51 protein-coding genes are annotated in these 57671 nt (G+C 60.1%); 41 read left to right on the top strand and 10 right to left on the bottom strand.

Annotation, left to right across the window (positions count from 1 at the left end; genetic code table 11):
* Positions 1–284 precede the first annotated feature (284 nt).
* The 30 genes from arcA to AB5Z25_RS01675 all read left to right on the top strand — a co-directional run bounded on the left by arcA (position 285) and on the right by AB5Z25_RS01675 (position 33769).
* Positions 285–1526 (top strand): arginine deiminase, encoded by a 1242-nt coding sequence (arcA, locus tag AB5Z25_RS01820; protein ID WP_055309804.1) that lies wholly within the window; start codon positions 285–287, stop codon positions 1524–1526.
* A 105-nt stretch (positions 1527–1631) separates the two neighbouring features.
* Positions 1632–2627: an ornithine carbamoyltransferase gene (argF, locus tag AB5Z25_RS01815; protein WP_006234279.1), complete on the top strand. Its 996-nt coding sequence runs from the start codon at positions 1632–1634 to the stop codon at positions 2625–2627.
* A gap of 138 nt (positions 2628–2765) precedes the next feature.
* Positions 2766–4253 (top strand): YfcC family protein, encoded by a 1488-nt coding sequence (locus AB5Z25_RS01810; protein ID WP_423064376.1) that lies wholly within the window; start codon positions 2766–2768, stop codon positions 4251–4253.
* Between the two features lie 585 nt (positions 4254–4838).
* On the top strand, positions 4839–6320 hold the full coding sequence (locus tag AB5Z25_RS01805) for a DUF1846 domain-containing protein (protein WP_006234276.1): 1482 nt from the start codon (positions 4839–4841) through the stop codon (positions 6318–6320).
* 249 nt (positions 6321–6569) lie between these two features.
* Complete coding sequence (locus AB5Z25_RS01800; protein WP_368134644.1) at positions 6570–6908, top strand: hypothetical protein; 339 nt, start codon at positions 6570–6572, stop codon at positions 6906–6908.
* Positions 6909–7086: 178 nt separating this feature from the next.
* A complete protein-coding gene (gene pyrG, locus AB5Z25_RS01795) occupies positions 7087–8748 on the top strand; it encodes a CTP synthase (RefSeq protein ID WP_271748368.1) in 1662 nt (553 codons plus the stop codon).
* 2 nt (positions 8749–8750) lie between these two features.
* Positions 8751–9692 (top strand): site-specific tyrosine recombinase XerD, encoded by a 942-nt coding sequence (xerD, locus tag AB5Z25_RS01790; RefSeq protein ID WP_368134643.1) that lies wholly within the window; start codon positions 8751–8753, stop codon positions 9690–9692.
* A gap of 462 nt (positions 9693–10154) precedes the next feature.
* On the top strand, positions 10155–10589 hold the full coding sequence (locus tag AB5Z25_RS01785; protein ID WP_035137949.1) for a division/cell wall cluster transcriptional repressor MraZ: 435 nt from the start codon (positions 10155–10157) through the stop codon (positions 10587–10589).
* A gap of 20 nt (positions 10590–10609) precedes the next feature.
* Positions 10610–11575, top strand: coding sequence for a 16S rRNA (cytosine(1402)-N(4))-methyltransferase RsmH (rsmH, locus tag AB5Z25_RS01780; protein WP_117636014.1), 966 nt, complete (start codon positions 10610–10612; stop codon positions 11573–11575).
* 90 nt (positions 11576–11665) lie between these two features.
* Positions 11666–12136, top strand: a complete 471-nt coding sequence (locus AB5Z25_RS01775) for a hypothetical protein (protein ID WP_368134642.1) — start codon at positions 11666–11668, stop codon at positions 12134–12136.
* Positions 12137–12318: 182 nt separating this feature from the next.
* The gene (locus tag AB5Z25_RS01770; RefSeq protein WP_368134641.1) at positions 12319–14019 is read left to right on the top strand and encodes a peptidoglycan D,D-transpeptidase FtsI family protein; all 1701 of its coding nucleotides are present in this window, start codon (positions 12319–12321) and stop codon (positions 14017–14019) included.
* A gap of 125 nt (positions 14020–14144) precedes the next feature.
* The gene (locus AB5Z25_RS01765) at positions 14145–15569 is read left to right on the top strand and encodes a UDP-N-acetylmuramoyl-tripeptide--D-alanyl-D-alanine ligase (RefSeq protein WP_368134640.1); all 1425 of its coding nucleotides are present in this window, start codon (positions 14145–14147) and stop codon (positions 15567–15569) included.
* Positions 15570–15572: 3 nt separating this feature from the next.
* Entirely contained in the window at positions 15573–16592 is a 1020-nt protein-coding gene (mraY, locus tag AB5Z25_RS01760) for a phospho-N-acetylmuramoyl-pentapeptide-transferase (RefSeq protein ID WP_006234262.1), read from the top strand.
* Positions 16593–16601: 9 nt separating this feature from the next.
* Entirely contained in the window at positions 16602–18008 is a 1407-nt protein-coding gene (gene murD, locus AB5Z25_RS01755) for a UDP-N-acetylmuramoyl-L-alanine--D-glutamate ligase (RefSeq protein ID WP_368134639.1), read from the top strand.
* A gap of 36 nt (positions 18009–18044) precedes the next feature.
* Entirely contained in the window at positions 18045–19538 is a 1494-nt protein-coding gene (ftsW, locus tag AB5Z25_RS01750) for a putative lipid II flippase FtsW (RefSeq protein WP_368134638.1), read from the top strand.
* Positions 19528–20643 carry an undecaprenyldiphospho-muramoylpentapeptide beta-N-acetylglucosaminyltransferase gene (gene murG / locus AB5Z25_RS01745; protein ID WP_195520529.1) on the top strand — a complete coding sequence of 372 codons (1116 nt, stop codon included), beginning with the start codon at positions 19528–19530 and terminating at the stop codon, positions 20641–20643. Before ftsW ends, murG begins: the two co-directional genes overlap by 11 nt.
* A gap of 97 nt (positions 20644–20740) precedes the next feature.
* Positions 20741–22159 (top strand): UDP-N-acetylmuramate--L-alanine ligase, encoded by a 1419-nt coding sequence (murC, locus tag AB5Z25_RS01740; protein ID WP_368134637.1) that lies wholly within the window; start codon positions 20741–20743, stop codon positions 22157–22159.
* A gap of 5 nt (positions 22160–22164) precedes the next feature.
* Complete coding sequence (murB, locus tag AB5Z25_RS01735; RefSeq protein ID WP_006234257.1) at positions 22165–23076, top strand: UDP-N-acetylmuramate dehydrogenase; 912 nt, start codon at positions 22165–22167, stop codon at positions 23074–23076.
* A 193-nt stretch (positions 23077–23269) separates the two neighbouring features.
* On the top strand, positions 23270–24289 hold the full coding sequence (locus tag AB5Z25_RS01730; protein WP_368134636.1) for a cell division protein FtsQ/DivIB: 1020 nt from the start codon (positions 23270–23272) through the stop codon (positions 24287–24289).
* A 199-nt stretch (positions 24290–24488) separates the two neighbouring features.
* Positions 24489–25643 (top strand): cell division protein FtsZ, encoded by a 1155-nt coding sequence (gene ftsZ, locus AB5Z25_RS01725; protein WP_022094491.1) that lies wholly within the window; start codon positions 24489–24491, stop codon positions 25641–25643.
* A 210-nt stretch (positions 25644–25853) separates the two neighbouring features.
* Positions 25854–26654 carry a purine nucleoside phosphorylase YfiH/LACC1 family protein gene (locus AB5Z25_RS01720; RefSeq protein ID WP_152067754.1) on the top strand — a complete coding sequence of 267 codons (801 nt, stop codon included), beginning with the start codon at positions 25854–25856 and terminating at the stop codon, positions 26652–26654.
* Positions 26651–27487 carry a phosphate ABC transporter substrate-binding protein gene (locus tag AB5Z25_RS01715; protein WP_055251678.1) on the top strand — a complete coding sequence of 279 codons (837 nt, stop codon included), beginning with the start codon at positions 26651–26653 and terminating at the stop codon, positions 27485–27487. The genes AB5Z25_RS01720 and AB5Z25_RS01715 overlap by 4 nt, the downstream gene beginning before the upstream one ends.
* A gap of 1 nt (position 27488) precedes the next feature.
* Positions 27489–28415: a phosphate ABC transporter permease subunit PstC gene (gene pstC / locus AB5Z25_RS01710; protein WP_152067753.1), complete on the top strand. Its 927-nt coding sequence runs from the start codon at positions 27489–27491 to the stop codon at positions 28413–28415.
* 3 nt (positions 28416–28418) lie between these two features.
* On the top strand, positions 28419–29324 hold the full coding sequence (gene pstA / locus AB5Z25_RS01705; RefSeq protein WP_006234250.1) for a phosphate ABC transporter permease PstA: 906 nt from the start codon (positions 28419–28421) through the stop codon (positions 29322–29324).
* Positions 29325–29336: 12 nt separating this feature from the next.
* Complete coding sequence (pstB, locus tag AB5Z25_RS01700) at positions 29337–30140, top strand: phosphate ABC transporter ATP-binding protein PstB (protein ID WP_055309817.1); 804 nt, start codon at positions 29337–29339, stop codon at positions 30138–30140.
* A 92-nt stretch (positions 30141–30232) separates the two neighbouring features.
* A complete protein-coding gene (locus AB5Z25_RS01695; protein ID WP_148332195.1) occupies positions 30233–31090 on the top strand; it encodes a phosphate signaling complex PhoU family protein in 858 nt (285 codons plus the stop codon).
* Between the two features lie 119 nt (positions 31091–31209).
* Complete coding sequence (locus AB5Z25_RS01690; protein WP_368134635.1) at positions 31210–31947, top strand: YggS family pyridoxal phosphate-dependent enzyme; 738 nt, start codon at positions 31210–31212, stop codon at positions 31945–31947.
* Positions 31948–32007: 60 nt separating this feature from the next.
* Positions 32008–32730, top strand: a complete 723-nt coding sequence (locus AB5Z25_RS01685) for a cell division protein SepF (RefSeq protein WP_006234245.1) — start codon at positions 32008–32010, stop codon at positions 32728–32730.
* A 15-nt stretch (positions 32731–32745) separates the two neighbouring features.
* Positions 32746–33033 (top strand): YggT family protein, encoded by a 288-nt coding sequence (locus AB5Z25_RS01680; protein ID WP_040358293.1) that lies wholly within the window; start codon positions 32746–32748, stop codon positions 33031–33033.
* Positions 33034–33094: 61 nt separating this feature from the next.
* Positions 33095–33769, top strand: a complete 675-nt coding sequence (locus AB5Z25_RS01675) for a DivIVA domain-containing protein (protein ID WP_006234242.1) — start codon at positions 33095–33097, stop codon at positions 33767–33769.
* A 167-nt stretch (positions 33770–33936) separates the two neighbouring features.
* On the opposite strand, the gene AB5Z25_RS01670 is transcribed toward AB5Z25_RS01675, so the two are convergent.
* The 3 genes from AB5Z25_RS01670 to AB5Z25_RS01660 form a co-directional block, all read right to left on the bottom strand.
* The gene (locus AB5Z25_RS01670) at positions 33937–34467 is read right to left on the bottom strand and encodes a nitroreductase family protein (RefSeq protein WP_217107770.1); all 531 of its coding nucleotides are present in this window, start codon (positions 34465–34467) and stop codon (positions 33937–33939) included.
* A 280-nt stretch (positions 34468–34747) separates the two neighbouring features.
* Positions 34748–35371, bottom strand: a complete 624-nt coding sequence (locus AB5Z25_RS01665; RefSeq protein WP_368134634.1) for a DUF47 domain-containing protein — start codon at positions 35369–35371, stop codon at positions 34748–34750.
* Between the two features lie 67 nt (positions 35372–35438).
* Positions 35439–36488, bottom strand: a complete 1050-nt coding sequence (locus AB5Z25_RS01660; RefSeq protein WP_195239086.1) for an inorganic phosphate transporter — start codon at positions 36486–36488, stop codon at positions 35439–35441.
* A gap of 250 nt (positions 36489–36738) precedes the next feature.
* On the opposite strand from AB5Z25_RS01660, the gene AB5Z25_RS01655 reads away from it, so the two are divergent.
* The 4 genes from AB5Z25_RS01655 to AB5Z25_RS01640 all read left to right on the top strand — a co-directional run bounded on the left by AB5Z25_RS01655 (position 36739) and on the right by AB5Z25_RS01640 (position 39886).
* A complete protein-coding gene (locus AB5Z25_RS01655) occupies positions 36739–37077 on the top strand; it encodes a hypothetical protein (RefSeq protein WP_195232062.1) in 339 nt (112 codons plus the stop codon).
* 84 nt (positions 37078–37161) lie between these two features.
* Entirely contained in the window at positions 37162–37857 is a 696-nt protein-coding gene (locus tag AB5Z25_RS01650) for a Bax inhibitor-1 family protein (protein WP_368134633.1), read from the top strand.
* A 138-nt stretch (positions 37858–37995) separates the two neighbouring features.
* On the top strand, positions 37996–39147 hold the full coding sequence (locus AB5Z25_RS01645; protein WP_195363331.1) for a TIGR02452 family protein: 1152 nt from the start codon (positions 37996–37998) through the stop codon (positions 39145–39147).
* A gap of 79 nt (positions 39148–39226) precedes the next feature.
* A complete protein-coding gene (locus tag AB5Z25_RS01640; protein WP_195544807.1) occupies positions 39227–39886 on the top strand; it encodes an SGNH/GDSL hydrolase family protein in 660 nt (219 codons plus the stop codon).
* A gap of 60 nt (positions 39887–39946) precedes the next feature.
* On the opposite strand, the gene thiD is transcribed toward AB5Z25_RS01640, so the two are convergent.
* Positions 39947–40777, bottom strand: coding sequence for a bifunctional hydroxymethylpyrimidine kinase/phosphomethylpyrimidine kinase (gene thiD / locus AB5Z25_RS01635; protein WP_349114428.1), 831 nt, complete (start codon positions 40775–40777; stop codon positions 39947–39949).
* A gap of 182 nt (positions 40778–40959) precedes the next feature.
* The gene (gene thiC, locus AB5Z25_RS01630) at positions 40960–42294 is read right to left on the bottom strand and encodes a phosphomethylpyrimidine synthase ThiC (protein WP_368134632.1); all 1335 of its coding nucleotides are present in this window, start codon (positions 42292–42294) and stop codon (positions 40960–40962) included.
* 171 nt (positions 42295–42465) lie between these two features.
* Here thiC and AB5Z25_RS01625 point away from each other — a divergent pair, with 171 nt between their 5' ends.
* The gene (locus tag AB5Z25_RS01625; RefSeq protein ID WP_368134631.1) at positions 42466–42987 is read left to right on the top strand and encodes a hypothetical protein; all 522 of its coding nucleotides are present in this window, start codon (positions 42466–42468) and stop codon (positions 42985–42987) included.
* Between the two features lie 134 nt (positions 42988–43121).
* Here AB5Z25_RS01625 and AB5Z25_RS01620 read toward each other — a convergent pair whose 3' ends face one another.
* Together AB5Z25_RS01620 and AB5Z25_RS01615 are read right to left on the bottom strand one after the other, a co-directional pair.
* On the bottom strand, positions 43122–43931 hold the full coding sequence (locus tag AB5Z25_RS01620; RefSeq protein WP_368134630.1) for a YaaA family protein: 810 nt from the start codon (positions 43929–43931) through the stop codon (positions 43122–43124).
* Between the two features lie 100 nt (positions 43932–44031).
* Positions 44032–45429, bottom strand: coding sequence for an aminopeptidase (locus tag AB5Z25_RS01615; RefSeq protein ID WP_055286106.1), 1398 nt, complete (start codon positions 45427–45429; stop codon positions 44032–44034).
* Positions 45430–45595: 166 nt separating this feature from the next.
* Between AB5Z25_RS01615 and polA the strand changes: the two genes are divergently transcribed.
* On the top strand, positions 45596–48343 hold the full coding sequence (gene polA, locus AB5Z25_RS01610; RefSeq protein ID WP_368134629.1) for a DNA polymerase I: 2748 nt from the start codon (positions 45596–45598) through the stop codon (positions 48341–48343).
* A gap of 274 nt (positions 48344–48617) precedes the next feature.
* On the opposite strand, the gene AB5Z25_RS01605 is transcribed toward polA, so the two are convergent.
* Positions 48618–49445 carry a Cof-type HAD-IIB family hydrolase gene (locus AB5Z25_RS01605; RefSeq protein WP_368134628.1) on the bottom strand — a complete coding sequence of 276 codons (828 nt, stop codon included), beginning with the start codon at positions 49443–49445 and terminating at the stop codon, positions 48618–48620.
* A gap of 554 nt (positions 49446–49999) precedes the next feature.
* On the opposite strand from AB5Z25_RS01605, the gene AB5Z25_RS01600 reads away from it, so the two are divergent.
* The 4 genes from AB5Z25_RS01600 to ndk all read left to right on the top strand — a co-directional run bounded on the left by AB5Z25_RS01600 (position 50000) and on the right by ndk (position 53969).
* Positions 50000–51226, top strand: coding sequence for an argininosuccinate synthase (locus tag AB5Z25_RS01600; RefSeq protein ID WP_035138001.1), 1227 nt, complete (start codon positions 50000–50002; stop codon positions 51224–51226).
* A gap of 233 nt (positions 51227–51459) precedes the next feature.
* Entirely contained in the window at positions 51460–51630 is a 171-nt protein-coding gene (locus tag AB5Z25_RS01595) for a hypothetical protein (RefSeq protein ID WP_161144721.1), read from the top strand.
* Between the two features lie 118 nt (positions 51631–51748).
* On the top strand, positions 51749–53179 hold the full coding sequence (argH, locus tag AB5Z25_RS01590; RefSeq protein WP_368134627.1) for an argininosuccinate lyase: 1431 nt from the start codon (positions 51749–51751) through the stop codon (positions 53177–53179).
* A gap of 385 nt (positions 53180–53564) precedes the next feature.
* The gene (ndk, locus tag AB5Z25_RS01585; RefSeq protein ID WP_006234152.1) at positions 53565–53969 is read left to right on the top strand and encodes a nucleoside-diphosphate kinase; all 405 of its coding nucleotides are present in this window, start codon (positions 53565–53567) and stop codon (positions 53967–53969) included.
* A 151-nt stretch (positions 53970–54120) separates the two neighbouring features.
* Here the strand turns inward: ndk and rpiB are convergent, their stop codons facing one another.
* Positions 54121–54588 (bottom strand): ribose 5-phosphate isomerase B, encoded by a 468-nt coding sequence (rpiB, locus tag AB5Z25_RS01580; protein WP_035138007.1) that lies wholly within the window; start codon positions 54586–54588, stop codon positions 54121–54123.
* A gap of 271 nt (positions 54589–54859) precedes the next feature.
* Here rpiB and AB5Z25_RS01575 point away from each other — a divergent pair, with 271 nt between their 5' ends.
* The gene (locus tag AB5Z25_RS01575) at positions 54860–56179 is read left to right on the top strand and encodes an L-cysteine desulfidase family protein (RefSeq protein ID WP_368134626.1); all 1320 of its coding nucleotides are present in this window, start codon (positions 54860–54862) and stop codon (positions 56177–56179) included.
* A gap of 480 nt (positions 56180–56659) precedes the next feature.
* Here the strand turns inward: AB5Z25_RS01575 and AB5Z25_RS01570 are convergent.
* Positions 56660–57671 (bottom strand): IS256 family transposase (locus tag AB5Z25_RS01570; RefSeq protein WP_368134625.1); only part of this gene is annotated, 1012 nt, incomplete at its 5' end.

Genomic DNA, 57671 nt, shown 5'->3' with positions numbered 1-57671 from the left:
GTTTTATTGGAAATATGCAATTTGAGGATGGTTTAACAAAGTTAAGTTCCATTTGATTTTAGGATTAAAACGCGTTTAAGCACGTAAATACGCTTTATTAAGATGAAGTGTGCCATGCGTGAAGTATATGTGTATGCCGTTCACCCCCTATAAAAAACCGTTCGGGGGCAAGGTGGAAGTATGAGCTGATTTTGGATATAAATATGTCGTCAGCAATAACGCCTCACACGGAGGGGCGCTAACGAATCGGCCCTGACAAGGGCCCGAAAGAAAGGTAGGAGGCCATGACGAAAGGTCTGCACGTGCCTTCCGAGATCGGCAAGCTCAGGAAGGTCTGCCTGCACCGTCCCGGCGACGAGCTCCTCAACCTGCCGCCCGACGAGCTCGAGCGACTCCTGTTCGACGACGTCCCGTTCCTGGAGGTCGCGCAGCAGGAGCACGACACCTTCGCCCAGATCCTGAGGGACCAGGGCGTGGAGGTCCTCTATCTCGAGAACCTCGTCGCCGAGGTGTTCGACCAGGTCCCCGGCGCCCGCGCCGAGTTCACCGACCAGTACATCGCCGAGGCCGGCATCCGCGGCCAGCACATGCCGCAGATCGTCCGCGAGAAGCTGGACTCCATCGAGGACAACCTCGAGTTCGTCAAGAAGACCATGGCCGGCATGACCAAGTCCGAGATCGACATGCCCCTCACGGCGTCCACGACCCTCGACTCCCTGGTCAACTCCGAGTCCGAGTCCGACCTGATCATCGACCCGATGCCCAACCTCTACTTCACCCGCGACCCGTTCGCGGTCATCGGCGAGGGCGTCAACCTCAACCGCATGTACTCGGTCACCCGCAACCGCGAGACCCTGTACGGCAAGTACATCTTCAAGTACCACCCCGACTACAAGGACGTCTCGCTGTACTTCCGCCGCGACTGCCAGTTCCACACCGAGGGCGGCGACGTGCTGAACATCAACGAGAAGACCCTCGCCGTCGGCATCTCCCAGCGCACCCAGGCCGCCGCGATCGACGTCATGGCCCAGAACATCTTCTGGAACTCCGACTCCAAGGTCGAGCGCATCCTGGCCTTCGATATCCCGGTCTCGCGCGCCTTCATGCACCTCGACACGGTCTTCACCCAGATCGACGTCGATAAGTTCACGATCCACCCCGCCATCATGGGCACCCTGCGCGTCTACGAGCTGACCGCCGGCAAGAACCCGGGCGACGTGAACATCCGCCTGATCGAGGACACCCTCGAGCACGTCCTGGAGGACGCCACCGGCGTCGACCAGGTCAAGCTGATCCCCTGCGGCGGCGGCGACCCGATCGCGGCCTCCCGCGAGCAGTGGAACGACGGCTCCAACACCCTGTGCGTCGAGCCCGGCAAGATCTGCGTCTACGCCCGCAACACCGTCACCAACGACGTGCTGTACAAGGAGGGCCTGGACCTTCTCGTCGTGCCCTCCGCCGAGCTCTCCCGCGGCCGCGGCGGCCCGCGCTGCATGAGCATGCCCTTCTGGCGCGAGGACCTCTAAGTCTTTCCGTTTCCGGTGCGGTCCCCCTACAACCGCACCGGCTTCGCCCGTTAAACGGGCACCACTAATACTTACGTAATTCATTTCTTCGAAAGGAATCAAACCATGGGTGTTAACCTTTCCGGCCGTAGCTTCCTCAAGCTTCTCGACCTCACCACCGAGGAGATCGAGTACCTGCTCAAGCTCTCCAAGAACTTCAAGGATATGAAGCGCGCTGGCGTTCCGCACCGCTATCTCGAGGGCAAGAACATCGTTCTGCTCTTCCAGAAGACCTCTACTCGTACCCGCTGCGCCTTCGAGGTCGGCGGCATGGATCTGGGCATGGGCGTCACCTACCTCGATCCGGGTTCGTCGCAGATGGGCAAGAAGGAGTCCATCGAGGACACTGCCCGCGTTCTCGGCCGCATGTATGACGGCATCGAGTTCCGTGGCTTTGCCCAGGACGACGTCGAGGAGCTCGCTGCTAAGTCCGGCGTGCCCGTGTGGAACGGCCTGACCACCGAGTGGCACCCCACCCAGATGCTCGCCGACATCCTGACCGTCCAGGAGAACTTCAACTACGACATCAAGGGCAAGACCCTCGTCTTCATGGGCGACTGCAAGAACAATGTCGCTCGCTCCCTCATGGTCGTCTGCTCCAAGCTCGGCATGAACTTCGTGGCCTGCGGCCCCGAGGAGTGCATGCCCGCTGACGACGTCATCGAGGCCTGCAAGCCCATCGCCGAGGCTAACGGCTGCACCATCAAGCTGACCACCGACGTCAAGGACGGCGTCACCGGTGCCGACGTTATCTACACCGACGTGTGGGTCTCCATGGGCGAGCCCGACGAGGTCTGGGCCGAGCGCATCGCTCAGCTCACCCCGTATCGTGTCACCTCCGAGGTCATGGCTATGGCCAACCCGGGTGCCATCTTCCTGCACTGCCTGCCCAGCTTCCACGACACCAACACCACCATTGGCGCCGAGAAGTGCGAGCAGTTCGGCATCACCGAGCAGGAGGTCACCGACGAGGTCTTCGAGAGCCCCGCTTCCAAGGTCTTCGACGAGGCCGAGAACCGCATGCACACCATCAAGGCTGTCATGTACGCCACGCTCAAGTAAGAGCATCTAGCATCTCGCTCGGGGTGTATTGCTGCACACCCCGAGCGGTTTTATCTGGTAATAATCTCGCATCAAGCGGCAGGCACGGCACGGAAGAGCCGCTTCTGGCGAGATCAGTAAATGATTTATGAAGGGGGGATGAGAACTATGACTGAGACCGCTAAGAAAAAGCGCGGTATGCCTTCATCGTTCACCATTCTTCTTGCTCTGCTGGCAATTGTCGCAGTGATTACCGTTATCGTCTCCGGCACGTCCGGCGGCGCGGTTACTGCCGCCCGTCTGAGCGATTTCTGCACCGCCCCGATTAAGGGCTTCGCTGACGCTCTGCCCGTCTGCCTCTTCGTTATGATCCTGGGCGGCTTCCTCGGTATGATGACCGAGACCGGCGCCCTGGACAACGGCATCGCCGTTCTGGTGCAGAAGCTTAAGGGCAACGAGATTATGCTCATTCCCGTGCTGATGCTCATCTTCTCCCTCGGTGGTACCACCTATGGTATGTGCGAGGAGACCGTTCCCTTCTACGCACTGCTCGCCGCTACCATGATGGCCGCTGGCTTCGACCCCATGGTCGGTGCCGCTACCGTCCTGCTCGGCGCTGGCTGCGGCTGCCTGGGCTCCACGGTTAACCCGTTCGCCGTCGGCGCTGCCGTCGACGCTCTGACCGGCGTTGGCATTGAGGTCAACCAGTCCATCATCATCGGCCTCGGTGCCGTCCTGTGGATTGTCACTACCGCTATGTCCATCTTCTTCGTGATGAGCTACGCCAAGAAGGTCAAGGCTGACAAGGGTTCCACCATCCTGTCGATGCAGGAGCTCAAGGACGCCGAAGAGGCTCACGGCAAGGCTGCTTCCGAGGTCCACAAGGAGGTCAAGCTCACCGGTCGTCAGAAGGGTGTTCTGATTGCCTTCGCTTTCACCTTCGTTGTCATGATCGTCGGCTTCATTCCGCTGGCCGACCTCAACGAGGGCGTCGCTAACTTCTTCGACGCTGGCGCTGTCTACGACGCCGACGGTAACGCCGTCGTCCAGGGCTGGTCTGCCCTGATCACCGGCCTGCCCATTGGCCAGTGGTACTTCGACGAGGCTTCCACCTGGTTCTTCCTCATGGCCGTCCTTATCGGTATCATCGGTGGCCTGTCCGAGAAGCAGATCGTTAACACCTTTATCACCGGCGCTGCCGACATGATGTCCGTTGTTCTCGTCATCGCCCTCGCCCGTGGTATCTCCGTCCTCATGGCTAACACCGGCCTCGACGTCTTCGTCCTCGACGCTGCCGCCAATGCTCTGGCTGGCCTGTCCGGCGTGATCTTCGCTCCCATGAGCTTCCTGGTCTACTTCGGCCTGTCCTTCCTGATCCCCTCGACCTCTGGTATGGCTACCGTCTCCATGCCCATCATGGGACCGCTGGCTGTTAAGCTCGGCTTCTCGCCCGAGGTCATGGTCATGATCTTCTCCGCCGCCATCGGTGTCGTGAACCTGTTCACCCCGACCTCCGGCGCCATCATGGGCGGCCTCGCCCTGGCCAAGATCGAGTGGACGACCTGGCTCAAGTTTGCCCTTAAGCTCATCGTCGCTCTCTCCGTCGTCTGCGCCGTCATCCTGACCGTCGCCTGCGTGCTGCTCTAAGTACCCAACGGGTACCCCACGGAAACCTTGACGATCCTGTAGAGGATCACCTGGTCATCGTCTGTCCGGTGGGGTAAACCCACCGGTAGACTCCTACCTTTAGCCCCCTTCCGTTCCGTGCGCGGGAGGGGGCGCTTTTTGTTCCGCGGTTTTACCAAACCGCGGAACCGGTCGACGCTGCACGGGCACCAGAGCGACAACTTGTCATTCAAAGAGGCCGGCATGACCAAAAGGTCTATGCCGGCCTCTTTTCATGACAATTTGTTCGCTCTGGAGCCCGTTCGCTGACTTATGCTCAACCTGCGACGTTTCCCTTGTTGGTGCAAAGGTGTCAGGTTACTTTGCACCATGCCCTCCTCTTTCACGTCACCTTGCTCGCTCTGGCGGGCTTTCGCTGACTTTTGCTCCACCTGCTGCGCTGTTATTGTTGGTGCAGGGGGACAGCTTGCCCGCACTGGTTCCCATTCGCTGACTTATGCTCAACCTGCGACATTCCCTTTGTTGGTGCAGGGGAAGTGCGTGGGGGAGGGTCTGCTCCGCTATAATCGCCTAGGACATTAAATGGAAACGGGACGGGAGCCATATATGCGCCAGGGTTTCGACAACGCGAAGTATATCGAGCTGCAGGCTGCTCACATTAAGGAGCGCATCTCGCAGTTTGGCGGCAAGCTCTATTTGGAGTTTGGCGGTAAGCTGTTCGATGACTATCATGCGAGCCGCGTGCTGCCGGGTTTTGAACCGGACAGCAAGTTCCGCATGCTCAAGAGCATCGCCGACGATGTCGAGGTTATCATCGCGATCAACGCGAACCACATCGAGAAAAACAAGGCTCGTGGTGACCTTGGCATTACCTATGATGAGGATGTGCTGCGCCTGGTTGACCTGTTCCGCGGCAACGGTTTTGCTGTTGCGGCCGTGGTTATCACCCAGTACGCCGGCCAGCCCGCCGCCGATGTGTTCCGCAATCGCCTGAACGCGCTCGGCATTCCCGCCAAGTTGCACTATCCCATCGAGGGCTATCCGCACGACGTCGACCTGATCGTGTCCGACGACGGCTATGGCAAGAACGAGTTTGTCGAGACCACTCGTCCGCTCGTCGTGGTCACCGCCCCCGGCCCCGGCTCGGGCAAGCTCGCCACCTGCCTGTCTCAGCTCTATCACGAGCACAAGCACGGCACCGCTGCCGGCTACGCCAAGTTCGAGACCTTCCCGGTCTGGAACCTTCCCCTCACGCATCCGGTCAACATCGCCTATGAGGCCGCCACGGCCGACCTTGACGATGCCAATATCATCGACTCCTTCCACTTGGAGGCCTATAACAAGACTACGGTCAACTACAACCGCGACGTCGAGGCCTTCCCGGTGGTCCGTGCCCTGATGGAAAAGATCCTGGGCAAGAGTCCCTACCAGAGCCCCACGGACATGGGCGTTAATATGGTCGGCTTTGCCATCACCGATGACGATGCCTGCCGCGACGCTTCCAAGATGGAGATTGTCCGCCGCTACTTTACCGCGGTCGAAAATGTGCGCCGTACCGGCGTGGGCGATGAGCAAGTCGACCGTCTCAAGATTATTATGAAGAAGGCCGGTATCGACAAGAACTACTCGCCGGCGCGCTCGGCCGCCCTTACCAGGGAGCAGCTGACGGGTGGCCCCGTAGGCGCCATGGTCATGCCCGACGGCTCCGTGGTGACCGGCAAGACTTCCACGCGCCTGGGAGCGGCGAGCTCGCTCATCATGAATGCACTTAAGCATGTCTCGGGCGTTGACCTCGAGCTTGAGGTCATTAGCGATGAGGCGATCGAGCCTATCAGCAAGCTCAAGACGCATTTCCTGGGTAGCAAGAACCCGCGCCTGCACACCGACGAGACGCTTATGGCGCTCTCGATTACCTCGGCAACGAGCGAGACTGCGGCCCGCGTCCTTTCGGGCCTGGAGCAGCTGCGCGGCTGCGATGCCTTCTTTAGCGTGATCATCTCGCCGACGGACGAAACGGTGTTGCGCAAGCTGGGCATCAACGTGTGCTGCGAGCCCAAGTTCGAGCGCCGTGGTTTCTTCCACCGCTAAGCCTAGATAAATTGGTCTGAAAGGGGCGCATCGGATATACGTTCGGTGTGCCCCTTTTATCAACAAAGCTACCGTTTAACCTAAAAATAGCCCGTTTACCTGCCTATAAGCGATTTGGGCGGTATACAATAACCCTAACTGTTTCATCCTTTTGCGGGGATGCCGCATGATGGATGTTGCCGGCCATCATGGGGTGTGCCGGTCGCGCACGGTGCAGGTGATGCCCGTGCTCGGTTTGAGGAGGCTGCCATGGCTGGCAAGGGTCGTGCGAGTGTCAACGATATGAAGCGTGTCGAGGTGCAGGTGCTGATGGAGATCGCACGGCAGTCCGAAGACAACGGCGGATTTTATGGCTTTTCGCGCAAGACGCTTGCCGAGCGCGTGGGGGTGTCTCCGTATCGCGCCCGCGCGGCAATTGAGCGCTTGGAATCCGAAGACATCATCGAGGTCGTCTCGCGCTACAGCGACGACGGCGGCCAGCTCGCAAATGGTATTTGTCTCACGGAGCGTGGCGAATGGTATCTAGAGGGCATCCGTGCCGGTATGCTCGTGCAGGACTTGATCAAGGACGAAATCGCCGATCGATAACAGCGCGCATTCATAGTGGAAACGACGCCGCCTGGGCAACCGGACGGCGTTTTGTTTCGAGATGGAGAAATGCGATTGCGCGTAAGAAAAATTGCGTGCGGCGCGCGTCGCGAGTATTACAATGAAGACCCGTAAGATGTGTATGGACAACTTCTACGGGAAGCGCAGGTAACTCAATATGACCAAGCATGTGTTCGTAACCGGTGGCGTGGTTTCGTCCCTAGGCAAGGGTATTACCGCGGCCTCATTGGGCCGTCTGCTCAAGTCACGCGGCTACAAGGTAACGATGCAGAAGGCCGACCCGTATCTGAACGTCGACCCCGGTACCATGAGCCCGTTCCAGCATGGCGAGGTCTTTGTGACCGAGGACGGCTACGAGTCCGATCTGGACCTGGGCCACTACGAGCGCTTTATTGACGAGAACCTGACCCGCGATTCTAACTTTACGACGGGTGCTATTTACAAGAGCCTGATCGCCCGTGAACGTCGCGGTGACTTTTTGGGCGGCACCGTGCAGGTGATTCCGCACGTCACGAACGCCATTAAGGATAAGTTCCGTCGTATTGAGGAGCAGACCGGCTCCGACGTGGTCATCACTGAGTTGGGCGGCACCATCGGCGACATCGAGTCGCAGCCGTTTGTCGAGGCCATTCGCCAGTATCGCAAGGAGGCCGGCCCCGAGAACGTCTGCTACATCCACGTTTCGCTCGTTCCCTATATCGCCGCCGCCCACGAGGTCAAGACCAAACCGACGCAGCACTCCGTCAAGGAGCTCCGCAGCTTTGGTATCCAGCCCGATATTATCGTCCTGCGCTCAGATCACCATATCGACGACGCCATCCGCGGCAAGATTGCAAGCTTCTGCGACGTCGACACCGACTGTGTCTTTACCAACGAGGACTGCGCGAGCATCTACGATGTTCCGCAGCTGCTCGCCGAGCAGGACTTTGACCTGCGCATTTGCGAGCGTCTGGGTCTTGACCCGCGTGAGCGCGACATGAGTCAGTGGAACGAGTTCCTGCGCAAGCAGAACCATGCCAACCAGCACGCCGACAAGGTGAAGATCGCCGTCGTGGGCAAGTATACGCAGCTGCCCGATGCCTACCTGTCGGTTATCGAGGCCCTGCACCACGCGGGTGTGTTCTACGATCGCCACGTTGACGTGCAGCTGGTCGATGGCGAGAGCCTCGATGAGCAGAACGTCTCCGAGGTCCTGGGTGACGCCTCGGGCATCTTGGTCCCTGGCGGCTTTGGCAAGCGCGCCCTGGAGGGCAAGATCCTCGCGGCCGAGTTCGCCCGCGAGCACAAGATTCCGTATCTGGGCATTTGCCTGGGTATGCAGGTGGCCGTGTGCGAATTTGCCCGCAACGTGGTCGGCCTTGCCGGCGCCAGCTCTTCCGAGTTCGATCCGGATGGCCCGTATAGTGTCATCGACTTGATGAGCTCGCAGGAGGACGTGACCGAGAAGGGCGGCACCATGCGTTTGGGCGCCTATCCGTGCAAGCTTGCCGCCGATACCCTCGCTCGCGAGGCCTATGGTGAGGAGCTCGTCTACGAGCGTCACCGTCACCGTTTTGAGTTCAACAACGCCTTCCGTGACCAGCTCGAGGACGCCGGTCTGGTAATCTCGGGTCTTTCACCCGACGAGCGTCTGGTCGAGATGGTCGAGCTGCCGCGCGACGTGCATCCGTGGTATGTGGCCACCCAGGCTCATCCCGAGTTCAAGAGCCGCCCGACCAACCCGCAGCCGCTGTTCCGCGAGTTCGTGCGCGCCTCGATCGGCCAGCATGAGGGCGTCGATCGCTTGCAGGTGACGCCCAAGAACCTCGCTACGGACTAAGGGTGCCGGCGAATAAGGAACATACCGAAGCTACTCCCTCGTCGCTCGCCGTGGCGGCGGGGGAGTATCTCGATTACCTTGCGGTCGAGCGGGGTTTGGCGCGCAATACGATTGCGGCCTACCGTCGTGACCTGACGACGTACTGCGCCTATCTGGAGCGAGCTGACATCGCGTCTTTTGAAGATGTGACCCGTCAGGTCGTGGAGGACTTTGTTGCCGATCGCCGCGACGGAGGCTATTCCGACGCCTCGGTGGAGCGCGCGCTTGCTGCCGTGAAGGGCCTGCATGCCTTTTTGGTGCGCGATGGGGCCGTGGCCCAAAACCCGACGGCGGCGTTGCGCCTGCCCAAAAAGGCAGATCGCCTGCCGGAATACCTTTCGGTGGAGGATGTCTCGGCACTGCTCGATCAAGACTTTCCCGAGGGTGAGATGGGGCTGCGCGATCATGCCATCTTGGAAGTGCTCTACGGATGCGGTTTGCGTGTGAGTGAGCTGGTTGGGCTCGATGTGGGCGATATCCATATCGATGACGGGTTTGTCCTGGTGCGCGGTAAGGGCTCCAAGGAGCGTCTGGCCCCGTTGGTGGGAAGCGCGGCTCGCGCCTTGACACACTATATAGGTGACGGGCGCACTCTCCTGGCCGCGCATGCTCACGGGACGGAGACCTCGGCGGTCTTTTTAAATAAGAACGGACGTCGCCTGTCGCGCCAGGCCGTGCATGCGATATGCGAGCGGTATGGGCGCCAGGTGGGGCTGGTTGGGCTCCACCCCCACACTCTGCGCCACTCCTTTGCCACCCACATGCTCGCGGGCGGTGCCGACCTGCGTGTGCTGCAGGAGATCTTGGGACATGCCGATATATCGACCACGCAGGTCTACACGCATGTCGACCGAACGCAACTGACCGAGGTCTATCTGGCGGCGCATCCGCTAGCACATCGCTAGCACCTCGCTGACCTGCATATTTATAAATATTAAATGGGACGGGCCCCAGATTGCCGAGACGCACTTTTGCGCGCATGGGCAATCTGGGGCCCGTCCCATTTTTCGCTAGACACCGACGCGGTGGTGGGCCGTGTGTACCGTGGGTGGGGGAGTCTGGGGGCGATGTGAACGGTGTGTAAAGGGACGTAAAAATCGCCTCAAGGTCAACTTGAAGGTTGAGGTTCGCGGGCGTGGTTCTACAGGTGGCATCCCGCCTTTGCTGTAAACACAACATATTGTGTTTTCGAACATATGCTCGGGGGTGTTTTACAACATATTGGGGGTGGAGTGGTGGGGTGGGGTGGGGGAAGGGGTGGGGAAAGGTGTTGAAAAATGGGGCGGTTCCCCATATTATTGATGACGTCGACAGGCGGGGTGGTTCCCCGCGTACGTGCCATCTGAGTAACCGAGGGGAGGGCGCACATGGGAATGACGGGTGCATACGAGCGCAATCTCGATGCAAAAGGTCGTCTGTCCCTGCCTGCACCCCTTCGCGAGGAGCTTGGAGAGCACGTTCGCGTGTTCAAAGCCCTGGATGTCGATGCTCTGTACGTGTTCTCTGCCGAGGCCTTCGATAAGTGGGTCGAAGGACTCTTCGCGGGTCGTGAGGGCCACGAGGGTTTTAACCCGCGTGACATCAACGACCAGAAGCTCATGAGGGCGATCAACAAGCGCACCACGTCGATGGATGTGGACAGCGCGGGTCGTATCGGTCTTTCTGAGTCTCTCCGCAAGCAGGCGAATCTCGACCGCGAGGTCACGGTTGTGGGCAACTACGACCACCTCGAGGTTTGGGACCGCGCTACGGCCGATGAGGACGATGACGACGAGGCCCTGCTGGACCTCTTCTTCTCGTAAGGGCAAGGCACGAGTAACGGATGGAGCGTGGGATCTTGACACAAGAATATCGGCATGAACCTGTCATGCTCGGCGAAGTGCTTGAGTCGCTGCAGCTAAAGAGCGGCTCCGTCGTCTGCGACTGCACCCTTGGCGGTGCCGGCCATTCGGTAAAGATGGCCGCGCAGGTGGGGGAGACCGGCCTTTTGCTCGGCGTCGATCAGGACGACATGGCCCTCGAGGCCGCTGGCGCCCGTCTGGACCGCGAGGTTCCCGGCGTACCGCACCAGCTGCTGAAGGGCAACTTCGGCGACTTGGACGAGCTGCTTTGCTCGGCCGAGGTGCCCGGGGTCGATGGCTTCCTGTTCGACTTGGGCGTTTCGTCGCCGCAACTCGATATCCCTGGCAGGGGCTTTTCGTACAACGAGGACGCCCCATTGGACATGCGGATGGATCCGGGTAACAACACCTTAAACGCAGCTGAGGTCATCAACACCTATAACGAACACGACCTCGCCCGGATTCTACGCGTCTATGGCGAAGAGAAGTTCGCCTCGCAGATCGCGCGTGAGATCGTGCGCCGCCGCGAGCATGAGCCGATCGAAACCACCGGTCAGTTTGTCGAGATCATCAAGGCTGGTATCCCCGCTGCCGCTCGTCGGCATGGCGGACACCCAGCCAAGAAAAGTTTCCAGGCCATTCGCATCGAGGTCAATCACGAACTCGATGTGCTCGAGCGAGGGCTTGACGCCGCCACAAGGTGGCTCAACCCGGGCGGACGCATCTGCGTCATCTCGTATCACTCGCTCGAGGACCGTATCGTAAAGAACCACTTTAAGGAGATGAGCCAGGGGTGCACGTGTCCGCCGGAGATTCCGGTGTGCGTGTGCGGCAACGTGCCGATACTCAAGGTCATCACCCGCAAACCCCTGGTTGCCCAACCCGATGAGGTTGCGCGCAACCCTCGGGCGAGATCAGCCAAAATCCGTGTGGCGCAGCGTCTGTAGGCGCGACCGCGCGATATTGGACCTCCCGCTCGCACCATAAACGAAGCTTAAACACACTACCAACGTACTCGGGATGGGAGGCGGCATATCATGGGCTACAACACTTCAAGCGCAGCACTCGCCTATGATATGAACGCCATGCCCGCCTATCGTGAGACGCCGCAGGCCCCCGTTGCTCCCCGTGAGCAGCGCGCGCCGCGCTTTGATGTCTACACGGGCGCGGGCCGTCAGGCAAACCAGGCGGTAAGCCCGGTTTTCATGAGCGTTCTTAAAACGTTTTGCATCATTGCGGCTATCTTCATGACGATCGGTGTCGCCCGTGTGGCGCTCGCCGGCGTTACGGCCCAGGTGCTCAACAGCAACGCCGCGCTTACCAACACGCTCGAGAAGGCGACCGACGAGAGCTCCGACCTGGAGGTCATGCATTCGGTCTATGGTGCCGACACGCGCATTCGCGACCTTGCGGGCGCTTATGGCATGGTGGAGCCCAGCGAGAGCGTTACACTTGATTTTTCGCAGGATGCAGCCGCGGGCGCTAGCTCGACCGCGACCGCTCAGTAACAAGACGGTAGCTGAGTATGACAAATGACTATCGCCGCGGCTCCGACGGGGGTCGCGGTTCTGGACGTCCCTCATCGCGGGGACGTTCTGGTTATCAAGGAACGGGTCGGCCATCTTACAACGCGAGGCCGTCCTATGGCAACGACCCTGCGTCGCGTCTCCGTGGCTCGAGTGGTCCTCAAATGCATAACACCAGACCGCGCAAGAGCTCGTCGATCGAATGGCTCACGGGCACGCCGCTGCCCCGTCGCAAAGCCGTCATGGGCTTCATCGGGTTTGGCTTGGGTTTGGGCGTCCTTCGCCTTGCCGACTATCAAATCGTGGAAGCCGATAAGTTACGCGACCGCGCCGATGCACGTCGCTTGCTTGCGCAGACGCTGTATGCCAAGCGCGGTACCATCTACGACCGCAACGGCAACGTGCTGACGTCGTCGGTCGAATGCCGCAACATCGCCGTGAATCCTCAGCTTATCGAGGACGTTGACAAGACGGTATCGGCACTGGTCAAAGCTACGGGCATCGATAAAAAGACCTGTCGCGAGCTCGTTGAGTCGGATGGCACCTGGGTGTATATCAAACGTCAGGTGGACGAGGATGATGTCGCGGCGCTGGAGAAGAAGAACCTGCCAGGCGTGCTCTTTGAGCAGGCCATGAAGCGTGTGTACCCCTACGGCAACCTGGCATCGCAGGTGCTTGGCGTGGTAAACGTGGACAACGACGGTCTGACGGGCCTCGAAAAACAGTACAACAAGCTTTTGACCGGAACCAACGGTTCGCTGGTGCGCGAGCGGGCGAGGGACGGTAGCTATATCGCGGGCGGCGCCTATAAGAAGGTTGCCGCGGTGGACGGCGTGGACATCGTGACGACGCTCGATGTCAATATCCAGCGTGCCGCCGAGGACGCCCTGGCCGAGGCGGTCGAAAAGACCAAGGCCAAGAATGGCTCGGCCCTGGTCACCGATCCCACGACGGGCGAGATTCTGGCGGCATGCTCGTATCCGACATATGACCAGACCGATCTGGAAAACGCCAAGACCGAGGACATGAACTTGCGCCTGGTTACCGATGCCTACGAGCCCGGCTCGGTCTTTAAGACGCTCGTGGCCGGTGCCGGCTTCGACTTGGGCGCCGTGCGTTCGAGCACGTCGTTTGAGGTGCCGGCGAGCATTAAGGTTGGCGACGACACCGTTACCGACGTCGATAAGCGCGACTACACCATGACCATGGACGTGCGCGAGATGATGCGCCGTTCGTCCAATGTGGGCTTTGTCCTGGTGGGACGCAAGATCGGTGCCGATGATTTTGCCACCTATGTGGACAAGTGGGGTATCGGTCATAGCTCCGGTGTCGATTTTCCGGGTGAGAGTCTGGGTATCGTCAAGGAGCGCGACCAGTACGACGGCGCCACGCTGGGCTCGATGAGCTTTGGCCAGGCGCTGTCCGTCTCGCCGATTGAGGTCGCACGTGCCGTGGGCGGCATCGCGAACGGCGGCGTGATGATGACTCCGCACTTCTATAAGTCCAGCAAGGGCGATGAGAAGGACTGGGGCGAAGGCGAGCGTGCGATTTCGGAGGACGCTGCCACCCAGGTGACATCGTGCATGCAGACGGTCGTGTCCGAAGGCACGGGTGTTGGCGGTGCGGTCGATGGCTATGACGTGGCGGGCAAGACCGGTACGGCCGAGCGTGCTGACGAGAACGGCGGTTACCTCAAGGAGAACTACATGTCGTCCTTTATGGGCTTTGCGCCGACACAATCGCCCAAGGTGCTGTGCTATATCACACTCGATGGAACGCCGAGCGGCTCGGATGCCGCCGCGGTGCCATTCCAGTCCATTATGGCCAACGCGCTCGACGTGCTGGGAATCCCGCGGACGAAGTAGGGGGTTACAATCTTGAGCGTGGTCTGCCGTTTGATCTGAAGGGTGTTCACATGCCCTGCACCACGCGCGCATGGCACTGGGATACAATACGCCGATAGCATTATTAGGTTTACAGGGGAGCTGCAATGATAGAGATCGCCGTCAACAACCTCGCGGCCTCAACGGGGGCCCGAACCGTGACGGAAGAAGTCGACCGGGTATGCCGCGGGTGCGTTATCGACTCGCGTCAGGTCGAGGAGGGGACGATCTTTGTCGCCTTCCCCGGCGAAAAGGTCGACGGCAATGATTTTGCCTCCCGTGCCATCGAGTCGGGTGCCGGTGCCGTCGTGATGACGCGCGAGCCCGATGCCGAGCTGGTTTCGTTGGCGCAGGACAAGGGGTGCGCCATCTTGCTGACCGACGACCCCGTGGAGTTCTTGCTGCGCCTGGCGCACGTATATCGCTTGGAGCTTGGCTGCCTGGTCGTTGGTATTACCGGTTCCATCGGCAAGACGACGACCAAGGACGTGCTCGCCGCCGTGCTCGCCAAGCGCTATCGTGTCTGGGCCACCAAGGGCAATTTCAATAACCTGATCGGCATGCCGCTCACGGTGCTTTCCGCTCCGGCCGATACCGAGGTCCTGGTGCTCGAGATGGGCATGAACCATTTCCACGAGATTGAGCGCCTGTCCCAGTCCGCCAATCCCAACCTTGCCATCGTGAGCAAGATTGGTACCTCTCACATCGGCATTTTGGGCAGCCGCGAGAACATCGCCCGCGCTAAGGCCGAGATTGTCCAGGGTATGTGCGCCGCCGGCGACTTCTTGCCGCTGCTGGTTTTGGGCGGTGAGGACGACTTTACGCCGTTCATTCGCGATACGTTCGCCCAGCCTGCTGGTATCGATGTGATGCTGGCCGGCGTCTCGGACGATGATGAGGTCCGTGCCCGCGACATTCGTGTTGATGACGAGGGCCGTCCGGTCTTTACGCTCGATTTTGGCCAGGGTGAGACGACCGATACCATGCTTGCCATCCCCGGCGTGCAGTCCGTCCCAAATGCCGTTAAGGCCGCCGCAGTTGCCTATCGCCTGGGCGTGACGCCCGAGCAGATCGATGCTGCCTTTAGGGGCCTCACGATCACCGGGCACCGCCAGGAGATCAAGCGCGCCAAGAGCGGTGCCCGCGTCATCGACGATTCCTATAACGCCAGCGCCGAATCCATGGCTGCTGGTCTCGATCTGCTGTGCTCGCTTTCGTGCACGGGGTCTCGCATGGCGATCCTGGGCGAGATGGGCGAGATGGGCGATGAGGCTCCTCGCATGCATGAGCTCGTGGGCGCCTATGCCGCCGCCAAGAAGCTCGACATGCTGGCGTGCGTGGGTGGTGAGCTGGCCCAGCTTATGGCCGATGCCGCGCGCATGATGGGCATGGACGAGGACCGCATCCAGGTGTTCTCCGATTATCAGCAGGTGCTCGACCGCATGGGCGGCGCGCTTGAAAAACATGATGTTGTACTGGTCAAGGGTTCCCGCTTTGTTGAGCTCGACCGCTTTGTGGAAGGTGTGTGCTAGCCCATGTTCGGCAATCCCTCGTATCCAACGTATCAGGCTTTTTTGGGGCTTGGCATCGCCGCTGCCATTGCGCTGCTGCTCATGCCGTGGTGGATCAAGCTACTTAAGGTCGAGGGTATCGGCCAGCAGGTTCGTGCCGACGGCCCCAAGCGTCATTTGGTTAAGCAGGGAACGCCCACCATGGGTGGCGTTGTCATTCTCGTCGCGATTTCGCTGACCTGCCTGCTGATGGGCAAGCTCACCACCGAGCTCGTGCTCGTGCTGCTCGCCACGCTGGCGACCGGCGTGCTGGGCCTGATCGACGACCTGACCTCCGTTACGCATGGGCGCTCGCTCGGTCTGACGCCTCATGCCAAGATGATCGGCCTAACCATTATCTGTGTCACCTTTACGGTACTTGCCGTTAACTGGTGCGGCGTCGCCCCCGAGATTCGTTTTCCCGGCGGCCTGACGATTGACCTTGGCGTGCTTTCGACCACCATCTGCGGCCTTTCGTTCCCGTGGCTCTACATTGTCTTTTGCTGGCTGATGATCGCCGGTCTTTCTAATGCCGTGAACCTGACCGATGGCCTTGACGGTCTTGCTGGCGGCACCTCCATGATTGCCATGCTCGCCATGGCTGCCATGGCGTTTTTGCACGGAGACGTGAACCTGTCCATCTTCTGCACCGCGTGTGCCGGTGCCTGCTTGGGCTTTCTGTGGTTCAACTGCTATCCGGCGAGCATCTTTATGGGCGATACCGGCTCGCTTGCCCTGGGCGCCGCGTTTGCCTGCACGTCCATCATGACCAACACCGAGGTCGTCTCCCTCATCATCGGCGGCCTGTTTATCGTTGAGACCCTGTCGGTCATGATTCAGGTTGTCTACTTCCACTTTACGCACAAGCGCGTCTTCCTTATGGCGCCCATCCATCATCATTTTGAAAAGAAGGGCTGGGCCGAGACCAAGGTCGTCATCCGTTTTTGGATTATCGCTGCGGCCTTTGGTGCCGTTGGCCTTGCTTTGTTCTTCCAGTTGGGATAGTGGTCTTTCATGCCTCTTGCTGATGTCTTTAGCCTGCTCGTTTTGGGTCAGGGCAAATCCGGTCTCGATGTCGCCCGCTGGGCGCTGGCACATCCCGAGCGCGTAAGCGCCGTTACCGTGTATGGCGGCGGCACCTCTGAGCCCAATGACGCCACGCGTGCGCTCGAGGCTGCTGGTGCGTCGTTTGTCTATGGGACCGAACAGGTCGAGGGTGCCTATGACGTATGCGTGACGTGCCCGGGCATCTCGGAGTTCTCGGGCTTCTTTAAGGCCGGGCGCGAGCATGCCGTCCAGATTATGGGTGAGCCCGAGTTTGCCTATCGCCTGTCGCCCGATAACTGGATTGCCATCACGGGTACCAACGGCAAGACGACCACCACGTCGTTGACTGATTATCTGCTCAAGGCTGCCGGCGAGGCCAGCGTAGCTGTCGGCAACATCGGCGAGCCGCCGGTCAACGAGATTGACGGCCGAGCCCACAACGAGTGGTTTGTGGCCGAGCTCTCGAGCTACCAGATTGCTACGACCGCCGAGCTTCATCCTCGCGTGGCGGTGCTGCTCAACATCACTCCCGACCACTTGGGCTGGCATAAGAGCCATAAGAACTATGCGCTTGCCAAGATCAAACTGTTTGACAATATGGTCGATGACGATCTGGCGGTTGTCGACGTCGAAGACGCCGGCATTCACGAGTTCGATGAGTACATCTACACGCCGGGTCGTCGCATCTGCAAGGTTGCCTTTGACGAGCCTGAGGGCGAGGATGCCGCCTTTGTGCGCGATGGCAAGATGATCGTGCGCCTGAAGGGCGTCGAGACCCCGCTCATCGCTACATCCGAGCTCAAGATTTCGGGCCATCACAATGTTATCAATGCCCTGTGCGCTGCCACGGCTGCCCTGGCAGTCGGTGCCGATGTCGACGGTGTCTGCCGCGGTCTGGCTTCGTTCCAGCCGCTCGAGCACCGCGTGGAGCCGTGTGGCGAGATTGACGGCGTGCGCTACGTCAACGATTCCAAGGCGACCAACACCGATGCGGTCGAGAAGGCGCTGACGGCATTTCCCGATGACGACGTGATCTTGCTGCTCGGCGGCCACGATAAGGGCACGCCGCTCATGGACTTCGCGCGCGTTGTTATGGATAACGTACGCTCGGTCGTCTGCTTTGGCGATGCGCGCGAGCGTTTCACCGCCGCTATGGACGAGGCCGATGTCGATGGCGATGTGGATATCGCCCAGGCGGATGACCTGCGCGATGCCGTGGACGTCGCCCGTTCGCTGTCGAGCCGTGGCGACGTGATCTTACTTTCTCCTGCCTGCTCTTCGTTCGATGAGTTCTCGGGCTATGAGGAGCGCGGCCGCGTGTTTAAGGACTATGTGGCCCAGCTTGCCGCTGCGGCGAAATCGCAAATGGAATAGGGGTTGCCGGTGAGAGAGGAGAGCCCCCGACAAGGTATGAGGAGGCCCGACTCGGACCGTGCTTCCTCGCGGCGCAGCACACCGCGTTCCGGTCGCGGCGGGCAGTCGTTTAGCGAACGCTATATTGCCGGCGTTCCCGCCCGTATCATGCGCCCCCGTTTGATATTCATGGCCTGCTTGTTTACCTTGGTATGCTTTGGCCTGCTGATGGTGTACTCGGCGTCTTCGGTCGAGGCGCTGCACGAGAATGGCTCGGCGACGTTTTTTCTGGGTCGACAGGCCGCGTTTGCCGTGGTCGGTGTTCTGGCGCTGATTGCCATCGTGCGCGTTTTGCCGGACAGCTGGTTTGGGGAGGATGTGCTCAGGATCTTCCTCATCGGCATGATAGGGCTACTGCTTCTGGTGTTCTTGGTGGGCAGCGGCAGCCGTGGCGCCACGCGCTGGCTCAACATCGCCGGTATTCAGTTCCAGCCTTCCGAGTTTTTAAAGCCATTTGCCATTGCGTATTCGGCCATCATGCTTGATCGCTTCTTTTCGCCCGGTGGCGACATCAACGAATTCCTTCGCAAGATGGGCATCTACTTGGGCATTTCGCTCTTTCTGATCTTTATCCAGCCCGATTTCGGTACTGTCCTGATCATCCTGTTGACCCTCATGTGCATGGCGTTGTTTGCGGGTCTCGACCCCAGATTTATCATCGGCGTGCTAATCTTCGGCATTCTCGTGATCGTGATTGCGCTTGTCGCAGAGCCGTACCGTATGGTGCGTATTCAGGTTGCCTTGAACCCTTGGGCCGACGAGTATGGTGACGGCTATCAGGCCACGCTTGCCATCATGGCCTTTGCCTCGGGCGGTCTGTTCGGCCGTGGCATCGGCAACTCAACCATGAAGTACTCGTATCTGCCCGAGGCACACAACGACTACATCTTGGCCATCATTGGCGAGGAAGTCGGTTTTGTCGGAACCGTGCTGTTCTTCTTGGTGTTTGCGATGCTGATCTACTCGGCGTTTCGCATTGCCGAGCAGGCGACCGATCGTCGGGGCGCGCTCATGGCGTCTGGCTCCGCGGTCATTCTCGCAGTGCAGTTTTTGATTAACGCGCTGGGCATCCTCAACGTGTTTCCCATGACGGGCAAACCGTTGCCGTTTATTAGCTACGGCGGTTCGTCGATTATTGTGTCGCTCATGCTTGCCGGGTTGATCCTGCGCGTTTCGTACGAGAGCGCCCGCCGCGATGAGTATGACCGCCGCCGTGAGAGCTTTGCCGTTATGGATGAGAGTACCGCCGGCGTGCCCCACGTGCGCGGCGAGCGATCTTCGCGTAACGGTTTTACCGTCCTGGATGGCTCTGCGACCGACCCCGCAGCCCGCCCGCGTCAGCGAACGGCGCCGCAAGGTCGTCCTCAGCGCCCCACTCCTCGCAATGCGGGCGGCGGATATAATCGAATCGATTTGAACTCAGACCCGTCGGCGCGTCTGCGTACCGACGGCCAGGGACCGCGTGTACGAAGGGACTACCATGACCGATAAAATGACCGTTGCTATTGCAGCCGGCGGCACGGCAGGGCACATCAACCCCGCGCTCGCCTTGGCCGAAGAGCTCCGTGACCGTGGCCACCACGTTGTGTTCGTGGGCCAGTCGCGCAAGCTCGAGGGTCGTCTGGTCCCCGAGGCTGGGTTTGATTTTGTGCCCATTACGGTCACGGGCTTCGACCGCTCCCGTCCTTGGACGGCGCTGACCTCGCTGTGGCGTGTCAACAAAGCCAAGCGTGCGCTCGCCAGTCATTTCTCAAAGGTCGGCAAGCCCGATGCCGCCATTGGTTTTGGTGCCTATGTCGAGGTTCCGCTGCTGGGGTGGTGCAAGGGCGCGGGCGTTCCGTATCTGCTGCATGAGCAGAACTCTGTTCCGGGCCTGGCCAACAAGATGATGAACTCCCACGCCGCCCGCGTGTGCATCTCGGTGCCGGCAGCGCGTTCGGTCTTTGAGCGCGAAGGTGACCCTGACCACGTGCTCATGACCGGCAACCCCGTACGTCGCTCGGTGATCGAGGGCGATCGCGCTCGCGGCCGCAAGGCACTTGGCGTTCCCGAGGACGCTACGCTGCTGCTCGTCTTTGGCGGTTCACTTGGCGCCCAACACCTCAACGAGCGCGTGGTTTCGCTCAAAAACGAGCTGCTTTCGCGCAAGAACCTCTATGTGTTGCATTCGACGGGTGCCGACGGCTTTGAGGAGACCGAGCGCGCTTTGGCGCTGACGCCCGAGGAGGCGAAGCGTTACCGCGTCCAGCCTTACATCGACAACATGGGCGATATGCTGGCTGCTGCCGATTTGGTGCTCTCGCGTTCGGGCGCATCGAGCGTGGCCGAGATCGCTGCGCTCGCCGTGCCCTCGGTGCTCGTGCCGTATCCGCATGCGACGGCCGACCACCAAACCACCAATGCTCGTTATCTGGTCGACGCCGGGGCCGGCGTGCTCTGCGCCGATGCCGATATCGACGGTTCTGCCTTTGCCGATGAGCTGCTGCACCTGGTCGATGACGCGGCGGCACGCGACGCCATGCGTCAGGCGGCGCGTGGTCTGGCTCAGGATAGGGCCGCCGCTCTTCTGGCGGATGCGGTAGAGGGTTTGCGTTAGTTAGACGGGATATCGTCGGTCGCCCTCGCGCTGATGCGGTAGGTGCGGTACAGTTAACGGGTTACAGGCAGTGTTTACGCAAGGAGTACACGAGCACATGGCTGATTCCCAGACTGCAACCTCCGCGCCCGAGTTTAAGAGCGCCCACTTTATCGGTATCGGCGGCGCCGGCATGAGCGGCATCGCCCTCGTTCTGCACGAGCGCGGTTATGCCGTTACCGGCTCCGACCTTAAGACGTCACGTTATATCCGCCAGCTTACCCGCGCTGGTGTGAAGATGCATGTGGGCCATGAGGCCGCCACGATCGACGAGGTCAAGCCCGACGTGGTTGTTGTCTCCACCGCTATTCCGGAGTCCAACCCTGAACTCGTGCGCGCTCGCGAGCTTGGTATTCCCGTGTGGCCCCGTGCCAAGATGCTCTCTGCTTTGGGCCACGGCTACACCACCGTCGCTGTTGCCGGCACGCATGGCAAGACCACCACGTCTTCGATGTGCGCCACCATGCTCGACCGCATGGGTCTGGATCCGAGCTTCCTGATCGGTGGCATCGTCGAGGGCTATGACACGAACGGCAAGAACGGCTCGGGCGACTACTTTGTCGCCGAGGCCGACGAGTCCGACAGTTCCTTCCTGTTCCTGAACCCCAACGTGGTCATTGTGACCAACGTCGAGGCCGACCACCTCGATCACTACTCGGGTATCGAGGAGATCGAGGCGACTTTCGCCAAATTCATGAGCCTGGTGGGCGAGGACGGCACCGTCATCGTCTGCGGTGAGGACCCGCATCTGGTCGAGCTCGCCAAGTCGACGGGCCGTCACGTGCTTTCCTACGGCTTTGCCGAGAGCAACGACATCGTCTGCATGCACCCGGATGTCAAGGGCATCCAGAGCGACTTTATCGTTCGCTTTGAGGACGGCACTGAGCACGCTGTGGAGATCAAGAGTAATCCCGGTCGCCACAACATGCTCAACGCCACGGCGGTGCTCACCGTCGCCCATGTCCTGGGCCTTGACATCGACGCCGCCGCCAAGGCGCTTTCGAGCTTTGAGGGCGTCCGTCGTCGCTTTACCCACGTGGGCGATATCGATGGAATCACCGTGGTCGATGATTACGGCCATCACCCCACCGAGATCAAGGCGACGCTTGCTGCCGCTTCGTCGCTGGGCTACAAGCACGTCGACGTCGTGTTCCAGCCGCACCGCTATTCGCGCCTGCAGGCCCTGTGCGACGACTTTGCCGATGCATTTGCCAATGCCGATAAACTGCTGCTGATTGATGTGTTCTCGGCTGGCGAGATGCCCATTCCGGGTGTTACCTCTAAGATGCTCGCCGATACCGTGCGCGCCAAGCATCCTGGCAAGGAGGTCGTGTACTGCTCCAGCCGTCTTGAGCTCAATCAGGAGCTCGAGCAGATGGTGGGCGAGGGCGACTTGCTGCTCACTATGGGTGCCGGTGACGTTACGACCGTCGGCCCCGAGTTTATCGAGTATTTGACTGCCAAGAAAGACGCTTAAGTCTAATGGGTCTGTTTAACGCCGTCATGGCGCTCTCGGGCATGATCGACACGGATGTGATCGAGGACGAGCGCCTTGCGCGTCATACGAGCTATCGTATCGGCGGCAAGGCCGACCTCTTTGTGACGTGCCATAGCTATCATGCCCTCCGCCGCGCCGTGGCGGTGCTCGATCGCGAGCAGGTGCCGTGGGTCATCATCGGCAAGGGCTCCAATCTGCTGGTTGCCGATGGCGGTTATCGCGGCGCCGTCATTTCGCTCGGACGTGAGTTTCAGCGCACGGTTGTTGCCGATGACGGTTGTACGCTGACGGTCGGTGCGGGCGTGATGTTTGCGCGCCTGGTCAACGATGCCCTGTCGCGTAGCCTCTCGGGCCTTGAGTTTGCCGTTGGCATCCCTGGCTCGGTTGGCGGTGCGATATCTATGAATGCCGGCACACGGACCGAGTGGATTGGCTCGCTGGTTGAGGATGTCGTAACGTTTGACCCGGCATCCGGTATCAAGCATTATGCGGGGTCCGAGATCACTTGGGGCTACCGCGAATGTAGCCTTCCCCGCAATGAGATTATCCTCGAGTGCGTGCTCAAGCTTAAACCGGCGCCCAAGGCCGACATTCGCGAGCGCATGGAGCGGTACCTGACGAGGCGCAAGCGTACGCAGCCCATGGGTCGCGCATCCTGCGGGTCGGTCTTTCGCAACCCGCCCGATGCGAGTGTGGGCAAGCTTATCGAGGATTGTGGATTAAAGGGTTTTTCGATTGGCGGCGCGGAAGTTTCGCCCGTTCACGCTAATTTTATCGTTAATAACGGAACTGCCTCGGCCGATGACGTTGCCGCGGTTATCAGACATGTGCACGGAAAGGTGAGGGAGGCGTATGGCATCGAGCTCAGACCGGAAGTTAAATTCCTCGGCTTCTAGAGCATCGAAACCCACCTTCCGCCGCGCCGGAGGGCGTTCCGGCGCGCCTGCCAAACCTCAACGCAATACCGTCGCGCACTCTAAGTCTGTCGGGCATGCTCGACAGACCAGTCGTCCGGTTGTCGGCTCGCAGCTCGGCAATCGTCCGGCCGCAAAAAAGTCCTCGCGTCCCTCGGTGACGTCAAAGCCTGTTATGGGCGCCAAACCTGCCCGTCCCATGGCAACTCCTAAGCCCTCGACGGGAACTAAAGCGCCGCGTCCGGGTCGCACGCTGGGCGCATCGAAACCGCGCTCGCTGACATCGGTGCCGGCTACCGCCAAGAAGCCTTCGGGTAAAAAAGGCGTCAACCCGTTGTCTTCACTTGGGGCGATGGCAAATAAAACGTCAGACGCCGCTTCTCTCGTTACAGGCAAAGGCAAAATCGCGGGCGGCGTTCTGGCCGTCTTGGCCGTGCTCGTCGTCGTTGCCGTCGTGGTGATCAACTCTGGATTGTTTACCGCCACTGATATTCAGATTCAAGGCAGCGAGCATGTGACGAAGCACGATGCTATCCAGCTGATCGATTTGCCCGAGGGAACGTCGCTTTTTAACGTCGATCCTGACCAGATTACCGAGGACCTCAAGCAGAACCCGTGGGTGTCGGGCGTGGATGTCCAGCGTCAGTTCCCGCATACGCTCATCATTACGCCGATGGAGCGCAAGGTCATCGCAATTGCCTATATCAGCTCCGATGACCTTGCCTGGGCCATCGGGGATGATGACACCTGGATCGCCCCGCTGTCGACGTCGGTCGAAGTGGATGACCAGGGCAACGTCATCACGACGGGGCAGGGCTCAAATACCCTGACCGGCATTGATGCCGCGCTGGCGCTCGCTAAGCACTATGGCGCGGTGTTGTTGACTGATGTCTCGGCGGATGTCGCTCCGGTTTCCGGCCAGGCGGTGAGCTCCAAGGCCGTTAAGGCTGGCTTGGATTATGTGCGTGGTTTTTCGAGCGAGTTCTTGGGACAAGTCAAGGATATTTCCACGCCTTCGGTCGAAGCCATCTCGGCAAACCTCAATAACGGCATTGAGGTGTCGCTGGGCGATTCGAACGATATCGTCAAGAAGGAGCGCGTAGTCACCAAGCTGCTTTCGCAGGTAGAGGGCGTAACGTATATCAATGTGCGTTCTCCGGGTAACTATACATTTAGGAACGCTCCGACCTCGTAGCGCTGGTTGATGCTTTGTTGAGGGGCCATACCACGCCGTTTATCTGGTTTGTTTGGTTTTCACGGTCAATTATTTGACTGATACGTTCATAATGTGCAAACATAATACGGTTTACCTTTGCATTTACTTTCAACCTGAAGGTTAATGTGCGCAGGGGTCGACCCATGCTATGGCTATAACCTTTGTTCGGAGGACCGACATGCACGAGACAGAGATCAACAACTACCTTGCCGTCATTAAGGTGGTCGGCGTCGGCGGCGGCGGTACCAACGCGGTCAATCGAATGATCGAAGAGGGCATCCGCGGCGTCGAGTTTGTTGCCATCAACACCGATGCTCAGGCACTCGCGATCTCTGATGCCGATATCAAGGTGCACATCGGCACCGACCTTACCCGCGGCCTGGGCGCCGGCGCCAACCCCGAGGTTGGCCGCAAGGCTGCCGATGAGTCCCGCGACGACATTGCCGAGGCGCTCGCTGGCGCCGACATGGTGTTCATCACCTGCGGCGAGGGCGGTGGCACCGGTACCGGCGCTGCTCCCATCGTTGCCGATATCGCGATGAACGAGGTCGGTGCGCTGACCGTCGCCGTCGTGACCAAGCCCTTCACCTTCGAGGGCCGCAAGCGCAAGAAGAGCGCCGAGGAGGGCATTAAGACCCTCTCCGATTGCGTCGACACCATGATCGTCATTCCTAACGATAAGCTGCTCGACATCGCCGAGAAGAAGACCACCATGCTCGAGGCCTTCGCGATTGCCGATGGTGTCCTTTCCCAGGGCACCCAGGGCATCACCGACCTCATCACCGTCCCCGGTATCATCAACCTGGACTTCGCCGATGTTAAGACCATCATGAAGCAGGCCGGTACCGCCATGATGGGTATCGGTACCTCTTCTGGGGATACCCGTGCCGTCGATGCTGCCCAGCAGGCCATCTCCAGCCCGCTGCTCGAGAGCTCCATCGATGGTGCCACGCGCGTGCTGCTCTCCATCGCCGGTTCCAAGGACCTGGGCATCCAAGAGATCAGCGACGCCGCCGACGTTGTCGCCAATGCCGTCGATCCCGAGGCCAACATCATCTTCGGTACCGTTGTCGACGAGTCCCTGGGCGACCAGGTGCGTATCACCGTCATCGCTACGGGCTTCTCCGACTCCAACGTCAACCGCCAGGACGAGCTCTTTGCTGCTCAGCAGTCTCAGAGCAAGGCCGCTGCCTCCGCTGAGCCGCAACGCACCGCTCCGGCCACCAGTCCGGCTCAGGCCGCTCCGACCCGCAACGTTGGTGGCACCGAGCTTCCTAACTTCGGCAACGATCAGTTCGAGCTTCCCGACTTCCTGAAGCGCGGTAGCTTCTAAGTCGTTCTTTGCATTGTTGTGCACAGGGGCGTGTCCGTATGGACGCGCCCTTTTTATTTCGACTTTGTAAACTAGAACCTCCAATCTCTTTACGTTCCCTTTACGATTGCCTCCAGCGCAGCAGGTATCCTTTTAGAGAAGTATGACAGCCGTATAAACGCGGGCTGTAGCGGCGATGCCGCGGTACTTGTGTTATTAGGAGGCTTTAGTATGGCAGCACGTGCGGACAACGTTTCGCGTGTCGACCATGATGGAGTTACGTTGGTGGAGGGCGCGACATCCGATGTTCGCTTTGCCTTCACCGAGCGCGCCGGTGGCGTTTCCGAAGATGCGTACTCCTCACTCAACTTGGGCTCGCATGTTGGCGATGACCCCTTTGCTGTTCAAGAAAATCGTCGTCGTGCGCTCGAAGCTATGGGTGCCGCCGAGTGCGAGCACAACCTGCTCGTTCCCAATCAGGTCCATGGTGATCATATCGTTGCGGTGACCTCGAACGGCGCCGATGACCTTGAGGACGTTCGCGAGCAGATTGCCGAGGGCTGTGATGCCATCGTCTGCACGGCGCATAACGTGCCCGTGCTGCTCTGCTTTGCCGACTGCGTTCCCGTGGTGCTGGTGGCCCCTGGCGGATTTGCCGTGGTGCACTCCGGTTGGAAGGGCACGATTGCACGTATTTCTGCCAAGGCGTGCCAGGCGCTTTGCGATGCTGCCGGCTGCGATGCGAGCAACGTTTCCGCCTATATCGGCCCCCATATCTTGGGTGACGAATATGAGGTATCCCAGGAACTCATGGATCGCTTTGCCGCCGAGTTCTCTTGCATCGATGCGAGTGCCTCTCGCATGCTCGATCTTTCCGCTGCCATTCGCGAGGCGCTGGTAGATGTCGGTGTCGACGCGGATAATATCGTGGATACCCAGCTTTCGACTGTGCGTCAGAACGACCGCTTTTATTCCTACCGTAACGAGGACGGCACCTGTGGGCGCCATGCTGCGATCGGCGTGATGCTATGAGAAAGATCGTATCGGTCCTGAGCGCCGCTGTGCTTACGCTTACGCTGTGCGCCTGTTCTTCGGGATCTTCTACCTCTTCCATTACCGTCGCCGGCTCCACGACCTGCCTTCCTATCGCCGAGATTGCGGCCGAGGGCTTTAAGGAGGAGACCGGCATCGACGTGCTCGTTTCCGGTTTGGGTTCTTCCGCTGGCATCGAGGCCGTCAGCGCCGGCACAGCCGATATCGCCAGCTCCTCCCGTGGACTCAATGCCGACGAACAGGATCTGGGCCTGACTCCCATCGTCATTGCCCACGACGGTATCGCGGTCATCGTGAACGACGATAACCCGGTCGATAACCTCTCGACCGAGCAGCTCCGCGATATTTACGCCGGCAAGATCACCAACTGGAAAGAAGTCGGTGGCGAGGACCTGAGGATCCAGGTCATCAATCGAGATGAGGCGTCCGGCACGCGTGAGGCCTTCCGCACCATCGTGATGGACGGCACCCCGTTCGATCGCCGCTCGGCCGTTCTTTCGGGCACGGGCCAGGTGCGCGACGTGGTATCTCGTTCGCGCGGTGCCATTGGCTACATTTCGCTGGGCTTCGTCGATAGCCTCAACGCCAAGACCTCGGTCAAGGCCGTCTCGGTCAATCATGTTGAGGCGTCCGAGAAGACGGTCGCGAGCGGCGGCTATCCCATCTCACGCGACCTTTACTTCTTTGTGAAGGGTGCGCCTTCGCAGCAGGCGCAGGATTACATCGACTATGTGACGTCCGAAAAGATGGACAAGCAGATTCGCGAGGCGGGCTTTATTCCCGTCACCAACGACGAGAAGGGGAGTGAGTAGCATGGAAGCACAGGAAAACTCCCAGACTGAGCAGAATGTTCAGACGCCCAAGAAGCGCGAGCTGGCGCTCGTATCGCACAGTACCTATATCAAGGAGAAGGCGCTGCAGTGGATCTTCTTTGCCTGCGCGTTCTTGGCGGTCGTTACCGTCATCCTGATTTTTGTCTTTACCACGTACTCGGCGCTGCCCGTCTTTACCGACATCGGTCTGGCGGACTTCTTTAGCTTTACGTGGGCGCCTTCCGAGGGCCACTACGGCATCTTGTCGCTGCTTGCCGGCTCGGGTCTGGTGACCGTCGGTGCGCTCGCCATGGGCGTGCCGCTGGGCGTGGGTACGGCCGTTTACCTGGTCGAGATTGCCAGCAAGCGCGTGCGCAAGCTCATCAGCCCCGCCGTTGACCTGCTGGCGGGCATACCCTCCATCATCTACGGCTTCTTTGGCATGATCATCATCCGCCCGTTTATCGCACAACTGACCGGCGGCCTTGGTTTTGGTGCGCTGACGGCGTGGTTTGTGCTCGCCATCATGATCGTCCCTACCATCACCACGCTCACCATCGATGCTCTCAATTCCATTCCCATGGGCATTCGCGAGGCATCGTATGCCATGGGCGCCACCAAGTGGCAGACCATCTATAAGGTCGTGCTACCTGCCGCGAAGCTGGGTATCGTTGATGCCATCGTGCTGGGTATGGGCCGTGCCATCGGCGAGACCATGGCCGTGCTCATGGTCGTAGGTAACGCCCCGGTTATTCCCGACAGCATTGCGAGCCCCATCTCGACGCTCACGAGCCAGATTGCGCTCGACATGAGCTATTCCTCGGGTCTGCACCGCTCGGCGCTGTTCGGCATGGGTGTGGTCCTGTTTATCATCTCCGCCACGCTGGTGGGCATCGTCCGTCTGATTTCCAAGAAGAAGAGGGGGTAGGCTATGTCCGATTCCGTTGACACGACGGTCGATACGACCTCGTCGCGCGAGCGCATCAAGCGTGCCCTTTCCCACGGCAAGAAGGGCCGCATCAACAAGGACCTGTCCAACAAGATCATGCTTGGCGTGTTCCGTGCCGCTGCCTACATCACCACGCTGGTGCTGGTCGCTATCATCGCCTACGTGGTCATCAACGGCCTGCCACACATCTCGCTCGACTTTATCTTCGGTTGGCCCCAGGGCGTCAACGCCGAGGGCGGTATTTGGCCCACGATCGTCTCGACCGTCTATGTGACGGCGCTCGCCATGCTTATCTGCACGCCGATCGCTGTGCTGGCAGCCGTCTATCTGGCCGAGTACGCCAAGCAGGGCAAGGTCGTCGAGCTCATTCGCTACGCTGCTGACGCTTTGGCCTCGGTGCCCTCCATCGTTATGGGTCTGTTTGGCTACGCCTTGTTTGTCGAGGCCATGGGCTTGGGCCTTTCGATGGTCTCTGCCGCCCTGGCACTCGCGCTCTTGATGCTTCCCATCGTCATGCGCACCACCGAAGAGGCCATTCGCGCCGTTCCGCGCTATATCCGTTGGGGCGCGTACGGCCTGGGCGCCACCAAGTGGCAGGTTGTCTCCAAGATCGTGCTTCCTTCTGCCTTTGGCCGTATTGCCACGGGCATCGTCCTCGCCATCGGCCGTGCCATTGGCGAGACCGCGGTGGTGCTCTACACCATGGGGCAGGCCATCAATCTACCTATTTCGCCGCTCGATTCCGGCCGCCCCATGACGGTTCACCTGTACCTGCTTGCCAACGACGGCATCAACATGAACGCAGCCTACGGCACCGCGCTCTTGCTGATGGTGATCATTTTGGCCTTCAACCTGTTTGCGCGCTTCCTGTCGCGCAAGCGTCGCTAGTTAAGGAGTCCCATGTCCGTTTATCAGTCCGCTCCCACGCTGGAGCAAGCGGCCATTACGGCCAAGGATTTCAACTTTTGGTACGGTGACTTTCATGCGCTGACGGGGCTCGACCTCAACATCGCCAAAAACGCCATCACCTCGTTTATTGGCCCTTCGGGCTGCGGCAAATCGACGTTTTTGCGCTGCATCAACCGCATGAACGACCTGATCGAGGGCACGCGCATCGAGGGCACCATGACGCTCGACGGCAACGATATCTATGCCGAGGGTGTCGACCCGGTCGATCTCCGTCGTCGCGTGGGCATGATCTTTCAGCAGCCCAACCCGTTTCCTAAATCCATCTACGAGAATGTCGCCTTTGGCCCTCGTCTGCAGGGCGTGACTAGCAAAAGTGACCTCGATGACATCGTGGAAGAATCGCTCAAGCGCGCCAACCTCTGGAAAGAGGTATCCAATCAGCTCAACAAGGATGGTTTGGCACTCTCGGGCGGTCAGCAGCAGCGTCTGTGCATCGCGCGCGTGCTCGCGGTGCAACCCGATGTCCTCCTGATGGACGAGCCCTGCTCCGCCATCGACCCCACGTCCGTCTCTAAGGTCGAGGATCTGATGGCCGAGCTGGCGCCCGAGATGACGATCATCATCGTCACGCATTCAATGCAGCAGGCAGCTCGTATTAGCGACTACACCGCATTCTTCTTGCAGGAAGTTGCCGGCGAGCCCGCCACGCTCATCGAGTATGGTCAAACCGACGCGATCTTCACCAGTCCGGTGGACTCGCGGACGGAAGACTATATCACCGGCCGCTTTGGCTGATCGGTGCGACTAGTCCCAAGCTGATCGGACCTGGTCCGGTGTATATTCACTGTGCGGGCGGCATGACCGCACCCAACTGATTGGAGTGAACCATGCGCAAACTGTTTTCCCGTCAGCTCGTCGAGGCCCGTCACGAGATGCTGAGCATCTATGAGGCCGTCGATCTGGCCCTCCACGATGCCGTTAAGGCCTATGTGACCGACGACCGCAAGCTCGCCACCAAGACCAAGAAGCGCACGCTTTCGATTGACGCGCGCTGCGCTAACCTGGAGGCCGTGTGCTACAACCTGATCGCCACGCAGTCACCGGTCGCCTCCGACTTCCGCTTGCTGCAGACGATTATCTACGTCGACTTTAACCTGCAGCGCATGACCGATAAGGTTCGCCAGATCTGCCGCGCCACGCGTCATATGATCAAGGCCGACATCTCGCTGCCCCAGGAGCTCGTCGGTACGGTCGAGGCCGAGGCTGAGGCCGTCTACCAGGTGCTGGGCTCTTCGCTTTCTGCGCTCGTCACTAACGACATGTCCATCATCTGCAGCCTGGCCGTCGAGGACGAGCCGGTGCATGCGGCGTACGAGAAGTTCTTCCGCACCTTTAACCGCATGGACACGGGCGATTTTATGGACGACGACAGCAACTATGACGACCTGCGCCGCGCCATCATGGTTTCGCGCTACCTCGATCGCATCGCCTCGATTTCCATCGATGCCGCCTGCCGTCTGACCTTCCTGTTGACTGGTCAGCGCATGAATGCCGGCGATATCGCCCGCACTGATGAGGATGAGCTCGAGAGCATGCGCGTGCCTTCGGGCGAGGGTGTTATCATGAGGCCCGCCGTCGACGCTCGCTACGTTGCCAAGGTGCCCGCTAACGAGGTCAGCGAGGGTCTTCGCTACCTGCTCGATCATCTTGAGGATGAGGACGATGGCGAGGACGACGAGGAGTAAGTAACCCCGTTCGTCGAAAGATTGTAAATACCTAAGTGAGCGCGGCCTTGCACATGCGGGGCCGCGCTCTTGCGTTAGCATGGGACTACTTGTTTGGCTGTCAGCGGAGGCGATTAGCAATGGATAACTATTTGGACTTGATGCGCGCTCGCCGCGAGCAGATTCTGGAACGTTTTTATGCGGCGCTCGATCGCGCAGGCCGTCCCCACGACGCCGCGCGCCTCATTGCCGTGTCCAAGACCGTTGGTGTCGATGAGACCGTTGCCGCCATCCAGGCGGGGTATCGCCATTTTGCCGAGAACCGCCCGCAGGAGCTGGTTCGCAAGCTCACGGGTCTGGCGGAGCATCCGGAGCTGCCCGAGGTGCGCTTCGATATGATCGGCAACCTGCAGACCAATAAGATCAATGCGGTGCTGGGCTCAGCCGAGCTGATTCACTCGGTGGGTTCGCTGCATCTGGCGCAGGCGATCTCGAGCCGTGCTGTTCGCAAGATTGAGGCAGGCGAGCTCGTCGGCCCCCAGCGTGTGCTCATTGAGGTCAATGTGAGTGGTGAGGAGTCGAAGGGAGGCTTTTCACCCGATGAGATTCGCGCCGCCGCGGGTGAGCTTGCAGAACTTGAGGGAATTTGCGTACAGGGGCTTATGACTATGGCGCCCCGGGGGAATAAGGATGTGGCACGCCGCACCTTTGCGGGGCTTCGTGAGCTGAGGGATGAGCTGGAGGCGGCGCATCCCGATTTGAACCTGCCTGAGCTTTCCTGCGGTATGAGCGAGGACTTTGAGTCTGCCCTTGAGGAGGGCTCTACGCTCGTTCGCCTGGGCAGGGTAGTATTTAGCCCGGAGTTTGCAGTAAAATAAGGCTCTGAAGTGCGCACTGATTATCGGGGCGCCTGCACTAAACCGCGAGAGGACACAACCATGGGCTTCCTTGACGAGATTAAAAATAAGATGCACCTGGGCGGCCAGCAGGGTTACGACCAGGGTTATGGCCAGGACGACGACTACGGCTACGATGACGGCTACGACGATGGCTATCAGAACAACGGCTACAGTGGTGCTTCGGGCGAGGGCTTCTACACCCAAGACGAGCCGAGCAACGGCCTGCTTGGCCAGACGCGCCGCGGTGAAGCTGAGTCGGTTGCCGTGTATACGCGCTCCGGTCAGCTGGTCGGCGATGACTCCCGCCATGCCACGACGTATAACCCGCCTTCGCGCTCGCAGGACAGTGTTGCGAGCGGTTATCGTCCTGGTGCCTATGACACGCCGTCGAGCTACGCCGAGAATACCCGCGCCCGTGCCGCCGCTGCACCCGCGCCTGCACCGAGCGATGCCTCGGCCTATGCGAGCAATATCATCAACGCCACGCCGCAGCTGCCGGCCTATGTCCTGCGCCCCGAGAGCTATGACGACGTGGAGACCGTGGTGCGCCGCGTTCGCACCAAGCAGCCTGTCGCACTGATTTTTGTGGGCGTACGCACCGAAGTTGCCAAGCGCGTCTTGGACTTCTCTTACGGCTTTGCCTGCGGTCTGGGTGCCACGGTCAAGGAGGTGGGCGACCGCGTGTTCATGGTGCTGCCCGCCGGTTGCGAGGTCAAAGATTCCGATCTCAAGAAGCTTCGTGCCGACGGCTACCTTAAGTAAAGACAAGACGAGGAGATTCCCATCAACATCTACACTATCGTCCAGCTGGTCAACACGCTGTTCAACTTCTATTCCACGCTCATTGTCGTCTACTGCTTTATGACGTGGATTCCCATGAAGCAGGGTGGTTTGCTTCAGGATATTGCCGCGGTGCTTGATAGCGTGTGCGGTCCGTGGCTCAACCTGTTCCGTCGTTTCATCCCGCCGATGGGCGGTATCGATTTTTCGCCGGTCGTTGCGATTATTGCGTTGCAGTTGGTGCAGAGGCTGGTTCTGCAGCTTCTTATAGGTATACTCGTGTAGAACTGACTTAGTAACTTACGTCGGGCGTGTAGCGCCGAGGCGATGAAAAAGGAGACTTGTTATGGCTATTACCCCTGCAGACATCCAGGCTCAGACTTTCTCTGAGGCCAAGCGTGGCTACGATCCTGCTGAGGTCGACGTCTTCTTGGAGACGCTGTCCTCCGAGGTTGACGCTATGCTCGCTAAGATCGTCGACCTTAAGGGTCGTCTGACTGCTACCGAGCAGCAGCTTGCCGATGCGCAGGCTCAGCTTGCCCAAGCTCAGGATGCCACCGCCCAGGCCGTTCCTGCCGCCCCCGTGGCTGCTCCCGCCCCTGACTTCTCCGCTCAGGAGCGCCAGATTTCCGCTGCCCTGATCGCTGCCCAGCAGACCGCTGAGACCATCGTCAACGATGCCAACGAGAACGCTGAGCGTATCCGCAACGAGGCTGACGCCAAGGCCCGCGAGGTTATCCGCCAGGCTCTGACCGAGAAGCAGGCCGAGCTCGAGGAGATCGATCGTCTCAAGGCTTCCCGTGAGGAGTTCAAGGCAGAGTATCTCAAGCTCATCCAGCACTTCATGGACGATGCCCAGAATTCCTTCCCGGCCGATCTGATGGCCTCCACGCCGGTCGGTTCTGCCGCTTCTCCTGCAGTGACTGTTCCCGCCGAGCCGCTGCCCGTCGCTGACCCGGTTGTCCCCGTGGCCGATCCCTTCGCCCCGATCGACAACTTTGCTGCCGACGACCTGGACTAACATTCGGCCTACAATTTAGTGCCTAGAAAGGACCCGCAGCTTGCGGGTCCTTTTTTATGACTGTGCAGGGGCGCGCAACATAAAAAACCGAGCCCTGCACATTGTGGCGCAGAACTCGGCGAATGAGTGAGCGGTAAAAGGTAGGTTTTAGGGCATGTGCCAAAAAACTACTTGAGGAGGAAGTTGGGGAGGGGAATGGTACGGGCCTCGCGATGCTCGGGGTCGGCGATGTGGTCGGCAGGATAGCCACAGACGAGCATGTGATAGGGATAAACGCCCTTGGGCAGATTGAACTGCTCCTGTGCCACCTCTGGCTTAAAATGGCATACCCAGCACGTTCCCAGGCCCTGCTCGGTGGCCTCCATCATCATCTGATCGCAAACGATGGATGTATCGATTTCGCTGGAATTCATCTGATCATACGGGCGCACCCAAGCATCATCGGTAACGCTGCAAATAAGGAAGATAAGCGGAGCGCCAAAGATAGACCCATCACGAGCAAACCGAGGCTGACAAGCAGCAGCCTTCTCCAGAAGCTCAGGCGTATCCAACACCATCACACGGGTTGGATGGTTATTACAAGCAGAAGGAGCAATACGCCCAGCCTCAACAATGGCATCCACCACAGCTTGCTCAACAGGACGGTCCTCAAACGAACGACAAGAATACCGACCACGAGCCAGATCCAAATAACTCACAACCAAGACCTCCAAATTCAACGAATCAATCCAAAGTAAAACAAAGGGTACCCAAAGCCCCATCCACCCAAACGTTTAAGGCGGTCCCAAAGTTCCCAATCGGGTCCAAAGGCCCCGCCAACAAAAGCCCCATCGCTTTCAAAGTATCAGCCAAAGTTCCCAATGGTGGTACGTAAGGCGAAGGGCCGGCACCTGTTTACTTTCGAACGACTCTGCCATGCAGCCGGAGTGAGAAAGCAAACAGGTGCCGGCCCTTCGCCGCCGGGACACGTACCCCCAATTAACTGTTCTTCATGACAATCGAATCCACAACATCGGCCACATTCTCACAGCAGTCAGCGCAGTACTCCAGGAAGGCGTACACGTCACGCCAGGCGATGACCTCGAGCGGGTCCTTGCCGTTAACGTGCAGGTTGCGCATGGCGTTGATATAGAGCTCGTCGGCTTCGGACTCGATGGTGTTGATCTGGATGACGAGTTCGCGCAGGGTCTTGGACTTGCGGTAGTTGGGCAGCTCGACCATCAGGTCTTTCATGGCGCGGCAGGCGTCAGTCACCTTGTGAGCGATGACGGTGGCGTCGGGATGGATGCTCTGGATGTTGGTGAAGTAGACGCGCTGCACGACGCCCTCGATGCGGTCGAGCACGGTGTCGAGTGAGCAGCTCATCAGATCCAGATCCTCGCGCTCGAGCGGGGTGATAAAGGCGGTGAGCAAGGCGTCTTCGAGCTCGTGGTGCTTCTTGTCTGCCGCATGCTCGATTGAGTGCATCTTGTCGAGCATATCGTGAATCTTCGCGGGATTGAAGTTCTCGAAAATCTTGGTGAGCAGCTCGGCAGCCTGTACGGCTAGGTCGGCGCAGGCAACGTAGTTGTCAAAGTAGAACGAATCGGGTTTCTTTGCCATGGGTGGGTCCTTTCGAGGCGAAGACGGGTGGGCGAAGCATTGCAGTCCGGATGGACGCTCGGTTTGACTAGATGAACATCATGAACAGCTTGGCCATGACAAAGCTGATGAGTCCGCAGGCGGGGAAGGTGAAGAACCAGGTGAACATCATGTCCTTGACCACGCCGAAGTTGATGGCCGAAAGGCGCTTGACGGCGCCGACGCCCATGATGGCGCAGGTTTTGATGTGCGTGGAGGACACGGGGATGCCGGTAAGGGTGGCAAGCAGCAAGTTCGCGGCGCCTGCGAGGTCGGCAGAGAAGCCCTGATACTTCTCGAGCTTGACCATGCTCTGGCCGACGGACTTGATGATGCGCTCGCCGCCCACGCTGGTGCCGATACCCATAGTGGCCGAGCACAGCAGCATAATCCAGATGGGGATGCCGGCATCGCCGATGCTCGTCTGGCCGTTGGCGAAGGCCACGCCTAAAAAGAGCACGCCGATGAACTTCTGTCCATCCTGCGCGCCGTGCATAAAGCTCATGGCCGCGGCGCTCGCGATCTGAGCGTATTTAAAGAAGACATTGGCACGTCGCCTGTTGGCGGCGGCGAAAAGAATCGAGACGAGCTTGCACAGGACCCAGCCCATAACAAAGCCCAGGCCGATGGAGAGCGCCAGGCCGTAGATGACCTTCATCCACTCGTGGACGTTGACGCTGCTCGCGCCGCCGAGGGCGATGGCGGCACCGGTCAGGCCGGCGATAAGGCTGTGGCTTTGCGAGGTGGGGATGCCAAAACGCGACGCTGTGGCGCCGTAGACGACGATGGAGAACAGCGCCGCGCACAGGCAGGCGAGCGCCATGGTGCTGTTTCCGCCAAAGTCGACGATATGTGATATGGTGTTGGCGACGCTCGCGTTAAAGTGCGTCATGATGAGCACGCCGAGGAAGTTGAATGCGGCGCTCATGAGAATGGCGGCGCGGGCGGGCATGCAACGCGTAGTGACGCAGGTCGCGATGGCGTTGGGCGCGTCGGTCCATCCATTGACGAAGATGGCGCCCAACGCGAGGATCACGGTGACGGCAAGGACTGGGTTCGACACAATTTGGCCGAGGAAGGTTGAGAACGTTACGTCCATATATGGGCTTTCTCGAAGTTTGCAGGCACGTTACAAAAACATGATAAATCGTATCACCTCCTGCGGGTTTCTTTACCGAGTTCTGATGGGAGAAGTGAACTTTTTGGCACTAAAATTGAATATTAGCCCTGTTGACCGCGGGTGTTCTTTTTGCTAACACGCCATGCGGACACGTGCGATTACTACGACACTCCAAAACCACAGTCTGTTCGCTTTACAACATGCAAACATGCGTTCGATAATAGGAGGCATGGAATATCGACAGACAGACGGCAAAACTCGGCGCGTACACAAGCAGTATGTGGACGTCGTGGCTCGCATCCTCGCGGGCGGACAAGTCGTGCCAGTCGCCGTCTGCTGGGTCGACGGACGTTGTTTTACAATCGATGAAATTATCTCGACCACCGGGTTTGGCCTGACGGTCCACGGCATCCGTACGGCGACCTATAAGGTGCGTTTTGGCGGGCACGCGACCGAGTTGTATCTGGAGGACCAGACGCGCGAGCGGGCGGACGGCTCGCAGGCGCACGTGATGCGTTGGTGGGTCTGGGCCTTTGATCGTACGCTCGAGGGCGAGCGCCGTGGGTAAGGACGTACGGCATTCGGGTACAATGACAGGAATCTTGTCACCTGCTGCGCCGTCTTTCACGGCACTTTTTGAAAGGACGAAATTATGAACGATATCCAGGGCTATCAGAACGGCCCCATCGAGGCCGGCGCAAGCCGTGCCAAGGAGATGTCGCCGCGTGCGTACAATCTTGCCATGTCTGCCCTCATCTTCTTGGGCTTTTGTGCCATGGGCGCTGGTGCTTACTTTACGAGCACCATGGCGTTTGCCCGCATGATGATGAGCGGCGCCGCTTTGCCGCTGGTCTTTGGCTCATTTATTTTGACCATCGTCGGCATGGTCATGATGTCGGCCGCCGCCAGCAAGCAGTCCGTGGGCCTATCCCTTGTGGGCTACGTAATCTTTGCGAGCACCTTTGGCCTGACCGCGTCGTTTGGCCTTGCCAACTACGACCTGTCCACCATCAACACTGCCTTTATCGCCACGGCCGCCATCACCTTTGTCTTTGGCGCCTTGGGCGTGACGTTCCCCAAGTTTTTCCAGCGCGTATATGGCATCGGTTTTGGCATTCTGCTCGCCACTATTCTGGTTGAGATCGTGCTGATGTTCATGGGCGTCTCGCAGACCATCACCGACCTGATCGTGATCGTGGTGTTCGCCGGCTTTATTGGCTACGACACCTATGTTGCCACGACGGTGCCGCCTACGCTGCCCAACGCCGTGCTCATGGCGTCCAATCTGTTCGTGGACATTATCAACGTGTTCTTGCGCATCCTGAACATCCTTGGCCGTCGCGACTAGTGGCGAATTGCGGCGGTGCTTGCCGTGCGTGTAAATCGATGCGAAAGGCGGTCCTTCGGGGCCGTCTTTTTTGTACGCGGCGGGGTATCATGGATGGGAAAAGCCGATAGCGGCAGAGACCGAGAAAGGTGACCACTTATGGCAGACGTCGACAACAGGAACCGTAACCGCAGGTCCAACCGAGCGGGTCAGCCCAATCCCAAGCGCGAGGGCCGTGCCAAGGCCGCCGAGCGTCACGTGGCAACTGTGTCCGAAGCGTGCGCCAAGGATATCGAGCGTTCGCTTGCCGGTGTTCGCGAGTTTGACGGTATGCCTGCCGGCTTTGTCTCGGCGATGAAGGCCAAGGTTCAGAGTGCTGTGACCACCGAAGAACAGATTGCCGAGGACGTCGAGGGCGCGGAGGCTGCCGAGGTCGAGGCAGCACCCGAGAGCGAGGCAGCGCCCGAGACCGAGGCAGCTCCTGAGCCCGTCGAGGAGCCTGCCGAGGAAATCGCCGAAGCTGAGTCCGCGCCTGCTGAGGAGCCTGCTGCGTCCCTGCCTGAGGTCACCGTGCTCGATGCCTCCGCCACGCAGGCCATCTTGGACAACGGTCGTGGCTATGCGCAGTTCTGCGACATGGCCGTGCTCGCCTTTGCCTCGTTCACCAACCCGGGCGGTGGCTATATTCAGGGTTATCTGGGCCAGGAGGCCACACTGTGCGCCGATTCGTATCTGTACAACGTTCTCGATAAGCAGCGCAAATGGTACGGCGAGAACCGTCGCCGCAACATCAACTGCGAGCTCTATCGTAACCGCGCCCTAGTGGTGCCTGCGGTGCGCTTCGACCGCAACCACGTGCATGCATACGCCGACGTGATCGTGGCCGCCGCGCCCAACGTTAAGCGCGCCCGCCAGGAGTATCGCGTGAGCGACGATGCTCTGCTGGATGCCCTGCGCGACCGCATTCGCTTTGTGCTTGCCATCTGCGACGAGCTGGGTCGCGAGAAGCTCGTGCTGGGTGCTTGGGGCTGCGACAACAACGGCTTTGACGCAGAGGCCGTGGCCGAGCTCTTCCGCAAGGAGCTCGCGTCGGGCGACTTTAAGGTCAAGCAAGTCTTCTTTGCCGTGCCTTCTACGCGCTGGGATGAGGATTTTGCCAAGTTCGAGCACGTGCTGGCAAACTTCCCCGAGCGCAACGAGGAGTCCTATGCTCAGGTTGCCGCTCGCGCTGCGGCAGCTCGCGCCGCCGAGCAGGCCCAGGCTGCTACCGAGGATGATGAGGACGAGGACGATTGGCGCAAGTACCTGTAACCGGTACGTGTTGACAGATAGGTCGAGCCGGCGGGAGAGGCTGCTCCCGCCGGCTTTTTACTAAAAGGAAGGGCTTACGATGAAAAACGTTCTATGCTTTGGCGACAGCAACACCTATGGTTACGATCCGGCGGGCATGCGCGACGGCACCGCGGTGCGCTATGCGCGGGATGTGCGCTGGTGTGGCGTGGCCCAACGTGACTTAGGCGAGGGCTGGCATGTAATTGAAGAAGGCCTCAACGGCCGCACGACGGTACGCGACGACATGTGCCATCTGGACACCAATCTTAACGGCATTCGCGCGCTTCCGATGATGCTCGAGGCCCATAAGCCGCTGGACGCCATTGTGATCATGCTGGGCACCAACGACTGCAAGACGGTCTTTAACGTGACGGCTGCCGATATCGCTCGTGGCGCCATGGCGCTGATTCGCGCCGTCCGCGCGTTTCCGTGGACCGACGCTGCGCCTTGTCCGCGCATTCTGCTGATGGCGCCTATCAAGATTAAGCCGCAGATCGCCGACGTATATATGACCGATTTTGACGAGCATTCCGTAGAAGCCTCGGAACATTTTGGTGAGTACTACGCGCATGTGGCTGAGCAGTTTGGCTGCGACTTTTTGAATGCCGCTGATTTTGCCGAGCCGGGCGATATCGATTATCTGCACATGATGCCCGAAAGCCACGAGAGCCTGGGCCACGCCGTGGCAGCCAAGCTCCAAGAGATGCTCGGAGAGTAGCGCGACCCCAAGCCACCGCAAAGGGGACGGGCGCCTTTGCGGTGGCTTGGGCTGCGAATCTTAATATTGCCACATGTGGTTGACGGGGCCAGAGCCTTTGCCCATGTCCAGGCCGGCGGCCAGAGCGCCTGTCAGGTAGGCCTTGCCGGCGTTGACGGCGTCGGCAAGATCCATGCCCTGGGCCAGCGCGCAGGCGATGGCGGACGAGAGTGTGCAGCCGGTGCCGTGTGTGTTTTCGGTCTCGATGCGCTTGTGGCGGAACCACGTGGTGAGTGGATCTCCCAGATGGTTGCCCTCGTCATCGAGCGGCGCGGGTTCGGCCAGTACATCGTTGGCCTCGTTGACAAGATGCCCACCCTTAACGAGGGATGCGCAACCAAAGCGGCGGGTGAGGAGCATGGCAGCATTTTGCTGCGTGCGCTCGGAGTCGACCTCGTAGTCAAGCAGGGCCATGGCCTCGGGAATATTGGGCGTGATAACCGTCGCTAGCGGGAACAGGCGGCGGGTGAGCGCCTCGGCGGCATCTTCGGCAATCAGCCGCGCGCCCGAGGTGGCGACCATGACGGGGTCGACGACAACGTTTGTCGCGTTCCAAGCGCTCAGGCGGTCGGCGATAACATCGATAATCTCGGCAGAGGAAACCATGCCAATCTTGACGGCGTTGGGGCGGATATCGTCAAAAACGGCATCGATCTGCGCCGCGACAATATCCGGGGAGATGTTCTGCACGGCGGTAACGCCCAGTGTGTTTTGCGCTGTGATGGCGGTGATGGCCGTCTCGGCATACAGGCGGTGCGCCGTGATGGTTTTGATGTCGGCCTGAATGCCGGCGCCACCGCTGGAATCGGATCCCGCGATGGACAGGACGGCAGGTACCTTACTACGATCCATGTTCGCTCCCTTGTTCGGTCGGAATCAAATGGGTCTTTAAGCCAGCATTATAAAGATGCCCGGGACGACTCTATGTCGAACCCGGGCGGGCGATGCAATCTTTACGCAAACGTAAGCAAATGTTCACACGTCAACAATTGACAGGCGCCAGCTCGCCGCCAGAGGCGGCCGCGGCGACAGGGCTAGTCCTCCATGCCGAGGTCGATCGTGGTGCCCTCGAAGATCTTGTTGACGGTTCGGACGGCGCACATCTTGCCACACATGGTGCAAGTGCCCTCGGTGGCGGCGGGGGACTCCTCGTAGCGCTTCTTGCCCGTAACCGGGTCGAGCGCGCACTTCCACATGGCGTCCCAGTCGAGCTTGCGGCGTGCCTGGCCCATCTTGTCGTCCATGTCGCGGGCGTGGGGCACCTTTTTGGCGATGTCGGCGGCGTGTGCGGCGATCTTGGTGGCCATGAGGCCGTCGAGCACATCCTGGGCGTTAGGCAGGCATAGGTGCTCGGCCGGTGTCACGTAGCACAGGAAGTCGGCACCGGAGCTGGCGGAGATGGCGCCGCCGATGGCAGCGGTGATGTGGTCGTAACCCACGCCGATATCGGTCACCAGCGGTCCGAGCACATAGAACGGAGCATTGTGGCACAGGCGCTTCTGCAGTTTCATGTTGGCGGCGATCTCGTCGAGCGCCATGTGACCCGGGCCCTCGACCATGACCTGGACGCCGGCGGCCCAAGCACGCTTGCATAGCTTGCCCAGCTCGATCATCTCGGCGGTCTCGGTGGCGTCGTTGGAGTCGTAGAGGCAGCCCGGGCGGCAGGAGTCGCCGAGCGAAATCGTCACGTCGTACTCGTGGCAGATTTCGAGCACCTCGTCGTAGAACTCGTAGAAGGGGTTCTCGTTACCGGTGACTTCCATCCAGCCAAACAGCAGCGAGCCGCCGCGGCTGACGATGTTCATGAGGCGGCCGGTCTCCTTGAAGGTCTTGATGACCGATTTATTGATGCCGCAGTGGATGGTCATAAAGTCCACGCCGTCTTCGGCGTGTGCACGCACGACCTCGAGCAGATCGTTCTTGGTCAGCTTGACCAGCGGCTTTTCCATGTAGCCGATGGCGTCGTACATGGGGACGGTGCCTACCATGAGCGGCGTCTCGTCGATGAGCTGCTGGCGGAACTGGCGCGTCTTGCCCGAGTTGGAGAGGTCCATGATGGCGTCGGCGCCAAAGTCCTCGGCGATCTTGACCTTCTTCCACTCTTCGGCGGCATCGGCCTTATCGCCCGAGATGCCCAAGTTGACGTTGACCTTGGTGGACAGGCCCTCACCGACGCCAAAGGCGCGCATGCCCTTTTTGATGTGCACGATGTTGGCGGGAATGGCGATGCGGCCGTCGGCCACGCGCTCGCGGATGTACTCGGGGTCGCGATGCTCGCGCTCGGCGACTTCCTTCATCTGCGGTGTGATCTGCCCGGCGCGGGCGAAGTCGATTTGCGTGACGAGCTTGGGCTCGGTCTGTGTGCTCATTGGCACGGCTCCCTTCGTTGGCATTACCCATATCAGGTTTGCGGGTCAGGGCGGGCGCGCCCAGTCTCAGCCTGCCGTCTTGTCCTGCAAGCTCCCCGTTTATGTGGTGGGCTCAAGTATAGCCTGAATGGGTACGATTGGGCCAACGAGCGTGCCTGTGGGGAGGCGAACATGGAAGACAAGCATCTATATCGAGAGACGCAATGGGATGTATCGGCCGAGGAAAGCCGTGCGCACCATGGCCTTGTCGCGATTGACTTTGCGGTGCTTGCCGTGCTGGTGATTGCCTTTTGTATTTGGACGTTTGGCGGTCGCGGCGGCGCTGCCTGGGAGTTTGAGGCTGATGATAGCCTACCGATTATGACGGTGAGGAGTACTGGCGGTAATGCCAATACGCTCGCCGTTCCGGGCGATTATTGGTACCCGTGCGATGAGTTTGTGCAGTTGCAGCTGAGTGGTGGGTCTATTCCTGGTGAGGAAATCGAACGCGTGACGTATGATGCGACGTTCAAAACGTTGACGGTGAAGCTCAAAGATCAAGGGGATGTGCCCACGACGATGGATATCGCGCTGACGGAATGGCGCCTGGAGCCCCCGTCGGGTGTTGCGGTGTCCGAGGTCGAGCACGTCAAGATTGTCTATCAGGACGGTTCGACAAACGGGATTGCAAAGGCCGACGGTCTAGCAGAATAGGTGTCGAGCCTAGCAGCCAATTCATAAAAGTTGCGGTGGAATAGTTCCTGATTGTGCGAAAAAGGCTCAAATAGGAATTATTCCACCGCAAGTTATATAGAGAAGGCTGAGCGGGTCAGTGTTGGGTGCCGGCTCTAGAGCATCTGTTCGTTGATGAACATGAGGGTGCCTAGGTATGAGAGCTCGGGGACGTGGCGATAGCCGATGTTGAATGCGGTAAGTTCGCTTGCATCCTCGAGCTTGTTTTCTGCCATCCACCGCACCATGGAGCCGCGCGCCTTTTTGCTGGCGGTCGACCGTTGGATGGGCTTCCCGTTGCGGATACCCTCGCCAAAGAGACACGTGACGGCTGTGGCGTCGCCCGCGAGGTGGGGCAGAACGGCTTTGGCATACTCTACGCTGGCGAGGTTGACGATCGTGGTGTTTGAGCCTGCCGGGGCGATAGCCCGCGCGAGCTTATCGCTCCAAAATGCGTAGAGGTCTCGGGCACCGTCGACGACAAGCTTCGCGCCCATCTCCAGCCGATACGGTTCGACGGCATGAAAGGGACGAACGCACCCGTAGAGGCCGGAGAGGATCCACAGATGGTCTTGCAGCCATGCGAGCTGTGCGGAATCCATCACCTCGGGTGCCATGCTCTGGTATTGAATGCCGTGATAGGACATGACGGCAGGGGAGAGGTGACGGGCGAGTGCGGGATTGTCGAGATCGCCGCTTTTCAGGATGGGCCCGAACTCATGCAGTGTGTTGAGGCAAGGTCCCAGCAGTTTGTCACTCACGTTCCACAGCGCCTGCAGGCCGCCGCTGCCTTCATTCCGCTCGATATCTAGCAGTGCGCGGTGGAGGCGAGCCGTCTCGCGCACAAAGGGTGGGATGCCCAGGACTTCAAAAGCATCTTGGGCCGCGCGCATCTGCTTGGCGGGCGAAATGATGACCTGCAGCATGGACTCTCCTCTGCCAAAAAAGTTGCGGTGGAATACGGTCTGTTTTGGCCGTTTATGGGCCAGTTTAGTCCGTATTTCACCGCAACTGATGAAGGGTTGGTTAGGCTCGCTCGATGAAGGCCTTGTAACCGCGATATGCCTCGTAGATGTCGGCCTTGTTGGCGACCTCCCACAGGGCGTGCATGGACAGGACGGCAACGCCGGAGTCGATGACGTTCATGCCGTACTTGGCCATGATGTAGGCGATGGTGCCGCCGCCACCAGCGTTGACGCGGCCGAGCTCGCAGGTCTGGAAGTCCACGCCGGCCTCGTCCATGATGTCGCGGACGAGGGCCACATACTCGGCGTCGGCGTCGTTAGAGCCGCCCTTGCCGCGGCTGCCCGTGTACTTGTTAAAGCACAGGCCGCGACCCATGAAGGCGGCGTTCTTGGTCTCGAACTTGCCGGCATAGCCCGGGTCGAAGCCGGCGGACACGTCGGAGGAGAGCATACGGCTGCGGGCGAGCGCGCGGCGCAGAGCCAGCGGGCTGTCCTCGCCGGCGAGCATCATGATCTCGGCGACGGTGTTCTCGAAGAAGCGACTCGTCATGCCGGTGGCACCCACGGAACCGATCTCCTCCTTGTCGACGATGAGCGTGATGCTCGTGCGCTCCACGTTGGTGACGTTGATCTGGGCGAGCATGGAGGGGTAGGCACAGACGCGGTCGTCATGGCCATAGCCCAGAATCATGGAGCGGTCGAGGCCCATGTCGCGGGCGGGGCCGGCGGGCACGACCTCGATCTCGGCGGAGAGGAAGTCCTCCTCCTCGACGTCGTACTGCTCCTTGAGGATATCCAGGAACATCTGCTTGACGGGCTCCTTGGGGGCGTCCTTGTCGTCCTCATCGAACTTGACGGGACGGCCGCCCACGATCACGTCGAGGATCTCGGCGTCGACGGCGTCTTTGGCAGGCTTAGACATCTGCTCGCTCGAGAGATGGATCAGCAGGTCGGAGATGGTAAAGACCGGATCGTCCGCCTTGTCGCCGATATTGATGTCGACGGTGGTACCGTCCTTTTTGCAGATGACGCCCACGAGTGCGAGCGGGGAGGCTACCCAGTGGTAGCTCTTGACGCCGCCGTAGTAGTGCGTGTCGAGATAAGCCATGTCGCCGGCCTCGAAGGCGGGGTTCTGCTTAAGGTCCAGGCGCGGCGAGTCCACGTGCGCGCCCAGGATGTTAAAGCCCTGCTCGAGCGGGGCGGTGCCCAGATTGACGAGCATAAGGTCCTTGCCGTGGTTAGCGGCATACACCTTGTCGCCTGCCTTAAGCTCGCGGCCTGCGGCGATTACGGTCTCCAGGTCGACGTATCCCGCCTCCTCGGCCATCTTGATGCCGGCCTTGACGCACAGGCGCTCGGTCTTGTTCTCACTCAAAAACTGCTTATAGCCGCGGCAAAGCTCCTCGAGCTCCTCGATTTGCTGTGGCGTGTACTTTTTCCATGCGCAGGGACGCTCCATGACGCAGGCTCCTTTCGGATCGATCGTGCTGGTTGATGTACCGTGAGCCATCGTATCACGCGCGGGCTCACGGTGGCGGGGGAGCTTGATGTGAGGTGGCCGCGGGGCGGGGAGCGTGTAAACTGGAGTGAGCAAACCGTGCCCAGCCCAAAGCGAGGTATTCAATATGTCTGACAAGCGCCGCACCTTTGCCGTTATCGACGGCAACTCGCTCATGCATCGCGCCTTCCACGCCGTGCCGCCGACCATGAACGCGCCGGACGGTCGCCCCACCAACGCGATCTTTGGCTTTCTGAACATGTTTCTCAAGATGATCGATGCCTTTAACCCCGACGGCGTCGTCGTGGCGTTTGACAAGGGTAAACCGCGCGTGCGCATGGAGATGCTGCCGCAGTATAAGGCGCAACGCCCGCCCATGGACCCCGATCTGCATGCGCAGTTCCCTATGATTAAGGAGCTGCTCGCCGCGCTCAACGTGCCGATTCTGCAGTCCGAGGGCTGGGAAGGCGATGACATCCTGGGAACCATGGCGCGCCTGGGTGAAGAGGCCGGCTGCGACATGCTACTGGTGACCGGCGACCGCGACATGTATCAACTCGTGACCGAGCACGTCAACGTGGTCTCGACCCGCAAGGGCCTGTCCGACGTGGCGATTATGACGCCCGAGAGCGTGGACGACCTGTATCACGGCATTACGCCGGCGCTCGTGCCCGATTTTTACGGTCTAAAGGGCGATACGTCCGACAACATCCCCGGTGTACCGGGCATCGGTCCCAAAAAGGCGAGTGCGCTCATTGCGAAGTACGGTAGCCTGGACGAAGTCATCGCGCATGCCGATGAGGTCAAGGGCAAGATGGGCGAGAACCTGCGTGCACACATCGATGACGCACTACTGAGCCGCAAGGTTGCGACAATTCGCACCGATGCGCCCGTCGAGCTCGACTTTGAGGCGACGTCCTTCCCGGCGTTTTCTGCCGATGAGGTTTCCGCGGCGCTGGGTACGCTTGGTATCACCGCCATGCAGAACCGTTTCTTGGCGCTGATCGGCGGCGAGGGCGGGGCTGCTGCCTCCAGTGTGTTTGAGATACCTGCTATGGTTCGCGCAGCCGCCGGCGATGCCGACGCGCTTGGTGCCGTTGCGGCTGAGGTCTCCCGCGCGATTGATGCCGGCGAGTGGGTCGCCGCCGTGGTGGACGACGACAAGGAAGAGGGCGCGCTCTTTGGGCTGACGCGCACGCTGTGGTTGGCGACGTCCAAGGGCCTGTTCGCGCTCGAGGAGGGCGACAGCTGTGCGGCGGCTGAGGTTGAGGGCTTCAACTTCGCTCACGGTGTGATCGCCGGCGTGCTTGCGCGCCTGTTTATGGAGGGCCGCGTGGCGAGCCCGGATACGAAAGCGCTGCTGCACGAGCTTTCGCCCATCGATTCTTCTGAGCCCGAGCTCATGGATCCGCTCGCTGCCGATTCCACGTGCATCTTCGACACCGTGGTCGCCGCTTACCTGTTGGATTCCGACCGCTCCGAGTTTGACGAGGCATATCTGGCCGATACGTATCTGCAGATGGCGCTGCCTGCGGCGCGCGGCGCAGAGGGTGCTGGTGAGGACGCTCCGGCGCCTGCCGCCCGTGCTGCGGCTCTGACGCTGGCGCTCGTGGCGCCGTTGCGCGAGTGCATGGCCCGTGAGAATGCCGCCAACGTGTTCGATGGCATCGAGATGCCGCTCGTTCCGGTACTTGCCAAGATGGAGCGCGCGGGCATGCTCGTGGACCCCGACCGTCTGCACAGTCTGTCCGAGGGTCTGGCGACCCAGATTACCGAGGTTGAGCGCAGTATTCGCGACCTGGCGGGTGACGAGACCTTTAATATTGGCAGTCCTATGCAGCTGTCGCATGTGCTCTTTGATGTGATGGGGCTTCCGACCAAGGGCCTCAAGAAGACTAAGCGCGGCTATTATTCGACCAACGCCAAGGTACTGAGCGACCTTGCGCGTGACCACGAGATTGTTCGTTTGATCTTAGACTGGCGTGAGAAGTCTAAGATCAAGTCCACCTATCTGGACACGCTGGGCCCGCTACGCCGAGGCGACGGCCGCGTACACACTACGTACAACCAGACCATCACGGCAACGGGGCGTCTGTCCTCGAGCGACCCGAACCTGCAGAACATCCCGACGCGCTCTGAGCTGGGCCGTACCGTCAAGACGGCGTTTTCGGCAGGCGAGGGAAGCGTCTTTTTGGCGGTGGACTACTCGCAGATCGAGCTGCGTCTGCTGGCACATCTCTCAGGTGACGAGCACTTGGTGCGCGCCTTTAACGAGGGCGAGGACTTCCATGCCGAGACGGCGGCGCGCGTGTTCGGTGTGCCGGTGTCCGAGGTAACGCCCGACCTGCGCAGTCGCGCCAAGGCCGTGAACTTTGGTATCGTGTACGGTCAGCAGGCCTACGGTCTGTCGCAGTCGCTGCATATCTCGATGGCCGAGGCGCGCGACATGATCGACCGCTACTACGAGGCCTACCCGGGCGTGCGTACGTTCCTCGACAACGTGGTGGCGCGCGCCAAGCAGACGGGCTACGCCGAGACCATGTACGGCCGCCGTCGTCATATTCCGGAGCTCAAGGCCAAAAATCCGCAACTCCGCGGCTTCGGCGAGCGCACGGCCATGAACCACCCCATGCAGGGAACCGCCGCCGACATCATCAAGATCGCGATGGCCCGCGTAAGCCGTCGCCTGGAAGAAGAAGGCTTTGCCGCCCACATGATCCTGCAGGTACACGACGAACTGGACTTTGAGTGCCCCGTCGATGAAGTCGAGCGCCTAACCACCATGGTCCGCGACGTCATGGAGCACGTAGTAGACCTCCGCGTCCCCCTAATCGCCGAAGCCAGCACCGGCATAACCTGGGCCGACGCGAAATAGAAAAACAGCCACAGGTCCAAAGCAGCCAAACCAGAAGGGAGTCCCTTTCAGCAAGGAACTCCCTTCATCCATAATTATTCAGCCAAGTATCTAGACGCCAAGACGCCATCTAGGCGGCAAGCAAGTCACCCTAGGACCTGGCCGGGCGAGGCGGGTAAGTTTTTCGTAGATTCCGCACGAGCCGGAAAGCACTTAATGTGCTTTCCGAGCGAGCCCAGGACCTGACCGAACGAAAAACTTACCCGTCTCGCCCGGCCAGGTCCGACGAGCCACGTTAACGAGCCGCCAAGATGGCGTCGATGAGCGTCAGTACGCCCCCGTCGTTGTTGCTCGGAATGCGCCATTTGGCATGCGCGTTCATGTGCTCCTCGGCATTGTCCACGATAAAGCTGTGACCGACGCGCTCCAGCATGGGGATGTCGTTGTAGGTGTCGCCCACGGCGGCAGCATCGGCAATATCGATGCCCAGGTGCTCGCACAGGTGAGCGATGCCGGCGCCCTTGTCGACGCCCAGGTTCATAAAGTCGATCCACTCGCGCCCAGCGTTGGTGACGTAGAGCTTGTCCGAGAACTCGGGGCTATAGGTCTCGCGGAAAGCGGGCTCGGCGTCGTAGCCTGGGAAGAAGACCGAAATCTTGTTGGACTCGAAATCGATGCCCTCAAAGCTGTCGACGTAGTTGATTGTGTTGTAGTAGACGCTGATCTCGTCGTGGTATTGATGGTCGCGGGCAAGCACGTAGAACTCGTCGAAGCAGCACAGGACGGGGACAGCGCGAGGATCCTCCGAGGCACGGCTCAAGACCTGCTGATACAGCTCCACGTCAATATTGCTCTTATAGATATAGCTGCCGCGATAGATCACGCACGCTCCGTTATCGGGACAAAAAGCGAGGCGGTTCTTAATGCCCTCGAACATCTCTTCGAGCTTGGGGGCGGGACGTCCGCTGGCGGGGCAGAATACGATGCCTGCGTCGGCGAGCTTGTCCAGACGCTCGTCGAGACCCTGGGGCAGCACGCGATCGTCGGTCAGCAGCGTCTTGTCCATATCGACGGCGAGAATCTTAATGTTGCCGATGTTGGCGTCCGATTCGTAAGTTTGCATAAAAATGCGCCTTTCGTTTCGAGATTGTTTCAGACGTTATAACCATCAACTAGTAGTCGAGCGTATTTTCGCAGGAATGGTGCGTATTTGCACTGCAATTCACAAACTAATGAAAAAACTTTTCAGAAATTTGAATTTGTCGCTTGCGCAGCGTGCACTTTATCGTAATATAGCGAACATCGAAAACGGAGACGGCAAAAGAGCCGTTTACCGAGGAAAAGGTACCGTTTGCGATATTTGAATTGCGCCCGGCGATACGTGAGAGGAGAGGCAGATGCAGTTCGTAAAGATCATCACCACTGCAGACAATGCCATCCGACGCCAGCGCGCAATTTCCCGACGACGATAACAATCGTCTCTGTCCGCATGGGGCGCAATGCCTCAACAGAGTCATTTTGAGGTCGTTGGGTTTAAGCACGACATAGCCGCATGTTTCTAGGGCATGCCTGTGATGCATTCTGCTGGATAACCTGATATTGCACGGTTTTTGACCTCAAAGTGACTTGCAACTGACCGATGTTCTAATTAGCTACCAAGGGCGAAAGGAAACAGCCATGAGCAAGGAAAAAGTCGTTCTCGCATATTCCGGTGGTCTTGATACATCCGTATGTGTCAAGTGGCTCCAGGACGAGAAGAATCTCGATGTCGTTTGCGTCTGCGGCAACGTGGGCCAGGAAGAGACCGGACTGGATGCCAAGAAGCAGAAGGCGCTCGACCTGGGCGTTCTCGATTGCCAGGTACTCGACCTGCGCGACGAGTTCTCCGATGAGTTCCTGACCAAAGCCATTGCAGCAAACTCCATGTACGAGAACAAGTATCCGCTGCTCTCCGCCCTGTCTCGCCCGCTGCTTGCCAAGAAGCTTGTTGAGGTCGCCCACGAGTTTGGCGCGACCTACGTCGCCCACGGCTGCACCGGCAAGGGTAACGACCAGGTCCGTTTTGAGGCCGCCGTCAAGGCCCTCGACCCCGAGCTCAAGGTTATCGCCCCGGTTCGCGAGTGGGACCTGAAGTGTCGCCCCGACGAGGTCGCCTATGCCCACGCCCACAACGTGCCGGTTCCCGAGGGTGCCAACGACAACCCCTACTCCATCGACGACAACCTGTGGGGTCGTGCCATTGAGTGCGGTCACCTGGAGGATCCCTGGAATGAGCCGCTCGACGACGCTTGGGTTATGACCAAGAATCCCGAGGACACCCCGGACACCCCGACCTACACCGAGATTGAGTTTGAGGCCGGCAAGCCCGTCGCCGTCGACGGCAAGAAGATGAAGCTCTCTGAGATCGTCATCGCCCTCAACAAGATCTCCGGCGACAATGGCTTTGGCCGTCTCGATCTGGTCGAGGATCGCCTGGTGGGCCTTAAGAGCCGCGAGTGCTACGAGGTTCCCGGCGCCCTGACGCTCATCACCGCCCACAAGGCGCTCGAGGACATCTGCGTCGAGGGCGACCTGCTCAAGACCAAGATTAAGCTCGAGCAGGATTGGGCCACCGCCGTGTACAACGGCCAGTGGTACAGCCCGCTCAAAAACGCGCTCGACGCCTTTATGGCTGACACCCAGAAGTTCGTGACCGGCACTGTCCGTCTGAAGTTCTTTAAGGGCAACTGCCATGTCGTCGGCCGCAAGAGCCCCTTCAGCCTCTACGACTACGGTCTGGCTACCTACGACCGCGACACCACGTTTGACGAGAAGGCCAGCGCCGGCTTTATCGAGATCGATACGCTGTCGCTCAAGACGTGGGCAAAGGTCCAGGGCCCCAGCTCTGCTGCCGCCCAGGCCTAGCGCCTCCTTCCCTTGGTATCCGCGCGGCCCATCCGCGTGATACATAACGGGCGCACGGGGTCCCTACCTTTCGTTATGCTTGCTGACACTTCTTAACATCGGTGGCCCCTACGTTCCGCCCGCATATATGATGCCGCGTCTGCGGCTGAGTCCGAGCCCCGCCGGGGTTGTCCGGCGGGGCTCCTTCTATCAATTTGGCGGCTCTGTGCCTATATATATGAGGAGTATCCATTATGTTCAATGCTATCGCGCATGCTTTGCTTGCCCTTGCGCCCGAGTTCGATGCTGTAAGGGTCGAGGACGTTCCTATGAGCCTGAAGGCCTGGATCGATGGTTCGCAGGGCAACATCCGGAGGGAGACGTTGGGCGCCAAGTGCATGGTGCGTCACTTCTTTGCAAATTAGCCACATGGCTCCGCACACGGTGGGGAATGTGCAAAACTAGCGGTTGAAAAATCGCTTTAGCGATATGGCGCATTGCTTTGGGCGCTTGTTTTGGTATTTGGAGAAAGGGGACGGTTCCATGGCTCTTTGGGGCGGTCGTTTTGAGGCAGGCGTGGCCGAGGTCACGCAGGAGTTTGGCGCGTCGCTGCCGGTCGACAAACATCTCTATAAGCAGGATATCGCCGGCTCTAAGGCGCATGCCAAGATGTTGGCCGCCCAGGGCATCATCAGTGCCGAGGACGAGCAGGCGATTGCCAAGGGCCTGACCGGAATCGAACAGGATATCGATGCCGGCAACTTTACCTTCGACATCAACGACGAAGACATTCATATGTCCATCGAGAGCGAGCTGACGCGCCGCATCGGCGAGGCCGGTAAGCGCTTGCATACCGGGCGTTCGCGCAACGACCAGGTGGCGACCGATACGCGTCTGGGCGTCAAGGCGCTGGCCAAGGAGCTCATGGAGGCCAATCTTGAGCTGCGCCATGTGCTGGTGGATGCGGCCAAGAAGTACGACAAGGTGATTCTGCCGGGCTACACGCACATGCAACATGCTCAGCCCGTGCTGCTGTCGCATCACCTGCTGGCGTATTCCTGGATGTTCGCGCGCGACTTTACGCGCCTGAAGGCCGCCTTTGATGCCGCCGACAACTGCCCGCTGGGTGCTGCCGCGCTTGCCGGTACGAGCTATCCGCTCGATCGCCAGATGACGGCTGCCGAACTTGGCTTTGCGGGCGTGATCCCCAACTCGCTCGATGCCGTTTCCGACCGTGATTTTCTGCTCGATCTGCATTACGCCGGATCCGTCATGGCGATGCACCTGTCGCGTTTTTCCGAGGAGATCGTACTGTGGTCGAGCTCCGAATTTGGCTTTATCACGCTTTCCGACTCGTACTCCACTGGCTCGTCCATCATGCCGCAGAAGAAGAATCCCGACTTTGCCGAGCTTATCCGCGGCAAGAGCGGCCGTGTGTATGGCAACCTGGTGCAGCTGCTCGTGACCATGAAGGGCCTGCCGCTTGCTTATAACAAGGACTTGCAGGAGGACAAGGAGGGCGCGCTCGATACCGCCCATACGCTCATGCAGTGCCTGTCGGTTATGGCCGGTATGATTTCGACTTGGGCCGTCAACGAGGATGCCATGGCGCGCGAGTGCGGCGTGGGTCACCTTGCCGCCACCGATGTTGCCGATTACCTGGCTAAGCGTGGTCTGCCGTTCCGCGAGGCTCATGCCGTGGTGGGGCATCTGGTTCTGATGTGTGAGAAGCGCGGCTGCAATCTTGAGGACCTGCCGTTTGAGGTGTTCCATGAGGCAAGCCCGCTCTTTGAGCGCGACATTACCGAGGCGCTCGACATCCCGTCGATTGTCGCCGCGCGCACGACCGAGGGCGGCACCGCCCCTGCCGCCGTTGCCGTGCAGCTGCAGCGCGCCGAGGCACAGCTCGTGGCCGACGAGGGCGTGTTTGGATCGCTGACTAAGGTCGTCGAGATGGGCCACGGGGTAAAGTAGGGATTTGGCTGAAGCCGTTTTGGCCATTTATTGATAAATCGTTTTCACTTTACGGGCGCCTGCTGATGTGGGCGCCCGTATTTTGTTGCTATGGGGGAGGGGCTTGTCGAGAACTTCTGTAGGACCTTTGGGCAGGTTGTGAAGGGGTTACGTTCGCGGGCGGCAACCGACCGCCTGCTCTGTTCGATGCGGTTGATGGGCGGTCGGATGGTACTCTAATCGGGCTTCGAAACAGAAGTGACACATATGGAGCGCTTTAATAAATTGCAACGTTTCAATAAACAGCTTTTTGTTTAACTGCAGCTAAAACTCTGTTACGATGCAGTCCAGGCGGGTGCCGGAATGGGACTTGGGCACGCGCGAACCTACTTGAAAGGCTACTTTTATGGCTATCGAGAAGACCTTCATCATGATTAAGCCCGACGCCGTGCGCGACCGCAAGATCGGCGAGATCGTTGCTCGCATTGAGCGCAGCGGCCTTGTCATCGAGCGCATGGAGATGACCACGCTCGAGCGCGCTACCGTCGAGGAGCACTACGCCCATCTGGCCGACAAGCCCTTCTTTGGCGGTCTCTGCGACTTTATGACGAGCGGTCCGGTCGTCAAGATGGTCGTTTCCGGTCTCTCCGCTGTTGCTAAGATGCGCACCCTCATGGGCGCTACTAATCCGCTTGACGCTGCTCCTGGTACCATCCGCGGCGACTTTGCCGTCGATGTCAACGCCAACGTGATCCACGGCTCCGACTGCCTGGAGAACGCCGAGATCGAGATCAAGCGCTTCTTTGGCTAAACCAGCTTTGACTCCTTAAAGCTGTTAGCGTGTGGCTTGGGCGCCGCGGAACTCCATCTGCGGTGCCCTTTTATTCCAAAATCTATGCAGGGGCCCGCTCGGACATGTGTTCCGAGCGGGCCCCTGCTGTTAGCTTGTGGCACTGAATAGTTTAGGCTTCGTCGACGATCTTAAGGCCGCGCGTGTGATCGATCTCGTTGAGGAGGTTAACGCGACGCTCGTGACGACCGCCCTCAAACTCGGCGTCGAGCCACTCGTCGACAATCATCTTGGCGAGCTCGGAGCCCACGACGCGGGCGCCAAAGGCGAGCACGTTGGTATTGTTGTGCATGCGGGAGAGCTTGGCGCTGAAGGGCTCGGAGCACACAACGGCGCGTACGCCCTCGACCTTGTTGGCAGCCAGGCTGATCCCGACACCGGTGCCACAGATGAGGATGCCCAGGTCGACGTCGCCGTTGGCAACGGCCTTACCCACCTTGTAGCCGGCGATGGGGTAGTCAAAGCTCTCGGAGGTGTCGGTGCCAAAGTTCACGACCTCGCAGCCGCGCTCCTTCAGGTGCTCGGAAATGATGTTCTTGAGCTCGACGGCGGCGTGGTCGTTACCGATACCGATCTTCATGGATGGTTCCTCTCTGGTCTGTGCGGCGCAAATGCTAAAGGTGTTTACCGCGTTCGACTGCATGATAGCGCGACTTTTGCGTAAACGCTCGAGCGTTTTTTGGTCAAACGCTTTAGCAGGCAACAAGACTGGCTTCTCGTGAATGAATGTCGTCAGTTTGCGCTTGAGCGCCGTCTGCCGGAACCATGGTTGCGGTTTTTGATGCATTGTTATCAAATAAAGGAGCTAACTTTTTTGAGAGCCCAGCCCGTTATGCAAGCAGGAGATACCTATGCCTACCGATTCCATCCGTGATGCCGCGTTTTGCGATGTTTTGAACCGCGAGCTTGTCTGTGCACTCGGCTGCACCGAGCCCATTGCCGTTGCCTATGCAGCGGCGCTGGCGAGCCAGACGCTCGGTTGCGAACCCGATCACATGGACGTTGCCTGCTCGGGCAACATCATCAAGAACGTTAAGAGCGTGACCGTGCCCAATTCGGGCGGAATGCATGGTATTGAGGCTGCGGCCGTGCTGGGTGCCGTGGGCGGCGACGCCAAGAGCGCTCTCGAGGTGCTCGAGAGCGTTGACGATAAAGACCGTGCGCGCGTGTCCGAGCTCCTCGCCGACGCCGGCTACTGCGATGTGTCGCTTGTCGAGGGTGTGCCCAACCTCTACATCAAGGTGACTGCGACGGCCGGGGGCCATACCGCGGTCGTCGAGATTACCGACCACCACACCAATGTCACGTGCCATACGCTCGACGGTATTCCGGTGTGCGGCAAGTCGGCGGGGGAGTGTGCCGCCTGCGCCGAGCGCGTCGTGGCCGAGCGGGCGGCAGATAATGCCGATACGCCCATGTCGATTGAGACTATCATCGACTTTATCGAGGACGGTGACATTGAGGACGCCCGCGCTGCCGTTGAGCGTCAGATTGAGCTGAATGGCGCGATCAGTGCCGAGGGTCTCGCGCACGCTTGGGGCGCCGAGGTGGGCCGTACGCTGCTGGGTGCTCGTGCCGATGACGTCGCCTGCCGCGCCCGTGCCCGTGCGGCCGCCGGGTCCGACGCCCGCATGAACGGTTGCGCGCTGCCGGTCGCCATTGTGTGCGGCTCGGGCAATCAGGGCATTACCTGCGCATTGCCCGTCATGGAGTATGCCGAGTACCTGCGTTGCGACCACGAGCGCCTGGTGCGCGCCGTGATGCTGTCCGATCTTATCGCCGTGCATATCAAGAGCTATATTGGTGCGCTCTCGGCGTTTTGCGGTGCTATTTGCGCTGCGTGCGGCGCCGGCGCTGCGATTACCTGGCTGTGCGGTGGCACGCGCGAACAGATTGGCGCGACGGTCTCGAATACGCTTGGCAACGTGGGCGGCATCGTGTGCGACGGCGCCAAGGCGAGCTGTGCCGCCAAGATCTCGGCTGCCGTCGATGCGGCGATTCTGGGCCACGATATGGCCATGCAAGGCCGCGGCTTCCGCGCCGGCGAGGGCCTGATCCAAGATACCGTTGAGCAGACGATCGCCAGTATGGGCTACGTAGGCCGCGTGGGCATGAAGGACACCGACGTCGAGATCCTCAACATCATGATCGGCAAAACCCAGGTTTGTTAGTTACGCGGTTTTACCAAACCGCGTAACCGGTCGACGCTGCAAGCCCGCCAGAGCGGCAATCTGCCTTTCAACTTCGGCGGCATGACCAGAAGGTCAATGCCGCCTTGTTTCAAGGCACCTTGCTCGCTCTGGCGGGCTTTCGCTCATATGACCCAATCCGCTGTCAAGAGCCACAATGGCCCCGCCGACCGCTTGCAATCGGTCGGCGGGGCCTGCCGTTGAACCCGTCCCGGTCCGCCCCCGGCATGTCGTCGACGCCTTCGGCTCAGTCTCATATCCGCGGATACCGTTCTGTCGGCCCGCACTCCATTCCTTCGGCGGGGTTCCCCAAGTCTGTCGAGGCGCATGCGGAGGGCTCCGCGCGCACAGCGAAATAGGGGGTATCCCCGAAGGCCGCCCGGCTCGCCGGGGTAGTGTCGAGAAAGTTGGTGTAAGGGCCCTTGCGGCCCCTGTGTCCGATATCCGGAATCAGTTGATATCCTAGGCCGCCTCCACGCTGTCGGCAAGTTCCAGGCTTGATTCGATCATCTTCCTGGCCGCCTTCTCCAGCTCCGCCCAGTCGTGCTCGCCCGCGGCACCCATTCTGAACGCGGTGTCATGCATCTCGGCCATCTTCCTCTCCGAGAAGTAGCGCGAGCCGGACCATGTCTCGGCCTGGTCGCACATGACGGCGCCCACGAGCCTGAGCAGCGAACTCTCCGACGGGAAGACCTGCACCACGCGCGAGCGGCGCTTGATTTCCCTGTTGGCGCGCTCCTGCACGTTGTTGGTGCGCAGGCGCTTCCAGTGCGACGGCGGGAAGTCCAGGTACGCGAGCGCGTCGGGCTCCGCCTCCTCGAGCACCCTCGCCGCCCTCGGGCAGCACCCCTCCAGCATCTCGCACGCCGCGTGGTACATAGCCACGGCGGTGGCGGCGTCCCCGGCGCGGAAGACCGACGAGACGATGCGGCCCATGCGGCGCCTCAGCTGCCAGGAGCCGGCCTCGCGCATGCAGTCGCGCATCAGGTGCACGGCGCATCGCTGCCAGGCCGCCCCCTGGAAGACCTCGCCTACGGCCCTGACCAGGCCCCCGTGGGCATCGGATACGACGAGCTCGGTGCCGGTCGCGCCGCGGTCGCGCAGCTTCCGCAGGAAACCGAGCCACGATTCGTGGGACTCCGTGTCCACCACGGACACCCCCAGCACCCGCCTCCAGCCGGACTCGTCGCAGCCTATCGCCGTGACCACCGCGGTTGAAGCCACGCGGCCCCCGCGGCGGCACTTGACGTAGGTCGCGTCGAGCCAGATGTAGGGTATCGCGCGCGCATCGAGCGGCCCCTCCGCGAGGTCGGCTATCTCGGCGTCGAGGGTCGCGGCGATCGCGCTCACTCGGTCCCTGCCGAGCCTCTCGATGCCCATCTTCTCGGCTATCCTCTGCACCTTCCTGGTGCTGGTGCCGGTGGCGTACATCTCGGCCACCGCCGCGACGAGCGCGCGGTCGACGCGCTGGTAG

Source organism: Collinsella aerofaciens (assembly GCF_040910325.1).
Taxonomy (GTDB): Bacteria; Actinomycetota; Coriobacteriia; order Coriobacteriales; family Coriobacteriaceae; genus Collinsella; species Collinsella aerofaciens_BL.
The sequence above is the reverse complement of the archived record's forward strand: the minus strand, read 5'-3'. Positions and strand labels throughout refer to the sequence as shown.

Bases quoted from the DNA above. Each gene is read 5' to 3' on its own strand.
- argH (WP_368134627.1), top strand. From the start codon at position 51,749: ATGGCTCTTTGGGGCGGTCGTTTTGAGGCAGGCGTGGCCGAGGTCACG.
- murG (WP_195520529.1), top strand. From the start codon at position 19,528: ATGACCGATAAAATGACCGTTGCTATTGCAGCCGGCGGCACGGCAGGG.
- ftsZ (WP_022094491.1), top strand. From the start codon at position 24,489: ATGCACGAGACAGAGATCAACAACTACCTTGCCGTCATTAAGGTGGTC.
- thiC (WP_368134632.1), bottom strand. From the start codon at position 42,294: ATGAGCACACAGACCGAGCCCAAGCTCGTCACGCAAATCGACTTCGCC.
- AB5Z25_RS01615 (WP_055286106.1), bottom strand. From the start codon at position 45,429: ATGGAGCGTCCCTGCGCATGGAAAAAGTACACGCCACAGCAAATCGAG.
- AB5Z25_RS01690 (WP_368134635.1), top strand. From the start codon at position 31,210: ATGGATAACTATTTGGACTTGATGCGCGCTCGCCGCGAGCAGATTCTG.
- AB5Z25_RS01810 (WP_423064376.1), top strand. From the start codon at position 2,766: ATGAGAACTATGACTGAGACCGCTAAGAAAAAGCGCGGTATGCCTTCA.
- ftsW (WP_368134638.1), top strand. From the start codon at position 18,045: ATGAGGAGGCCCGACTCGGACCGTGCTTCCTCGCGGCGCAGCACACCG.
- AB5Z25_RS01595 (WP_161144721.1), top strand. From the start codon at position 51,460: ATGTTCAATGCTATCGCGCATGCTTTGCTTGCCCTTGCGCCCGAGTTC.
- argF (WP_006234279.1), top strand. From the start codon at position 1,632: ATGGGTGTTAACCTTTCCGGCCGTAGCTTCCTCAAGCTTCTCGACCTC.
- pstB (WP_055309817.1), top strand. From the start codon at position 29,337: ATGTCCGTTTATCAGTCCGCTCCCACGCTGGAGCAAGCGGCCATTACG.
- polA (WP_368134629.1), top strand. From the start codon at position 45,596: ATGTCTGACAAGCGCCGCACCTTTGCCGTTATCGACGGCAACTCGCTC.
- thiD (WP_349114428.1), bottom strand. From the start codon at position 40,777: ATGGATCGTAGTAAGGTACCTGCCGTCCTGTCCATCGCGGGATCCGAT.
- pyrG (WP_271748368.1), top strand. From the start codon at position 7,087: ATGACCAAGCATGTGTTCGTAACCGGTGGCGTGGTTTCGTCCCTAGGC.
- AB5Z25_RS01770 (WP_368134641.1), top strand. From the start codon at position 12,319: ATGCATAACACCAGACCGCGCAAGAGCTCGTCGATCGAATGGCTCACG.
- mraY (WP_006234262.1), top strand. From the start codon at position 15,573: ATGTTCGGCAATCCCTCGTATCCAACGTATCAGGCTTTTTTGGGGCTT.
- ndk (WP_006234152.1), top strand. From the start codon at position 53,565: ATGGCTATCGAGAAGACCTTCATCATGATTAAGCCCGACGCCGTGCGC.
- AB5Z25_RS01620 (WP_368134630.1), bottom strand. From the start codon at position 43,931: ATGCTGCAGGTCATCATTTCGCCCGCCAAGCAGATGCGCGCGGCCCAA.
- AB5Z25_RS01650 (WP_368134633.1), top strand. From the start codon at position 37,162: ATGAACGATATCCAGGGCTATCAGAACGGCCCCATCGAGGCCGGCGCA.
- AB5Z25_RS01695 (WP_148332195.1), top strand. From the start codon at position 30,233: ATGCGCAAACTGTTTTCCCGTCAGCTCGTCGAGGCCCGTCACGAGATG.
- pstA (WP_006234250.1), top strand. From the start codon at position 28,419: ATGTCCGATTCCGTTGACACGACGGTCGATACGACCTCGTCGCGCGAG.
- rpiB (WP_035138007.1), bottom strand. From the start codon at position 54,588: ATGAAGATCGGTATCGGTAACGACCACGCCGCCGTCGAGCTCAAGAAC.
- arcA (WP_055309804.1), top strand. From the start codon at position 285: ATGACGAAAGGTCTGCACGTGCCTTCCGAGATCGGCAAGCTCAGGAAG.
- AB5Z25_RS01655 (WP_195232062.1), top strand. From the start codon at position 36,739: ATGGAATATCGACAGACAGACGGCAAAACTCGGCGCGTACACAAGCAG.
- AB5Z25_RS01775 (WP_368134642.1), top strand. From the start codon at position 11,666: ATGGGCTACAACACTTCAAGCGCAGCACTCGCCTATGATATGAACGCC.
- murB (WP_006234257.1), top strand. From the start codon at position 22,165: ATGGGTCTGTTTAACGCCGTCATGGCGCTCTCGGGCATGATCGACACG.
- AB5Z25_RS01785 (WP_035137949.1), top strand. From the start codon at position 10,155: ATGGGAATGACGGGTGCATACGAGCGCAATCTCGATGCAAAAGGTCGT.
- AB5Z25_RS01645 (WP_195363331.1), top strand. From the start codon at position 37,996: ATGGCAGACGTCGACAACAGGAACCGTAACCGCAGGTCCAACCGAGCG.
- murD (WP_368134639.1), top strand. From the start codon at position 16,602: ATGCCTCTTGCTGATGTCTTTAGCCTGCTCGTTTTGGGTCAGGGCAAA.
- rsmH (WP_117636014.1), top strand. From the start codon at position 10,610: ATGGAGCGTGGGATCTTGACACAAGAATATCGGCATGAACCTGTCATG.
- AB5Z25_RS01730 (WP_368134636.1), top strand. From the start codon at position 23,270: ATGGGCGCCAAACCTGCCCGTCCCATGGCAACTCCTAAGCCCTCGACG.
- AB5Z25_RS01640 (WP_195544807.1), top strand. From the start codon at position 39,227: ATGAAAAACGTTCTATGCTTTGGCGACAGCAACACCTATGGTTACGAT.
- AB5Z25_RS01715 (WP_055251678.1), top strand. From the start codon at position 26,651: ATGAGAAAGATCGTATCGGTCCTGAGCGCCGCTGTGCTTACGCTTACG.
- AB5Z25_RS01600 (WP_035138001.1), top strand. From the start codon at position 50,000: ATGAGCAAGGAAAAAGTCGTTCTCGCATATTCCGGTGGTCTTGATACA.
- AB5Z25_RS01575 (WP_368134626.1), top strand. From the start codon at position 54,860: ATGCCTACCGATTCCATCCGTGATGCCGCGTTTTGCGATGTTTTGAAC.
- AB5Z25_RS01805 (WP_006234276.1), top strand. From the start codon at position 4,839: ATGCGCCAGGGTTTCGACAACGCGAAGTATATCGAGCTGCAGGCTGCT.
- AB5Z25_RS01660 (WP_195239086.1), bottom strand. From the start codon at position 36,488: ATGGACGTAACGTTCTCAACCTTCCTCGGCCAAATTGTGTCGAACCCA.
- AB5Z25_RS01665 (WP_368134634.1), bottom strand. From the start codon at position 35,371: ATGGCAAAGAAACCCGATTCGTTCTACTTTGACAACTACGTTGCCTGC.
- AB5Z25_RS01800 (WP_368134644.1), top strand. From the start codon at position 6,570: ATGGCTGGCAAGGGTCGTGCGAGTGTCAACGATATGAAGCGTGTCGAG.
- AB5Z25_RS01605 (WP_368134628.1), bottom strand. From the start codon at position 49,445: ATGCAAACTTACGAATCGGACGCCAACATCGGCAACATTAAGATTCTC.
- murC (WP_368134637.1), top strand. From the start codon at position 20,741: ATGGCTGATTCCCAGACTGCAACCTCCGCGCCCGAGTTTAAGAGCGCC.
- pstC (WP_152067753.1), top strand. From the start codon at position 27,489: ATGGAAGCACAGGAAAACTCCCAGACTGAGCAGAATGTTCAGACGCCC.
- AB5Z25_RS01765 (WP_368134640.1), top strand. From the start codon at position 14,145: ATGATAGAGATCGCCGTCAACAACCTCGCGGCCTCAACGGGGGCCCGA.
- AB5Z25_RS01625 (WP_368134631.1), top strand. From the start codon at position 42,466: ATGGAAGACAAGCATCTATATCGAGAGACGCAATGGGATGTATCGGCC.
- AB5Z25_RS01720 (WP_152067754.1), top strand. From the start codon at position 25,854: ATGGCAGCACGTGCGGACAACGTTTCGCGTGTCGACCATGATGGAGTT.
- AB5Z25_RS01685 (WP_006234245.1), top strand. From the start codon at position 32,008: ATGGGCTTCCTTGACGAGATTAAAAATAAGATGCACCTGGGCGGCCAG.
- AB5Z25_RS01675 (WP_006234242.1), top strand. From the start codon at position 33,095: ATGGCTATTACCCCTGCAGACATCCAGGCTCAGACTTTCTCTGAGGCC.